The sequence below is a fragment of the Gelidibacter maritimus genome (assembly GCF_014062315.1).
Classification (GTDB): Bacteria; Bacteroidota; Bacteroidia; order Flavobacteriales; family Flavobacteriaceae; genus Gelidibacter; species Gelidibacter maritimus.
The window spans coordinates 1-57671 of sequence record NZ_JACGLT010000018.1 but is presented as its reverse complement, the minus strand read 5'-3'; the positions used below and the strand labels follow the sequence as shown (position 1 = coordinate 57671).

The 57671-nt window shown below is 39.3% G+C and carries 51 protein-coding genes and 1 pseudogene (1 of these 52 running past the window's edge); 27 read left to right on the top strand and 25 right to left on the bottom strand.

Annotated features, from left to right (window positions below; genetic code table 11):
- Positions 1-1037: the 3' portion of an alanine dehydrogenase gene (gene ald / locus H3Z82_RS16885; protein WP_182206678.1), read on the top strand. 79 nt of this gene lie to the left of the window's left edge; only the last 1037 of its 1116 coding nucleotides appear in the window; the start codon falls outside the window, past its left edge; the stop codon is at positions 1035-1037.
- Between the two features lie 307 nt (positions 1038-1344).
- Here ald and H3Z82_RS16880 read toward each other — a convergent pair whose 3' ends face one another.
- Both H3Z82_RS16880 and H3Z82_RS16875 read right to left on the bottom strand, forming a co-directional pair.
- A complete protein-coding gene (locus H3Z82_RS16880) occupies positions 1345-1947 on the bottom strand; it encodes a gluconate 2-dehydrogenase subunit 3 family protein (RefSeq protein ID WP_182206677.1) in 603 nt (200 codons plus the stop codon).
- The gene (locus H3Z82_RS16875) at positions 1944-3644 is read right to left on the bottom strand and encodes a GMC oxidoreductase (protein WP_182206676.1); all 1701 of its coding nucleotides are present in this window, start codon (positions 3642-3644) and stop codon (positions 1944-1946) included. Before H3Z82_RS16875 ends, H3Z82_RS16880 begins: the two co-directional genes overlap by 4 nt.
- A gap of 189 nt (positions 3645-3833) precedes the next feature.
- On the opposite strand from H3Z82_RS16875, the gene H3Z82_RS16870 reads away from it, so the two are divergent.
- The 4 genes from H3Z82_RS16870 (at position 3834) to H3Z82_RS16855 (ending at position 8486) form a co-directional block, all read left to right on the top strand.
- Positions 3834-4805 (top strand): sugar phosphate isomerase/epimerase family protein, encoded by a 972-nt coding sequence (locus tag H3Z82_RS16870; protein ID WP_182206675.1) that lies wholly within the window; start codon positions 3834-3836, stop codon positions 4803-4805.
- A gap of 32 nt (positions 4806-4837) precedes the next feature.
- Positions 4838-6352 carry a Gfo/Idh/MocA family protein gene (locus H3Z82_RS16865; RefSeq protein ID WP_182206674.1) on the top strand — a complete coding sequence of 505 codons (1515 nt, stop codon included), beginning with the start codon at positions 4838-4840 and terminating at the stop codon, positions 6350-6352.
- A gap of 47 nt (positions 6353-6399) precedes the next feature.
- Positions 6400-7170, top strand: a complete 771-nt coding sequence (locus tag H3Z82_RS16860) for a 3-keto-disaccharide hydrolase (RefSeq protein ID WP_182206673.1) — start codon at positions 6400-6402, stop codon at positions 7168-7170.
- A 170-nt stretch (positions 7171-7340) separates the two neighbouring features.
- Entirely contained in the window at positions 7341-8486 is a 1146-nt protein-coding gene (locus H3Z82_RS16855) for a Gfo/Idh/MocA family protein (protein WP_182206672.1), read from the top strand.
- A gap of 83 nt (positions 8487-8569) precedes the next feature.
- On the opposite strand, the gene H3Z82_RS16850 is transcribed toward H3Z82_RS16855, so the two are convergent.
- The 5 genes from H3Z82_RS16850 to H3Z82_RS16830 all read right to left on the bottom strand — a co-directional run bounded on the left by H3Z82_RS16850 (position 8570) and on the right by H3Z82_RS16830 (position 13206).
- Complete coding sequence (locus tag H3Z82_RS16850) at positions 8570-8947, bottom strand: hypothetical protein (protein ID WP_182206671.1); 378 nt, start codon at positions 8945-8947, stop codon at positions 8570-8572.
- A gap of 214 nt (positions 8948-9161) precedes the next feature.
- Positions 9162-9464 carry a type II toxin-antitoxin system RelE/ParE family toxin gene (locus H3Z82_RS16845; protein ID WP_182206670.1) on the bottom strand — a complete coding sequence of 101 codons (303 nt, stop codon included), beginning with the start codon at positions 9462-9464 and terminating at the stop codon, positions 9162-9164.
- Positions 9448-9681 (bottom strand): hypothetical protein, encoded by a 234-nt coding sequence (locus H3Z82_RS16840; RefSeq protein WP_182206669.1) that lies wholly within the window; start codon positions 9679-9681, stop codon positions 9448-9450. Before H3Z82_RS16840 ends, H3Z82_RS16845 begins: the two co-directional genes overlap by 17 nt.
- 167 nt (positions 9682-9848) lie before the next feature.
- The gene (locus tag H3Z82_RS16835) at positions 9849-11576 is read right to left on the bottom strand and encodes a thiamine pyrophosphate-binding protein (protein WP_182206668.1); all 1728 of its coding nucleotides are present in this window, start codon (positions 11574-11576) and stop codon (positions 9849-9851) included.
- Positions 11577-11586: 10 nt separating this feature from the next.
- Entirely contained in the window at positions 11587-13206 is a 1620-nt protein-coding gene (locus tag H3Z82_RS16830; protein WP_182206667.1) for an FAD-binding protein, read from the bottom strand.
- Between the two features lie 325 nt (positions 13207-13531).
- Between H3Z82_RS16830 and H3Z82_RS16825 the strand changes: the two genes are divergently transcribed.
- From H3Z82_RS16825 to H3Z82_RS16810, 4 genes are all read left to right on the top strand, one after another.
- Positions 13532-14530, top strand: a complete 999-nt coding sequence (locus H3Z82_RS16825) for an EamA family transporter (protein WP_235982479.1) — start codon at positions 13532-13534, stop codon at positions 14528-14530.
- Between the two features lie 133 nt (positions 14531-14663).
- Positions 14664-15695 (top strand): Fe(3+) ABC transporter substrate-binding protein, encoded by a 1032-nt coding sequence (locus H3Z82_RS16820; RefSeq protein WP_182206666.1) that lies wholly within the window; start codon positions 14664-14666, stop codon positions 15693-15695.
- A 56-nt stretch (positions 15696-15751) separates the two neighbouring features.
- Positions 15752-17377 (top strand): ABC transporter permease, encoded by a 1626-nt coding sequence (locus H3Z82_RS16815; protein ID WP_182206665.1) that lies wholly within the window; start codon positions 15752-15754, stop codon positions 17375-17377.
- A 97-nt stretch (positions 17378-17474) separates the two neighbouring features.
- Positions 17475-18572 carry an ABC transporter ATP-binding protein gene (locus H3Z82_RS16810; RefSeq protein WP_182206664.1) on the top strand — a complete coding sequence of 366 codons (1098 nt, stop codon included), beginning with the start codon at positions 17475-17477 and terminating at the stop codon, positions 18570-18572.
- 288 nt (positions 18573-18860) lie between these two features.
- Here H3Z82_RS16810 and H3Z82_RS16805 read toward each other — a convergent pair whose 3' ends face one another.
- A complete protein-coding gene (locus H3Z82_RS16805; protein ID WP_182206698.1) occupies positions 18861-19202 on the bottom strand; it encodes a DMT family transporter in 342 nt (113 codons plus the stop codon).
- A 382-nt stretch (positions 19203-19584) separates the two neighbouring features.
- On the opposite strand from H3Z82_RS16805, the gene H3Z82_RS16800 reads away from it, so the two are divergent.
- The 14 genes from H3Z82_RS16800 to H3Z82_RS16735 all read left to right on the top strand — a co-directional run bounded on the left by H3Z82_RS16800 (position 19585) and on the right by H3Z82_RS16735 (position 40111).
- Entirely contained in the window at positions 19585-20136 is a 552-nt protein-coding gene (locus tag H3Z82_RS16800) for a glutathione peroxidase (RefSeq protein WP_182206663.1), read from the top strand.
- 98 nt (positions 20137-20234) lie between these two features.
- A complete protein-coding gene (locus H3Z82_RS16795; protein ID WP_182206662.1) occupies positions 20235-20651 on the top strand; it encodes an HYC_CC_PP family protein in 417 nt (138 codons plus the stop codon).
- A 153-nt stretch (positions 20652-20804) separates the two neighbouring features.
- A complete protein-coding gene (locus H3Z82_RS16790; RefSeq protein WP_182206661.1) occupies positions 20805-24605 on the top strand; it encodes an efflux RND transporter permease subunit in 3801 nt (1266 codons plus the stop codon).
- Positions 24606-24610: 5 nt separating this feature from the next.
- Entirely contained in the window at positions 24611-25846 is a 1236-nt protein-coding gene (locus H3Z82_RS16785; RefSeq protein ID WP_182206660.1) for a TolC family protein, read from the top strand.
- Between the two features lie 92 nt (positions 25847-25938).
- Positions 25939-26532, top strand: coding sequence for a DUF3347 domain-containing protein (locus H3Z82_RS16780; protein WP_182206659.1), 594 nt, complete (start codon positions 25939-25941; stop codon positions 26530-26532).
- Positions 26533-26733: 201 nt separating this feature from the next.
- On the top strand, positions 26734-27321 hold the full coding sequence (locus H3Z82_RS16775) for a transposase (protein WP_182206658.1): 588 nt from the start codon (positions 26734-26736) through the stop codon (positions 27319-27321).
- Positions 27322-27391: 70 nt separating this feature from the next.
- The gene (locus tag H3Z82_RS16770; RefSeq protein WP_182206657.1) at positions 27392-30193 is read left to right on the top strand and encodes a heavy metal translocating P-type ATPase; all 2802 of its coding nucleotides are present in this window, start codon (positions 27392-27394) and stop codon (positions 30191-30193) included.
- A 16-nt stretch (positions 30194-30209) separates the two neighbouring features.
- Positions 30210-30692, top strand: coding sequence for a DUF305 domain-containing protein (locus H3Z82_RS16765; RefSeq protein ID WP_182206656.1), 483 nt, complete (start codon positions 30210-30212; stop codon positions 30690-30692).
- 8 nt (positions 30693-30700) lie between these two features.
- Complete coding sequence (locus H3Z82_RS16760) at positions 30701-32443, top strand: efflux RND transporter periplasmic adaptor subunit (RefSeq protein WP_182206655.1); 1743 nt, start codon at positions 30701-30703, stop codon at positions 32441-32443.
- Between the two features lie 144 nt (positions 32444-32587).
- Positions 32588-33463 (top strand): cation diffusion facilitator family transporter, encoded by an 876-nt coding sequence (locus H3Z82_RS16755; RefSeq protein ID WP_182206654.1) that lies wholly within the window; start codon positions 32588-32590, stop codon positions 33461-33463.
- A 188-nt stretch (positions 33464-33651) separates the two neighbouring features.
- A complete protein-coding gene (locus H3Z82_RS16750) occupies positions 33652-34659 on the top strand; it encodes a DUF481 domain-containing protein (RefSeq protein ID WP_182206653.1) in 1008 nt (335 codons plus the stop codon).
- A gap of 145 nt (positions 34660-34804) precedes the next feature.
- On the top strand, positions 34805-36736 hold the full coding sequence (locus H3Z82_RS16745) for a M1 family metallopeptidase (protein ID WP_182206652.1): 1932 nt from the start codon (positions 34805-34807) through the stop codon (positions 36734-36736).
- 164 nt (positions 36737-36900) lie between these two features.
- Positions 36901-38313 carry a Gfo/Idh/MocA family oxidoreductase gene (locus H3Z82_RS16740; RefSeq protein ID WP_182206651.1) on the top strand — a complete coding sequence of 471 codons (1413 nt, stop codon included), beginning with the start codon at positions 36901-36903 and terminating at the stop codon, positions 38311-38313.
- A 361-nt stretch (positions 38314-38674) separates the two neighbouring features.
- On the top strand, positions 38675-40111 hold the full coding sequence (locus tag H3Z82_RS16735; RefSeq protein WP_182206650.1) for a glycosyltransferase: 1437 nt from the start codon (positions 38675-38677) through the stop codon (positions 40109-40111).
- 181 nt (positions 40112-40292) lie between these two features.
- Here H3Z82_RS16735 and H3Z82_RS16730 read toward each other — a convergent pair whose 3' ends face one another.
- The 9 genes from H3Z82_RS16730 to H3Z82_RS16690 form a co-directional block, all read right to left on the bottom strand.
- Complete coding sequence (locus H3Z82_RS16730; RefSeq protein WP_182206649.1) at positions 40293-41402, bottom strand: formylglycine-generating enzyme family protein; 1110 nt, start codon at positions 41400-41402, stop codon at positions 40293-40295.
- Between the two features lie 200 nt (positions 41403-41602).
- The gene (locus tag H3Z82_RS16725; protein ID WP_182206648.1) at positions 41603-41986 is read right to left on the bottom strand and encodes a DUF3037 domain-containing protein; all 384 of its coding nucleotides are present in this window, start codon (positions 41984-41986) and stop codon (positions 41603-41605) included.
- Entirely contained in the window at positions 41976-42755 is a 780-nt protein-coding gene (locus tag H3Z82_RS16720) for a HipA family kinase (protein ID WP_182206647.1), read from the bottom strand. Before H3Z82_RS16720 ends, H3Z82_RS16725 begins: the two co-directional genes overlap by 11 nt.
- 104 nt (positions 42756-42859) lie before the next feature.
- Entirely contained in the window at positions 42860-43747 is an 888-nt protein-coding gene (locus tag H3Z82_RS16715) for an arsenite methyltransferase (protein WP_182206646.1), read from the bottom strand.
- A 39-nt stretch (positions 43748-43786) separates the two neighbouring features.
- Positions 43787-44119 carry an ArsR/SmtB family transcription factor gene (locus H3Z82_RS16710; protein WP_182206645.1) on the bottom strand — a complete coding sequence of 111 codons (333 nt, stop codon included), beginning with the start codon at positions 44117-44119 and terminating at the stop codon, positions 43787-43789.
- 139 nt (positions 44120-44258) lie between these two features.
- Entirely contained in the window at positions 44259-45047 is a 789-nt protein-coding gene (locus H3Z82_RS16705) for a YoaK family protein (protein ID WP_182206644.1), read from the bottom strand.
- Between the two features lie 50 nt (positions 45048-45097).
- Complete coding sequence (locus H3Z82_RS16700; protein WP_182206643.1) at positions 45098-45664, bottom strand: GNAT family N-acetyltransferase; 567 nt, start codon at positions 45662-45664, stop codon at positions 45098-45100.
- A 175-nt stretch (positions 45665-45839) separates the two neighbouring features.
- Positions 45840-46463, bottom strand: coding sequence for a GNAT family N-acetyltransferase (locus tag H3Z82_RS16695; protein ID WP_235982478.1), 624 nt, complete (start codon positions 46461-46463; stop codon positions 45840-45842).
- A 75-nt stretch (positions 46464-46538) separates the two neighbouring features.
- Complete coding sequence (locus tag H3Z82_RS16690; protein ID WP_182206642.1) at positions 46539-47240, bottom strand: hypothetical protein; 702 nt, start codon at positions 47238-47240, stop codon at positions 46539-46541.
- A gap of 346 nt (positions 47241-47586) precedes the next feature.
- Here H3Z82_RS16690 and H3Z82_RS16685 point away from each other — a divergent pair, with 346 nt between their 5' ends.
- Positions 47587-48510 (top strand): mechanosensitive ion channel family protein, encoded by a 924-nt coding sequence (locus H3Z82_RS16685; RefSeq protein ID WP_182206641.1) that lies wholly within the window; start codon positions 47587-47589, stop codon positions 48508-48510.
- A gap of 10 nt (positions 48511-48520) precedes the next feature.
- Here the strand turns inward: H3Z82_RS16685 and H3Z82_RS16680 are convergent, their stop codons facing one another.
- Both H3Z82_RS16680 and H3Z82_RS16675 read right to left on the bottom strand, forming a co-directional pair.
- Positions 48521-49300, bottom strand: a complete 780-nt coding sequence (locus H3Z82_RS16680) for a YqjF family protein (RefSeq protein ID WP_235982477.1) — start codon at positions 49298-49300, stop codon at positions 48521-48523.
- Positions 49255-49710, bottom strand: coding sequence for a GNAT family N-acetyltransferase (locus H3Z82_RS16675; RefSeq protein ID WP_235982476.1), 456 nt, complete (start codon positions 49708-49710; stop codon positions 49255-49257). Before H3Z82_RS16675 ends, H3Z82_RS16680 begins: the two co-directional genes overlap by 46 nt.
- A gap of 348 nt (positions 49711-50058) precedes the next feature.
- Between H3Z82_RS16675 and H3Z82_RS16670 the strand changes: the two genes are divergently transcribed.
- Positions 50059-50478, top strand: a complete 420-nt coding sequence (locus H3Z82_RS16670) for a hypothetical protein (protein WP_182206640.1) — start codon at positions 50059-50061, stop codon at positions 50476-50478.
- 92 nt (positions 50479-50570) lie between these two features.
- Here the strand turns inward: H3Z82_RS16670 and H3Z82_RS16665 are convergent, their stop codons facing one another.
- The 4 genes from H3Z82_RS16665 to H3Z82_RS16650 all read right to left on the bottom strand — a co-directional run bounded on the left by H3Z82_RS16665 (position 50571) and on the right by H3Z82_RS16650 (position 54260).
- On the bottom strand, positions 50571-51803 hold the full coding sequence (locus H3Z82_RS16665; RefSeq protein WP_182206639.1) for an erythromycin esterase family protein: 1233 nt from the start codon (positions 51801-51803) through the stop codon (positions 50571-50573).
- A gap of 351 nt (positions 51804-52154) precedes the next feature.
- Entirely contained in the window at positions 52155-53039 is an 885-nt protein-coding gene (locus tag H3Z82_RS16660; RefSeq protein WP_182206638.1) for a bile acid:sodium symporter family protein, read from the bottom strand.
- Between the two features lie 608 nt (positions 53040-53647).
- Positions 53648-53932: an addiction module antidote protein gene (locus tag H3Z82_RS16655; RefSeq protein WP_182206637.1), complete on the bottom strand. Its 285-nt coding sequence runs from the start codon at positions 53930-53932 to the stop codon at positions 53648-53650.
- A gap of 1 nt (position 53933) precedes the next feature.
- Positions 53934-54260, bottom strand: a complete 327-nt coding sequence (locus tag H3Z82_RS16650) for a type II toxin-antitoxin system RelE/ParE family toxin (protein WP_182206636.1) — start codon at positions 54258-54260, stop codon at positions 53934-53936.
- 162 nt (positions 54261-54422) lie between these two features.
- On the opposite strand from H3Z82_RS16650, the pseudogene H3Z82_RS16645 reads away from it, so the two are divergent.
- Positions 54423-54800 (top strand): annotated as a pseudogene (locus H3Z82_RS16645) (transposase); the annotation flags it as partial.
- Positions 54801-54958: 158 nt separating this feature from the next.
- Here the strand turns inward: H3Z82_RS16645 and H3Z82_RS16640 are convergent.
- Both H3Z82_RS16640 and H3Z82_RS16635 read right to left on the bottom strand, forming a co-directional pair.
- A complete protein-coding gene (locus H3Z82_RS16640) occupies positions 54959-55372 on the bottom strand; it encodes a type II toxin-antitoxin system VapC family toxin (protein ID WP_182206635.1) in 414 nt (137 codons plus the stop codon).
- Positions 55369-55614, bottom strand: coding sequence for a DUF6364 family protein (locus tag H3Z82_RS16635; RefSeq protein ID WP_182206634.1), 246 nt, complete (start codon positions 55612-55614; stop codon positions 55369-55371). Before H3Z82_RS16635 ends, H3Z82_RS16640 begins: the two co-directional genes overlap by 4 nt.
- Before the next feature lie 634 nt (positions 55615-56248).
- Between H3Z82_RS16635 and ltrA the strand changes: the two genes are divergently transcribed.
- The gene (gene ltrA / locus H3Z82_RS16630) at positions 56249-57589 is read left to right on the top strand and encodes a group II intron reverse transcriptase/maturase (RefSeq protein ID WP_449528468.1); all 1341 of its coding nucleotides are present in this window, start codon (positions 56249-56251) and stop codon (positions 57587-57589) included.
- Positions 57590-57671 lie beyond the last annotated feature (82 nt).

Genomic DNA, 57671 nt, shown 5'->3' with positions numbered 1-57671 from the left:
AGCGGAATGGTCACGAAGTCCTCATCCAGAAAGGTGCAGGAGTTGGAAGTGGATTTGTCGATCAACTTTATATAGATGCTGGCGCTACTATTTTGGACAATGTGAACGAGTTATGGAAGCGGGCAGAAATGATAATGAAAGTAAAAGAACCTATTCCTCAGGAATACCCACTGATGCGCGAAGGTCAAATTGTTTTTACGTTTTTCCATTTTGCAGCCAATGAAGCCTTAACTAAGGCAGTGTTGGATTCTAAATGTGTGGCCATTGCTTACGAAACGGTAGAAGAAGAAAACGGAAACTTACCTCTGCTTGTGCCTATGAGTGAAGTAGCGGGCAGAATGGCCGCTCAAAAAGGAGCGGTATATTTGGAGAAAACCAAAGGGGGACGTGGTGTGTTAATGGGTGGAATTACCGGTGTAAAACCTGCGAGAGTACTTGTACTGGGCGGTGGAAACGTTGGCGTTAATGCGGCAAAAGTGGCGGCTGGAATGGGAGCAAATACCACCATTATGCATACAACGATCTCAAGACTAAGTTATTTGAATGACGTATTGCCAAAAAATATAAACACCCTCTTCTCAAACCCGGCCAATATTAGAGCCATGCTTCCGGTTGTTGATTTAATTATTGGAGCAGCCTTAATACCTGGAGCAGAAGCTCCAAAATTAATCACCAGGGATATGCTCAAAGAGATGCGACCAGGTACCGTAATGGTAGACGTTTCCATTGATCAAGGCGGCTGCTTTGAAACGTCAAGACCAACTACTCATGAAGATCCTGTTTTTGTTGTAGATGGTGTTACCCACTATTGTGTTACCAATATGCCTGGGGCAGTACCTCAAACTGCGACTGTAGGTTTGACCAATACCACCTTGAATTATGCCATTGAAATTGCCAATAAGGGGTGGAAGCAAGCGCTCAAAGAGGATAAAGAGTTACAAAAGGGACTTAATATAGCCAACGGTACCATTGTTTATCAACAGGTTGCCGAAGCATTTAATATGGCTTGGGAACCAATTGATAGTGTGTTGAATTAGGATCGTCAATAGTGAGTAGATAGTCCTGTGCTTTAGTGCTATCATCCTCATAACTGTCAGGTTGAGAGCAGTCGAAACTTAAGTTATTTCAATGCATAGTTTGCGACTGCGCTCCAACAGACCTATAGGTCAGGTTCGGCTATTGGATAGGGATTGAGTTGATCAGAAGCTATAATTGGGTATAATCTTTTGCTTCTAGGGGTTACTAAAAGACATACATTCTGCATGAGTGGATTGGATCTCCAAGTCAAACCTTGTCGACTATGAAGATTTTGAATGAGTTCACCTCAGTATAACCAATTTGACTTTATAAAGACCATGCTTTGCCTCCGGTGGCTTCTTCTACAGAGATGCATCCTTTTTGTACCCCAGGAACAGGATCATACGCCAAGACATTCTTACCTATCTCTCGACTTGTTTTATAGGCCCAAACCGATTGGTCGCGGAGTCTGGATAAGGTCATAAAAACCAAATCTTGTGCTTCGATATAAGTTATTCGTTGCGCTTTGGATATTCTGAGGTATTTAGATAATATAGCGTCATAATCCTTTTCTTTTAAAGTGATGGGCTGTTCTGGATCAATCGCTTGGTCTAAAACACCCAATTCTGACATAACCGCATCAAAACCTAATTGGTAGAGGTCTTTATCGGCATCGCTTAAGGTTTCGTGTATATAAAGATCAATAAACTTAGGCACATGCACATCTAATGCACCTGGAGCGTCCTTCGTTTTGGGTAAAATCAAATCCACTAAACGTTCCAATACGTGGGCCTGATTTTCTGAATGGAATAAAGGGGTCCATTTTTCAGCGGATGTCGTACAGCTTTGTAACATGCCTAATATGGTAGGCGTTGCAATAACGTAGCCTAATGATAAACCTAAGCCTTTAAGTGCTTCTCTTCTATTCATGATGAGGTGGTTTTGTTTGATTTGAATTGCTCGATGGCGTGATGTGCAGCTCTCGCGGTTATTGCCATATAAGTCAACGATGGATTTTGACAGCCCGCTGAGGTCATACATGCGCCGTCGGTAACATAAACATTAGGCACGCCGTGTACTTGATTATGGGCATTAAGCACGGAGGTTTTTGAATCTCTTCCCATGCGTGCCGTTCCCATTTCGTGAATGCCGATGCCAGGCGCATGCCTTACATCAAAAGTCTTGATATCTTTAAAGCCTGCTTTTTCTAGCATTTCCGCGGCTTGCTGTTTGATATCCTCACGCATGGCCAACTCATTTTCTTTCCATTCGGCATCAAAGGTAACTGTCGGTAAGCCCCACTCGTCCAATTTTTCATAATCCAAAGTCATTTTGTTATCATGATAAGGCAAGCATTCTCCAAAGCCCATAATGCCCATAGTCCACTCGCCTGGCTTTAAAATAGCTTCCTTGAATTTTTCACCGTAGCCTATTTCTGCAACGTGCTCTGCAATTCCGCCTCTGCTGCCACCGCCTTGATAGCCGTAGCCTCTTACAAAGTCTTTCCGCTCTGTGGCTTCATCTCCTAAATTTCTAAATCTCGGAATATAAACCCCGTTTGGGCGTCTTCCAGTATAATACTTATCGTCATAACCTTCTACCCGAGCGTTGGCTCCTGCACCTAAATGATGATCCATGATATTGTGTCCTAACTCGCCCGAGTCGTTGCCCAATCCATTCGGAAACCGTTCTGATTTCGATTGCATTAATATAGATGCTGAAGGAATGGCAGAAGCGCAGCAAAAAATGATATCGGCATTAAAAACAAAGGTTTCTTTGGTCTCGGCATCGATAACCCTAACACCCGTTGCTTTTTTTAAAGTATCATCATAAATGATTTCATGGACAATGGAATACGGTCTTAATGTCATGTTGCCAGTGGCTTCGGCAGCAGGTAATGTTGAAGAGTTACTGCTGAAATAGGCTCCATAAGGACAGCCTCTAATACATCTATTTCTATATTGGCAATTGCTTCTGCCCTTATGATTGTGCTCACCAGTAAGATGCGCAACCCTTCCAATGGTCAACAGCCGATCATTATAGTGACTCGCCAATTTAGATTTGAACTCCTCCTCAACACAAGTAAGCTCCATTGGTGGTGAAAATATGCTATCCGGCAAATGTGGGAGTCCAAGTGCCTCACCACTGATACCTACATGTTTTTCGACATAATCATACCATGGTTCAAGGTCTTTATAGCGTATGGGCCAATCCACACCATGGCCATCTTTGATATTGGCAGTAAAATCCAAATCGCTTAACCGGTAACTCTGACGTCCCCATGTAAGCGATCGCCCACCAACGTGGTAACCGCGCATCCAATCAAAACGCTTAGTTTCATTATAGGGGTGCTTAATATCGTCAACAAACCAGTGTTTGCTTTCTGCAGCAGTAGTATACCCTGTTCTGGATTGTTTTTCCTGTCTTTTCTTCTCTTCAACGGTCGTGGCGCCGCGTAATTTTAAATCCCATGGGTCATCGTGCATGGTTGGATAATCGCCGTGCTTTACCATTCGGCCTCTTTCAAGAACTAAGGTTTTAAGGCCGTTTTCACAGAGCTCTTTGGCCGCCCAACCGCCGCTAATTCCCGTGCCAATGACAATGGCATCATAATGATCTTTTATCATCTTCTGTATTTGTTTTCAGAGCTATTTATCCTGACTAAATAAGGAAAATAGTTTCAAACCTTCTAAGGTCGCATATCAATTAAAGGCTAAACTTACTCATTTTAGTGAAATTCTGATATAACTTTAGTAAATTCATCGCTCTTTATTTTTTGAGAGAAATAATTTTAAACTGATTAAACCAAAAGCATCATGATTAGAAAAATTTTTATTCCATTTTTTTTGTTGTTTCTTGTAACATCTACACTTGTTGGGTGTAAAGAAAGTGCATCCAAATCTGATAAAGACCTTGTCTTGAATGAGGATAAGGAGCTCTTTTTTAAATTGTCATTAGCGCAGTGGTCTTTGCATAGAGCTATTGGAAGCGATAAATTGGATCCGTTGGATTTTGCCGAAAAAGCCAAGTCCATGGGGTTTGAAGGTATTGAATATGTTTCGGGACTTTACAATAAAAAGATAGAATCCATGGGAATGCAAACCTTACTGGATAGCTTAAAAGCAAAAAGTGAAGCGCACGATATTGAAAATGTATTGATTATGATTGATGGTGAAGGCAATTTGGCTGCATCTGACGAAGAAGAAAGAAATCAAGCGGTTGAAAATCACAAAAAATGGGTCAATGCAGCGGAGTTTTTGGGCTGTCACTCCATTAGAGTTAATTTATTTGGTTCTGACAATGCGGATGATTGGATTGCAAATGCCACTATTGGTTTAAAGCAGTTGGCAGAGTACGGCCAGTCTAAAGGTATAAATGTGATAGTTGAAAACCATGGCGGATTTTCTTCTAACGCCGATCTTTTAACTCGTGTTATAAAAAATATAGATATGGATAATTGTGGCACCTTGCCTGACTTTGGCAATTTTTGTGTAAAACGTGATAGTGGTGGAAATTGGGGAGGAAATTGTGTAGAAGAATATGATAAATACAAAGGTACCGAAGAGATGATGCCTTTTGCCAAAGGCGTCAGTGCAAAGTCTTATAATTTTGATGATGAAGGCAATGAAACGACACTTGACTATCCTCGTCTTATGAAAATTGTAAAAGACGCTGGATATACCGGTTATGTGGGCGTGGAATTTGAAGGCAGCAATGTCAGCGAAGAGAAAGGCATTGAATTGACACGAGATCTCTTGATAAAAATTGGAAAAGAACTCTCCAAATAAATACACTTAACTCATCTAAATTCGTATAAATTATGAGCAAAACAAAAAAAGACCATACCATGTCCAGACGAAAGTTTGTAGGCATGTCCATGGCAGCTACGGCGGCTTTTTCCATCATACCTTCTTATGCAGTAAGCGGACTAGGCCATGTTGCACCGAGTGACAAGTTGAATATTGCCGGAATTGGCGTTGGTGGGATGGGTCTTGCTAATCTAAAAAACTTAGCGTCTCAAAATATCGTCGCACTTTGTGATGTCGATTGGAAGTACGCCGCAGGTGCAGCAAGCACATTTCCCAAGGCGAAAAAATATTGGGATTGGCGTAAAATGTTTGATGAAATGGGCAAAGATATAGATGCAGTTGTGATTGCCACAGCTGATCATACCCACGCTATTATTGCGGCACATGCCATGACTATGGGCAAGCATGTCTTTCTTCAAAAACCTTTAACCCACTCGGTTTATGAGTCGCGGTTATTGACAAAATTGGCTGAAAAACACAAAGTGGCTACACAGATGGGGAACCAGGGTGCTTCTGGAGAAGGTGTTGCCAAAACTTGCGAAATTCTCTGGAGTGGCGCTATTGGCGATGTCACAAGAGTAGAATCGTTTACGGATCGTCCAATCTGGCCACAAGGATTAAATACACCTGAACGCGGCGATTGGGTTCCAGACACCTTAGATTGGGATTTATTTACTGGTCCTGCCAAGATGAGACCTTATAATGAAGTATATCACCCATGGAATTGGCGGGGCTGGTGGGATTATGGTACAGGGGCTCTTGGAGATATGGCCTGCCATGTCTTGCACCCTGTGTTTGAAGGGCTTCAATTAGGATACCCGAGCAAAGTGCAAGGAAGTTCGTCATTATTATTGAATGATTCTGCACCGGTATCCCAAGCGGTTAAATACACGTTCCCATCGCGAAAGGCAAGAAAGGGTAAAATAAATCTGAAGGAGGTAGATGTGCATTGGTATGATGGCGGCATCAAGCCAATGTTGCCAGATAATTGGCCGGCCGGAAAAAATCCAAATAAATCGGGTGGCGGCACATTTTTTTATGGTACTAAAGATATCCTTCATGTAGGATGTTACGGAATAGAGCCTGAATTAATGTCGGGTAAATCTATAAATGTCCCTAAAACCGAAAGAAGAGTAGAGGAGGAATTGGGATTGTCTTGGACCAGCGGTGCACACGAAATGGATTGGGTGCGCGCTTGTAAGGAGAGTCCGGAAAGTAGAAAACCAACAACCTCTGATTTTGCTGAGGCAGGACCTTTTAACGAAATGGTTGTTATGGGCGTCCTGGCGGTAAGACTTCAGGCCTTAAACAAGATTTTGGAATATGATGGTGCAAATATGAAGTTTACTAATATTGGCGCCAATGAAGAAATTAGAACAGTAATCAAGGACGGCTTTAAGATTCACGACGGACATCCTACATTTAATAAAGACTGGACAGAGCCTATGAATGCAGTTGCATACTCGGAAGAACTTATAAAACACACCTATAGAGAGGGTTGGACTTTACCGGATATGCCTGCTTAGTATATAGAATTTTAATATAAAACATATAAATTTAAAATAGTAAACCAATGAAAAAATTAAGTGCGATTGTAATTTTTAGCTTAGTGCTCATGCCATTTTTATCCAGCTGTAAAGAAAAGGCGAAAGAAACAACTCAAACAGAAACCGAACCTATGAATGAAACTATTGAAAGTGATGAAAGTGATGATTGGATCGTCCTTTTTGATGGCACGTCTTCAGAAGGTTGGCGAGGTTATAAAAAGGATCACTTTCCTGAAGCTTGGAAAATTGTTGACGGGACTATCCATTGTATCGGATCAGGTCGAGGCGAAGCCGGTCATAAAGATGGCGGCGATATTATCTATGATAGAAAGTTTAAGAACTTCACCTTGAGCTTAGAGTGGAAAATTTCTGAAGGCGGAAATTCCGGCATCTTTTATCTTGGTCAGGAAGACTTGGATTATATCTGGAAAACGGCTCCTGAAATGCAAATTTTGGACAACGACAAGCATCCTGATGCCAAATTAGGTAAAGACGGTGACAGACAAGCAGGGTCATTATACGATTTGATTCCTGCAAAACCACAAAACGCCAAACCTGTAGGCGAATGGAATCAAGTGGAAATTACCGTGTATAATGGCACTGTGGTCCATAAGCAAAATGGTGTCAATGTTGTCGAATACCATTTGTGGACACCAGAATGGAACGAATTGGTTGCTGGAAGTAAATTTCCGGAACTAAATGAGGATTGGGCAGATGTAGCCAACGAAGGTTATATTGGATTACAAGACCATGGCGACGACGTTTGGTTTAGAAATATTAAGATAAAAGAATTATAAGCAGAGGTTGGTCAAAAACCTAAGCTCAACATATTGAAATTCCTCGTGCCCTGAATAATCTTGATTGGCAACATATGTTATTCCATCAAATTTATCATTCTAACGCACAAGGAATTTCTGTTTAGGTAATTTTAACTTCAAAGTAAAATATCAAAATATATTATAAAAATATGAGAAAATTAAGAATGGGAATGATCGGTGGAGGTATTGGCTCTTTTATTGGTGATGTACACAGGAAAGCTTCTGCCCTTGATGGAAAGATTGAATTGGTCTGTGGCGCATTTAGTAGCACTGCGGAAAAATCAAAAGCATCAGGACAGGCATTGTTGCTTCCTGAAGATCGCTATTATGGGAGTTTTGAAGAAATGATTCTTAAGGAAAAGGAATTGCCAGTAGATATTCGTATGGATTTTGTAAGCATTGTAACACCTAACCATATGCACTTTGCGCCTGCTAAATTGGCCTTGGAAAATGGGTTCCACGTGGTGTGCGATAAACCGCTGACCTTAACTGTAGACGAAGCGAAAAGATTGGAAGACCTCGTAAAATCTACTGGTTTACATTTTGCATTGACTCATAATTATCCTGGAACTCCAATGGTGAAACAGGCAAAAGCCATGGTTGAAAACGGAGATCTTGGAAAAATCAGAAAAGTACAAGTCCATTATTTACAGGGTTGGATGGCAACTGCCGTTGAAGATTCGGGCAATAAACAAGCCGCTTGGCGCGTGGATCCTTCAAAATCAGGCGTTGGTGGTGCCTTGGGAGATATCGGGACCCATGCCCATAATATGATAGAGTATGTTACTGGATTAAAAGTTAAGGAGCTGGCGGCAGATTTGGGTAAGGTTGGAAAGGGTCGCCTTTTGGACGATGATGGAAATATCTTACTGCGCTTAGAAAATGGAGCAAAAGGAACGATGTCTTTTTCCCAAATTGCCGTGGGAGAAGAAAATAATTTCTCGATTAGAGTTTATGGTGAAAAGGGCAGTTTGGAGTGGCATCAGGAAAACCCAAATGAACTGATCACCCGATGGATAGACCGTCCAAAAGTGGTATACACACCTAACGGACATGAGCTTTATCCAAAAGCTATAGCAGCATCTCGAATTCCGGCTGGACATCCCGAAGGTTATTTGGAAGCCTTTGCCAATGTCTATAAGAATTTTGCTACACACGTAAACTCATCCCTAACGACTACGAAAATTGAAACACCTGATTATCCAACCGTTTCTGAGGGCATTAGAGGGGTGCAGTTTATTCATGCCGCCGTTGAAAGTGACAAACAAAATGCGGCTTGGGTGAGTTTGGGGTAAAGTTTATGAATGTGAGATGAAGGGCGTTATTCTAACGTTATCTTTAATCCAAGCCATAGATCACGATGTTTTTGATGGACATTTTATTGTTTGGTCAAAGTGTATTTATCACCAATCGGATTAGTCATTGTTAGTGAATTTTCACCTACACGAAAAGTCCATTCATCGCTCAAAATCAACGACCAATCAAACTCGGCAGTCCAAGGGCACTCATTAACAAAGCTTATCGTGTTTCCGGAAATTGAGTAAGTTCCATTGCAAATTGCTGGGAATTTTTCGATTTCACTCTGCCCATTAAATGACCCATTATTAAAACGCAATTCAACTTTAGAAGTATTTTCATTACGCTCAAAAATCCCGATATAATCCCCATTTATTTCAGAATGGAAACTGTCATCATCATTTTTGCAAGAAGAGATGATCATGAAAAGTCCGACGAGGATTAAGATTTTTGATCTCATAGTGATGTTTTTCTAAAGATTCCATTGGTGAGCGAAGGTTGCGTCATATAAAAACTACAACATTTCGTGTATGGGCAGCGGCGTGGGACGTCACGGACAATTCTAAACAGGTGCCTGCCAGAGGAAAATTCGTCCTGTCACTTTTTAGCGTAAAGGATTTTGTAAGTAGGAGAAGGTAAGCCATTACTTATACACATCTTGTTGTGCAACGGTTTTATATCCTTTTCTTATTTGGGTTCTTTCTGTTCGAAAATAATGAAACAATCTCAATTGAATTTTTGTTAATTCGATAATAAAGATTGTTATGTTTTTCAACGACAGCTTTACGGATATTCTTTTTCTTAAATGATTCAGGGAAAATTTCAGGCATTTTCGAGATCAACTCAATCGTGTGGTCCAATTTTGCGACAAACTTACTTATTTCTTTTTCAGTCCAGTTGTTTTCGAGGTATTCAATAGTTTCCTTTAATTCAGAGATTGCGTGGTCAGTCCACAGTATCTTATAACCACTTTTCATAAATTTCTCTCACGTTTGAGTGGGAAGTCAATTTTCCGTTATCAGCATCTTGAATTCCTTTTTCAATAGATTCTTTTTCTTTAGCTGAAATTTCTTTCCACCAATCGGTTTTTTCATTTTCTCTTAATTTCATTAGTTTGTCAATTATAGACTTGTCGTTCAATGTTGACAACCATTGAATTAATTCAATTTTTTTATTATCTAAACTTAACTCCATAGTATCAAAGTTACAAATTTAATCCTAGCATTTAATTTTTGAGTGTATTTTTTAACGGCTGCACAACTTCAAAATAAAACAACTCCTTAATCTCGTTTTACCATTAGTTGAATATCTTGCGTGCTGATTATTTGCAGAAAGCCATGGAACTTCAATTAATTAGTATTTTACCCCAGAATCTTTCTCTTTACCGCTCTACCAATAAATCGAACTTTGTCGCTCAATGGAAATTTGCCTAACACGCTTTTTACAACACCTTGGGTAAATCGGGTACGTTTTTTATAATCGATATGTACATCTACCAAGACCGTTTTATTTAATTGCGCTGCTTTGAGAGCCTTACTGATAATGTCGTCAATTTGATCGTCATTTTCAATAACTAAATAGTCGGCGCCAACCGCATGTGCAATGCCATCAATGTTGAAATCGCCCAATACAGTAGCTGTCTTTCTATTATAAGGGATTTCTTGACCCTGTGATATTTGGGAAAGCTCACCGTCATGGAAAACGAAAATTGCAATCCCAAGTTCATTTCGTTTTGCGGTCAACAATTCGAGTCCAGTCATCAAAAAGGCCCCATCGCCAACAATGCCGACCACTTGTTTATTTGGATTGGCAAATTTTGCCCCAATGGCTGCTGGCACGCAATAGCCCATACAATTGAAATCGGTGGGACTAATTAAATGCTTGCTTTTTAGATTTTGAAATAATTCAACCGTCAAAAACGTGTGGTTGCCATCATCTAAAACAGTAATAGCATCATCGTCGAGATGTGCTCTTAAACTCTTGAAAAAGTGATAGGGATTGACTCGGTCGAATTTAAAATCTGACCATTCCTTAAAATAGGCCTGTCTGTCTTTCGCTATGGAGCTAGTTAAATTAGGATTGGATTTTTTAACATTCTTGTTGATGAGTTCTGCCAACAAACTGTCCAAAACCAACTTGGCATCGCCTTGAATGGCCAATTTGCTCTTGTAATTCTTGTCAAATACATTTTCATCAATATCAATATGGATCAAATTTTCTGGTACTTTGGCTCCAAAACTGCCTGTTGGAATTTCCGCAAATCGCGTGCCCACGGCAATTAAACAGTCTACATCCTTAAAAGCGTTTTCTGACGCCGGTACGGATGCTGGACCAAAGCCCATTCCCGTAAATAATTCATGATCGCCCGGAAATACACTAAATCCTTGCAAAGTTGTAGATACTGGAGCATTTAATCTCTCGGCAATTTGGATGCTTGTTGCTGTTGCCTCTTTTGCGCCCCATCCTAAAAACAGTCCTACTTTTTTAGATTCTGAAATAATCTTGACAGCTTCGTCCAATTGCGTGGCGGTGACCGTCGGTTTAAGCTCAGGTTTCTTAAACGTTAGAACCTCCGAAACCTCGCCTTTAAACATTTGAATATTTGTGGGTATTTCAATAAAAACAGGCCCGGGATTTCCAGAGATGGCAATGGTATAAGCTTCAAAAACACTGGCCATAATGTCTTCATGCTTTTTGATATGATAGGTTTTTTTAGTGATGCCGCTCAATACCGAATGCATATCCCATTCGTGAAGTTGATAGCTTTTATCAACATCGGTACGAATGCCGCCAGAAATAATAAGCATGGGAATCCCATCCAAAAAAGCTTCGCCTATTCCGCTTAGGGCGTGAGTAATTCCAGCGGCTGGCACAATAACCATGGTGCCAATAGTCTCTGAAGTGCGACTGACCGCATCGGCCATAAATGCACCACCACCTTCATGAGTGACCAGAATAGGTTTGATTTTTGAAGACTTGTTCAGCTCATCATAAATTTCGGTATTGTGCACTCCTGGAATACCAAAGGTATGCGATATTGGTAATTGCTCCAATGCATTGACCAGTAACCATGCGCCTGTTTTCTTCATAATATTCGTTTTAAAGTTTTTTTCCTGCGATATGTGCACCGGCAACTCTGCCTGTTAAAATACACGATCCTAAAAAAGTGCCTTCCAAAGATCTTGAACCATGAATGCCCCCACCACCAAATCCGGCAGATTCACCTACGGCGTATAATCCCGAGACCGTATCACCATTCTTATCAATCACTTGCGAGTTGAGGTTTGTTGGAATGCCTCCCAAGCTTTTTCTACTTAATATGTATTGTTTTACAGCAATCAATGGTCCAGCTTTTGGATCTAAAATCTTTTGAAATTTTGAAGTTCTGATTTTATCCCCTTTGTATAATCTGAAATTCACCAAACGCCGTAATTGTTCGTCATTAAAATACTTTTTACCTCTATCGACCTCATCGTCATAAGCTTTCAAATCCTTTTCAAGAGTTTCTAAATCCACGACGTTATTTTTATCCTGCTCATTCATCTTTTTCACCAAATTGGGAAGCGTATCGGCCACAATAAAGTGATCAGATTCTTCAATCAATCTATTGACCAAATCTTTATTTCCAAAGAGAACGTCCTTTATCAATCTCAATTTATCCCGATTTCTAAAAGACGTCATATAATCAGAACCTGAAACAGCCAATTCCTTAATGGCAATTTTCCTATTCATAATGCTCCATGAATATTGGTCCTTGGTTTTTAGGATATGTTCAACAAAATACGAAGTATCTGTATAAGCAACAAGTGGAGGCATAAACCTTTTTCCTGTGGCATCGACCCAAATGGCCGATCGTGGCGGAACTAAACTCAAACCATCCCTAAATTTTCCTCTCTCTGGATCGGGGGTGGGAATTCCGGCAGCATAATGCCATTGTTTATTGAGATTGGTTGAAGGGATTCCTTTTTTGTCTAAATCTAAATGTAGGGTGCCATCAGCATATTTGTGAGAGCCATTTAATAAACTATCTGGTGGGGTCTGGAACCGCGTTGGCCAATGACTTTTGACCAATTTTAAATCGCCGCCCATAATACCACCGGATGCTATAATGATGTTTTCAGAAGTGATGTTGAATCTTTCTTTAGTCAACTCATCAATGACTTCGAGTCCTACGGCTTTTTTATTGTCGATAATTATTGATTCTACCTTGTGTTGAAACTTTATTTCAAGAATTTCTTTATTGGGATGATTCACTAAATAATTGCTCACTTTATGGGTTAAATCATAACCCGTTCCCCAGGTAATATGCCATCTCGGTACCGAATTTCCCTTGACATCCATCCCACGTTCAGGCCAATTGACCACCGGAAGGAAGTCGACTTTTTTCGTAATAAGCCAATTGTAAATGACGGATATGGAATGCTCTGAGTAAAATTTGGCCCATTGTGCGCCTAAGCTTTCGGTTTCGGTGAAATTACCATAACGCATCCAGTCCTCGTAAAGGAGTTGGGGAGAATCTTTAATTCCAGCTTTTTTTTGCTGAGGTGTCCCGGAAAACAAAATACCGCCAAAGGATCTTTTTGCCAATCCGCCAAAATGCGCTTCCACGTCCCTTTCAATAATGAGCACTTTTTTGTTATGGTCTAAGAGCTCAATGGCAGTTGATATGCCTGCTAAACCTCCTCCAACAATGATATTTTCGTAGTTCAGGACTTTCATGAATTATAGTGTAATAGCGTCTAAAATTATCAAATCGCTAACTGCATCTTCCAACACATTAATGCAGGTGGGAACGATGGCCGATTTTAGGAAGCAACAAGCCTTTCTTTTGCTAAATGAATTTGAGCGTGAGGCTTTAGTGTGAAATTTCAAGGGATAACGGTGGTTGAAAGATTGATAATAATTAAACACTAAGCTAAGCATTTTTCAACTTATTAAGGTCATCTTATGATATTAAAATCACATGAAATTTAGGTGATAACATAGCCTCAAGAATGTCTTTTCAGAATGGAGTAGCCTCTGACGTCTTCAGAATCGTGTGGAAATGTTTAGATTTGCCAGCGCAAGTTTTGCATGGAGTAAAATCGAGAACCTTGGGGTATTAAAACCAATTGGTTGGAATAAACTATTAATCCATTTGTTTTTTTATATGAATGCTCAGCTAAAAAGTGTTTTATATGTTGCAATTGGTGCAACCAGTTACGGAGTTTTGGCAACCTTTGTCAAATATGCCAATAATCAGGGTATTGGTACGGCTGCTCTTGCATTCTCCCAATACTTCGTTGGAGTTATAGTGCTGAGTGTGTTGGTGTTTTTGTTTTCCAAAAAATCGACGACACCGCAAGCTGAAACCAAGTCAATTCATCCTAAAATTAAATTGATGCTGTTTGGAGGTTTCTCTGGACTAACCAGTAGTTTCTACTATTTGTCCATTCAATACGTGCCCGTATCGGTTGGAATAATACTTTTGATGCAGACGATTTGGATGGGGGTGGTTTTGGAGTTTTTTACCGCACGAGCTATGGTCAATAGAGGAAAAATAATTGGTGCGTTTGTGGCCATTGTCGGAACGATGTTGGCCGCGAAAATTTTTGAAACTGACATTGAACTTAATCTAAAAGGTATCGGTTTTGGGTTGTTGGCAGCCATGTCATTTACCGGAATGATGTACGGCACGAGTCGGGTTGGGCTACAGTTTCCTAATCTTGTACGAAGCCAGTACTTAGTCTATGGAGGATTTATTGTTATTGTGTTGTTTTGGAATGCTCAAATTCTGCATGAATTTAATTGGACTATTTTGATAACATGGGGTGTTTTTCTGGGTTGTTTTGGCACCATTCTTCCCCCGATTTTGTTCAATAAAGGCTTCCCAATAATTGGGACCGGTCTGGGCAGTATTATTGCGGCTTTGGAAATCCCAATTTCGGTGCTTAGTGCCTATTGGGTTTTAAATGAGGAGATAAGCAACTTACAGTGGCTGGGAATTGTCATTATCTTATTTGCTGTCGTCATGATTAATTTTAGAAAAAAAACGAGTCGGTAAAATCCTGACCTTCAGATGTTTTAAAAAAATAATGTTGTCTTGAAACCATACAGGTAAAGGATCGTTTTATTTCTTGTTTGTAATAAGTCTAAATAAGATTACCTTTGCAAATCAAACCAAAACACTATACATAATGAGTAATATTCTAAAATTTGGATTTGCTATCTGTCTAATGACTTTAGTCGTGGCATGTGGTGATTCTAAGCCAAAAAAAGAGGAAGTCAATGTCTACACGCACAGACATTATAAGGCTGATGACGAACTTTTCACCAAATTTACCGAAGAGACCGGTATTAAGGTGAATATTGTAAACGCCAGCGCCGATGAATTGATTCAACGTCTCGAGACGGAAGGCGAAAATTCTAGTGCAGATATCCTGATTACTGTTGATGCGGGACGACTTTATCGCGCACAATCAAAAGATTTATTACAACCTGTTCGTTCTGAAGTATTGGAAGCCAATATTGCACCTGAGTTTCGTGAGAAAGAAGGACATTGGTACGGAATGACTTACCGCGCAAGAATTATTGCTTATGCTAAGGACCGCGTAAATCCAGAGGATATTAAGACCTATGAAGATTTGACCGATCCGAAATGGAAAGGTAAAATAGTAATCCGTTCTTCGGAAAATGTTTATAACCAATCCTTGTTGGCCTCCATTATTTTAGCTGATGGCGAAGAAAAAGCTAAGGAGTGGGCGGAAGGTGTTGTCGCTAATATGGCCAGAAATCCAAAAGGTAGCGACCGTGACCAAGTAAAAGCAGTTGCTTCTGGTGAAGCCGATATCGCAGTAGTAAACACCTATTATATAGGATTGTTGATCAACGATGAGAATGTAGAAGAGCGCAAAGCAGGTGAGAGTGTGGGTATTATTTTTCCAAACCAAGACGGAAGAGGTACACACGTTAATGTCAGCGGTATTGGTGTGACCAAATATGCCCCTAACAAAGACAATGCTATTAAATTAATGGAGTTTCTTTCAGGAGACGAGGCACAACAAGTTTTGGCCAACTTAAACTATGAGTATCCAATCAATCCGAATGCTGTCAAGGCCGACATCCTAAAAACTTGGGGCGACTTTAAAGCAGATACCGTGGAGCTATATAAGCTTGGCGAATACAATAGTAAGGCCGTTATGATTTTTGATGAAGCAGGCTGGAAATAAAATTAATGGATTTTGGACGTCTTTTAAGCGACCAAATTAATGATTAGCAGAATTAAATGGCAAAAAAAACCACCTATTGGTGGAATAAATGGACAGGCGGGGCAATTGTAATACTACTTTTGGTATTAACCCCCGTCTTTACTATTGTTATCAAGCTCTTTGATAGGCCTGGTGAACACTGGGGGCATATTTCGTCCACATTGTTGCCATCTTATTTTGCTAATTCTTTTCTATTATTATTGGGCGTTGGCTTTTTCACCTTTCTTATAGGCGTGAGTATGGCCTGGTTGGTTTCAGTATATGATTTTCCAGGTCGTAAGTATTTTGAGTGGCTATTAATTTTGCCGCTTGCGTTTCCATCGTATATGATGGCCTATAGTTATGTGGGGATTTTAGAGTATACAGGACCGGTTCAGGCATTTTTGCGCAACAACCTCAATATTCAGTTCAAAGGGCCTATTATTGATATCATGAATATGCCCGGTGCTATCTTTATCCTGTCCATAAGCTTGTTTCCCTATGTTTATGTTATCTGTAGGGCATCTTTTATGAGACAGTCGGGAGCCATGCAGGAGGCTGCGTTTCTTTTGGGCAGTAACCGGATGCGCATGTTCACAAAAATTGCGTTACCTATGGCGAGACCAGCAGTAGCAGGAGGAATTGCCTTAGTGGGAATGGAGGTTCTGAACGATTATGGTACGGTTAAGTATTTTGGAGTAGACACCTTTACGTCGGGGATTTTTAGAGCGTGGTTTTCTTTTGGCGATGTCAATACCGCCATCTATCTCTCTGCAATTCTGACCGTGATCGTTTTAGTGCTGATCTGGTTGGAGAACATTCAAAGAGGAAGTCGAAATTGGAATGCTGGAAGTGGTAGTTCCAAACCGGCACTTCGGATTAGGCCTAAATACAAAAGTACACGACGGTTGTATACAGGGCTTTGCTTATCGGTTTTACTGATTAGTTTTATTTTTCCACTGCTACAACTTTTTTATTGGGTATCGCTGACCTGGCGTAATGTAGTAGATTCTGAATTTGGGATCTTAATTTTTAGGAGTTTCTCTTTGGCCATTGGATCGGCAGTGGGCATTGCATTAATTTCCATATTTTTGTTGTATGCTATTCGTTTAAGTCCCTTAAGGTGGACCAAACACATTGCGCGGACTGCTTCTTTGGGCTACGCTATCCCTGGTGCGGTTATTGCAGTAGGAGTAATGATTCCGATGATGGGTCTCGATCGGAGTATCAATTGGGCGATCTCCAATAATTTGGGAATGATATTGTCAGGAACATTGTTTATCTTAGTGGTGGCGTATATTGTTCGGTTTATGGCGGTAGGGTATAATGCTATTGACGCAGGATTTCAGAAAACGGGAGCCTCGGTAAATGAAGTAGCAAGATCCTTGGGCGCTTCGCCTTTAAGGACTTTGTGGAAAATAGATCTACCTTTGATAAAGAACAGTATAGCGGGAGCCGTATTATTGGCCTTTGTGGACATTTTAAAAGAGCTGCCGCTGACCTTGATTTTGAGACCTTATAACTTCCATACCTTGGCAACCAAAGCCTTTGATATGGCAACCAATGAGATGATAGCAGAATCAGCAAATGCCTCTCTGGTAGTGGTGTTAACAGGGGTGATACCAATTATAGTATTAAATAATATGATCAGTAGGAAAAAATGAGGTGTGATATATGACGATCAATAGCTTTTGAAATCGGATGAAGAGCAGCATAAGTGCAACTTTTCGGAATGAAAAAAAGCAGAAAAAATGAATGACCATGGCGATTATTGAATTAAATAATATTAGTAAACAATATCGGAACGCCGATACCAACGCAGTGGATGGCGTGTCTTTTTCATTGGAGAAAGGAGAGATCTTGGCGCTTGTTGGCGAAAGCGGTTCAGGCAAAACAACCTTGTTGCGCTTGATTGCTGGATTGGAGCATCCTAATTCTGGGACTATTGAATTGGACGGCGATGTCATTGTGAGCGGTCGGAAGTCGGTACCCACTAATAAACGCAAAACAGGAATGGTTTTTCAAGACTATGCCTTGTTTCCACATTTGACCATTTTTGAGAACGTTGCCTTTGGATTAAAAGGTCTTAGTAAAAAGGAAACGGAACAGCGGGTTCACGAAACTATTCAACTGACCGGCTTAAAGGAAGATGTAAAGAAATACCCGCATCAACTTTCTGGCGGGCAGCAGCAGCGGGTCGCGTTGGCTCGAGCCTTGGCACCACGACCAGAATTATTGTTGATGGATGAACCTTTCAGTAATTTGGATACCATTTTGCGCGACCAAGTACGCGAGGAAGTGCGACAGATCATCAAAGCCATGGGGATTACCGCCATATTGGTAACACACGATACCAAGGATGCATTTTCTACCGCCGATAAAATTGCCGTAATGCTTAACGGAAAATTGCTACAACTCGATACGCCGGATAGTTTATACAATAACCCAAATTCTTCTTACGTGGCTGAGCTTTTTGGAAAATCGAACAATGTTGTCGCTACGGTTGCCCCTGGAGGATTTAAAACACCCTTCGGATTTGTTAGAGGACCTAAAGACTGTCCCTTATCCATTAATCGTGATAAGGTGAATTTATTTTTCAGAGCTGAAGAAACCGATTTTTGTAACGCCGAAGAGCCACATCTTTGTGGTATGGTAGAGCAGTGTATGTATCTCGGTGATCATATGCAATTAAAAGTATGCTGTAACCGCTGTAATAAATGTGCCAATGATTGTAAAGGAGAGCTCTTGGATGAAACACAGAGTATCTTGCTGAAATCCTCGGTACAAACTTGGAAACCAGGAGATATTGTAAGGTTTAAACTCAAAAATTTCAAGGTTAAGGAAACCGATTCTGAATAGGGAGATGACCTCAATTGAATAAGGTTTTTTTTATTAAACTTTTCTTCTAAGCTTTATATATAGTGCGACGGAATTCTATTTGAACCTTTTTTATCCTGCAACATCATGAAGCTGCCTCATAGAATCAGTTTGGTGATATCCAATGTCAGGGAAAATTGAGAATCGAGTAGAATAAGTGTCTGTTTATTCCTTGATTTTTCAATGTCTGAAATAATACACAACATTTAGAGCAACAAGCCTCAAGAACCGCTCCTTCCGTATAGAATTTTTAGAGCGTCAAAGTTCCATTTAAGCATCTGTGCTCACCGTCTGTAAGCCAATTACTGAAATGACCAAGGTGCTAATAAAGAATAGGCGCCAAAACGTCACAGGTTCCTTGAACAGCAAAATACCAGCAATGACTGTACCTACAGCCCCAATGGCGCCCCATACGGCATATGCAGTACCAACAGGAATCGGATTCTCACCACCCATGGCTTTGAATAACAGAAACATGCTTATGCCTACGCACACGATAAAAGAAAGCAGCCACAGCCACATCTCCTTCCCAGAAGTATGTTGTGCCTTTCCTAAACTTACGGCAAATCCGGTCTCGAATATGCCGCCAATGATCAATATAATCCAGTTGATGTTCATGTTGATTTTAATTTATTACCACCAAATGGGTTTTAATATCCCAAGGTTCTTAATTTGGTGAATGTCATTTTTAAAAATACAACTGTTTCATTTAATGCACCAATAATAGCCAAATTTTTATTTAATAAAAGAAAAACCCTGTTCTCTATAATTATCAGAAACATTAATAAAATTGATTTCATCATATTCTTTTCCAGCTATTTTAAGAAGCAGGTTTCAGTTGGCCGATATAAAACTATGTACAGTAAATCCGTAGTGGTTTATTTGTAAAACAACAACCGGCTTGGGATTGTGGTTCATGGATCAACTTATCCATCTTTAACATGAAATTAGAAGAAAGCGGCTTTGATTTTCTTAACTTAGCCATAAAAAAAAAATGAAAAATATCGTAATCGTTTGTACACTCTTTTTCTCTTTTAGTTTAATATCACAAAACACTTTAACCATGCAAAATAATTCCATTCATCAATTTAAAGTTGAATCGCTTTCTGGTGGTGAGATCGATTTTTCCGATTTTAAAGGAAAGAAAATACTGATTGTAAATACGGCTTCAAAATGCGGTTATACACCACAATATGAAGGTTTGGAAGCCTTGTACAGTTCAAATAAAGACGATTTAGTCGTTGTTGGTTTTCCCGCTAACAATTTTGGAGCTCAGGAGCCTGGCAGCAACGACGAGATTTCAGCTTTTTGTGAACGGAACTATGGCGTAAGTTTCCCGATGGCGGCAAAAGTCTCAGTAAAAGGACAGGATATTGCTCCTGTTTTTGCTTGGCTGACTTCTAAGTCCCAAAATGGCGTAATGGATGTCGATGTTAAATGGAACTTTACAAAATTTATTCTCGATGAGAACGGCCAACTCATCACCTCTTTTGAGAGTAATGTTAAACCACAAAGTGACGAGATATTGGATGCCCTAACGAGATGATTTTTGGAAGTGTTTTCTCTTAAAATAAAGTTAGTTTTCTACTTGTCTTTCGTTTAAATTTCATGACCTATGGGAATATTTTATATCTTTGTTGCCTTATGAAATCATTTTTCCATAAAATATTATCCGTTACCCTGGCGACTTTAGTATTATTTACTACGATGTCGTTTACTTTGGATATGCATTATTGTGGAGATACTTTAGTTGATTTTTCTTTGTTCGATGACCTGACGACTTGCGGAATGGAGACACAAGTGCCGACTAAAGCTTGTGGAAATGAACTAACAGAAAAGTCGTGTTGTTCAGAATTGCAGATCGTCATGGAAGGTCAAGATGATTTGAAATTAACTTTTGACACTTTAAACTTAGAGCAACAAGCTTTTGTTGCTGCCTTTTTCTATTCGTATATCAATCTTTTTGAAGGACTGGATGAAAACATCGTTCCTTTTAGAGATTATAATCCCCCCTTTCTCATACGGGATATACAAAAGCTACACGAGACATATTTAATTTGATTTTAAACAGTTTCCGATTCTTTAATCGGAAGGATTAGCCCTTTGGTTTTATCCATTTGGGCTCATTTTGTTTCCTGCCTGCCGCAGGTTGGATTTAATTCTCTGATTTATCAGGATTTTATTCAATGTTCAACTGTTTAACAATCAATCCAAATGCTAAATAAAAGCATAAAATTTCTTATCGATAATAAGCTAGTCGCGGTTTTATTGCTCGCACTATTCGTAGGTATGGGTGTGGTCAACGCACCTTTTAATTGGGATACTGGCTTTATTCCTACCAATCCTGTCGCCGTTGATGCCATTCCAGATATTGGCGAAAACCAACAAATTGTTTATACCCAATGGGAAGGGCGTTCCCCACAGGATATAGAAGATCAAATTAGCTATCCACTTACCACGACGTTATTGGGAATTCCTGGAGTGAAGACCATTCGTAGTTCTTCCATGTTTGGCTTCTCAAGCATCTATATCATTTTTGAAGAAGATATCGAATTCTATTGGAGCCGTAGCCGTATTTTGGAAAAGCTCAATTCCTTGCCTGCCGGTTTACTTCCCGATGGTGTCAATCCATCCTTGGGTCCAGATGCCACAGGATTAGGGCAGGTGTATTGGTACACTTTGGAAGGTCGCGATAAAGATGGCAACGTCACTGGAGGTTGGGATCTGCACGAATTGCGAAGCATTCAGGACTATTATGTAAAATATGCACTGTCATCAGCAAGTGGTGTTTCTGAAGTTGCTTCCATAGGAGGTTATGTGCAGGAATATCAAATTGATGTCAAACCGGAGTTGATGCGCCAATATGATATTGGTCTGTCTGAAATTGTTAAAGCTGTCAAAGAAAGCAATAAGGATATTGGTGCCCAGACCATGGAAATCAATCAAGTTGAATATTTGGTTAGAGGCCTGGGATATATCAAGTCTGTTGCAGATATTGAGGATGCCGTGGTGACCTCCGAAAATTATACGTCCATACGGATTAAGGATATTGCCAACGTCAGTTTGGGGCCGGCTCCTCGAAGAGGGATTTTGGATAAGGAGGGTGCTGAGGTTGTGGGCGGTGTTGTTACGGCCCGTTACGGTGCCAACCCAATGGAGGTGATCAATAATGTTAAGCTAAAGTTGGAAGAACTTAAAGCAGGTCTGCCTTCTAAAGAACTTTCAGATGGACGACTGTCCCAACTCACCGTTGTCCCTTTTTATGACCGGTCGGAACTGATTCAGGAAACTTTGGACACACTTGATGAAGCCTTAAGTCTGGAAATCCTTATTACCATTTTTGTAATTATTGTGATGGTTTTCAATTTAAGAGCTTCCGTACTTATTTCAGGACTCTTGCCTGTTGCGGTATTGATGGTATTTATTGCCATGAAACTTTTTAATGTGGATGCCAATATTGTGGCCTTATCCGGAATCGCTATTGCCATTGGGACCATGGTGGATATTGGCGTCATACTTTCTGAAAATATCATCCGACATCTCGATGAGGACAAAGAGCGGTATAGCCTCACAGGCATTAAAAAATCGATTAATACGGTTGTTTATGAAGGAAGTGCAGAGGTTTCCGGCGCCATCTTGACTGCGGTTTTGACCACCATTATCAGCTTTATTCCTGTGTTTACAATGATTGGTGCGGAAGGGAAACTGTTCAGGCCTTTGGCATTTACAAAAACCATGGCTATTGCCGCTTCGTTTATCGTTGCGCTATTTCTGATTCCACCGTTTGCCGCCTATTTGTTCCGAAGAAAAAACATTAAAAAAATAACAGCCAATCTGATCAACGGCTTCTTAATTCTTCTTGGAATTATAGCCATAATTTATGGCCATTGGTTGGGACTCATTTTAATAGGATTCGGTCTTACCGGACTCTTGAAAGATGAAAAGATTGCATCTAAAATATCCGACAGGTTAATACTATCCGATAAACGTGCCAATAGTATCAACATTATGATATCTGCTTTGGCGGTCATCTTCCTATTGGCAGAATTTTGGCGTCCACTTGGTGTGGATAAGAGTATATTTTGGAATCTACTATTTGTTGGTCTTATATGTTTTGGGCTGTTAGGCCTATTCTGGTTGTTTATGCAGTACTACAGTCGGATTCTCGGTTGGGCACTTCGAAATAAATTAGTATTTCTATCTATACCAACTCTTATCGTTGTTTTTGGAATTTTGATTTGGCAAAATACTGGCAAGGAATTTATGCCTTCCCTAAACGAAGGATCTTTCTTGCTGATGCCAACCTCCATGCCGCACTCAGGAGTGGAAGAAAACAAACGTGTACTACAACAATTAGACATGGCTGTGGCGAGCATTCCAGAGATCAAAACGGTTGTTGGAAAAGCCGGTCGGACCGAGTCAGCACTTGACCCAGCACCATTGGCAATGTATGAAAATATTATTCTGTATAAATCGGAATATGCGCTCAACGAGGATGGAAAGCGCCAAAGGTTTAAAGTGAATAAGGACGGATTATTTATTCTTAAGAACGGTAAACTTGCTCTTAATCCGAATAGTGAAGCCGCTAATGATGGTGCTAACGAGAATTCAGAAACTCAAGATGCATTTTTCGTAACAGACCAGGATCTTATTCCGGATAATGATGGGGAATTTTATAGAAACTGGCGACCGGAAATAAAATCCCCTGATGATATTTGGAATGAAATCGTTCGGGTAACCAAAATCCCTGGTGTCACTTCCGCTCCAAAATTGCAGCCTATCGAAACCCGATTGGTGATGTTGCAAACAGGAATGCGTGCCCCAATGGGGATTAAAGTGAAAGGTCAAGATCTTAGGCAAATTGAAGCCTTTGGAATTGAATTGGAAGAGATTCTGAAACATGCCGAGGGCGTAAAGGTTGAAGCTGTTTTTGCCGATCGCATTGTAGGGAAGCCTTATTTGTTAATCGATATAAAAAGAGATCGATTGGCCCGATATGGGGTTTCCATAGAAGATGTGCAACAAATTTTGCAAGTTGCAGTTGGAGGGATGCCATTGACCCAAACGGTAGAAGGAAGAGAGCGCTATGACGTACGGGTGCGCTATCCGCGAGAGTTACGGGCTGACCCTGAAGATCTTAAAAATATTTATGTACCGGTAGAAAAAGGCAATCCTGTTCCTTTAGGTGAACTTGTAGACATACGCTACGAGCAGGGGCCGCAGATGATTAAAAGTGAGGACACCTTTTTGGTCGGTTATGTCTTATTCGATAAGCTGGAGGGCTATGCCGAAGTCAATGTGGTAGAAAATGCACAGGTCTTGATCAAAGAAAAGATTGAAAATGGCGAACTCACCGTTCCAAAAGGTATCAATTATCAGTTTACCGGAACTTATGAAAATCAATTACGCGCCGAGAAAACACTTTCTGTAATCGTGCCTTTGGCCTTGGGCATCATTTTTCTAATCCTTTATTTCCAGTTCCGATCAGTGTTTACATCGCTGATGGTATTCTCAGGCATTGCCGTTGCTTTTGCCGGTGGGTTTTTGATGATCTGGTTCTACGGACAGGAGTGGTTCTTAAATTTCACCTTTTTTGGAGAAAACTTAAGGGACATGTTTCAAATGCATCCCATCAACTTAAGTGTCGCCGTGTGGGTAGGGTTTATTGCCCTCTTCGGAATTGCTACGGATGACGGCGTGGTGATGGCGACCTACCTCACCCAAACATTTGAAAAGAATGACCCTGAAGATGTCAAGGAAATCCGTGCTTCCGTAATAGAGGCAGGAATGAAGAGAATTAGACCTTGTTTGATGACAACCGCCACTACAATTTTGGCCTTGTTACCAATTTTAACGTCTACGGGGAGAGGAAGCGATATCATGATCCCGATGGCCATTCCGAGTTTTGGAGGTATGTTGATTGCACTGATTACGCTCTTTGTTGTGCCAGTATTATTTAGTTGGAGACGCGAAGCAAAATTGAAAAGACGACTAAGAATCCTTAATAAACAATAGAAATAATGAATCTAATTTTAAATACAACCAATCATTTGCGTTTTCAGCAGTGCCGCGTTAGAGGGCTATTTCTTGTTGTCCTGTTATTTTTAAGTTGGACTTCGCAAAGCCAACAGCTGGAGACTTATATTGAGGAAGCCATCAATAACAATCCCAATATCCAAGCTGTGGAAAAGCAATATGCCATTTCAACTGAAAAGATATCAGAGACCAGCACACTTCCCAATACCGAGTTTTCCGGCGGTTATATGATAGGCACCGAAATGCCTATGATGCAACAAGCAGAATTTTCGGTAATGCAGATGCTGCCTTGGTTTGGAACTATTTCTGCCCGTAGCGACTATGCTGCAGCAATGGCCGATGCCGATTTTTTGGAGATCGAAATCGCCAAAAGAAAAATCGCTATGGTCTTGTCACAATCCTATTACCGCTTATACGAAATAACTAAAAAACAAGAGGTCTTGGATTCCAATATTCAGCTTATAGAGGTGTATGAGCGGATAGCCTTAACCTCGGTGGAAGTTGGTCAAGCCTCTGCCGTTTCTGTGTTGCGACTGCAGATGCGGCAAAACGATCTGATGGAACGAAAGTTGGTATTGGAGCAGGATTATGCCGCCGAACTGACGGCTTTCAATAAAATCATGAACCGGAATGAAAACGCGGAAATTAAAATTGTAGATAGCTTAATAATTCCAGAGAAAGATGATGAGATCGATGTTGTCAATCTTAATCTGCACCCCGAATTGCGAAAATTCGAGGAGCTTAACAAGGTAGTTTCCCAAGCCGATTTGCTCAATAAGAAAGAAAGTGCCCCAGGATTTGGTGTTGGGATGGAGTATATGCTATACAACGAAGCACCTAATATGTTGATGCCGATGGTTTCGGTTTCAATACCAATTTTCAATAAGAAATATAAGTCCATTGCGAAGCAGAACAAAATCCAACATGAAGCCTTGGAGATTCAAAAGCAAGCTTCCCAAAATTCCTTAATGGCAGAATTGCAGACCGCCGTGAGAAGCAGAAATGCAGCGCGCATCAGCTTGGAAACACAGGACAAAAATTTGAAGCAAGCGGAGAACGCCACCGAAATATTGTTTAAAAACTATGAGACTGGGACTATAGATTTTAGAGAGGTTTTGGATGTGCAGGAATTGCAGTTAAAATTTCAATTAAATCGCATAGAAGCGATTGGGGCTTATTTTAATCAAGTGAGCATTATCGATTATTTTACAAAAAACTAAAGTGTTAAAATTTAATTACACTATTTATAGGATGGGAATCCTAATAAATCCACAATAAAACAAGTATTAATTTAAATCAAAATCAAAACAAAATGAACAATCTAAGAGTTACAACAACAATTATGGCCATGGCTTTTGTAGGCCTAACAGCAATGTCCTGTAAAGACGGTAAAAAAGATTCAAGTGCTACAACCGAGACTGAAATGATCAAATTGGAGCCAAGTACATCGACTGCTGATAAAGAGTCGAAGGTCCAGAATCCAGAGTCAGAAAAGGTCCTGGCAGATTATATGACACTTAAAAATGCCTTGGTAGAAACGGATAAAGATGCTGCGACAGAGGCTGGGAAAAAACTTGAAAACACCTTAAAAAGTTTTACCTTAGATAGCTACACTGCTGAGCAAAAAAATGAATTGGAGCAGCTAGTTGCCTCGGCAATTAGTCATTCCGAAAAGATTGCCAATAGTGATATGGAAGAACAGCGTGCACATTTCCAAAAGTTGAATGATGATGTTACCAACATGGTAGCCATAACTGGTACAGAAAACACACTTTACCAACAATTTTGCCCTATGTATGCAGGTGATACAGGTGGTGCTTGGTTGAGTACGGAGAAAAATATTAGAAACCCATATTTCGGTAGTAAAATGATGAAATGTGGTGTGGTGCAAAAGGAGATCAATTAATTAGGTTTTGAAGACCTAACAGGTTTTCAAAACCTGTTAGGTCTAAAAGGTCTAAAAGGTCTAAAAAGAAAAGCCTATTGAATTAGTACCATTAAATTATTTGACAAACTAAATTTAGTACTTTGTGTTAGAATGATAACAGACCTAGCAGTCCCTATACCTATCGGGATGAAACCTGTTAGATCTAAAATATAAGCAATCATGAAATATCAACCGTTTGAATCAGGGCATTTCTTTCATATATACAATAGAGGAAATAATAATGAAAACCTTTTTTTGGAGCAAGACAACTATAATTATTTCTTGGTCTTGATGAAAAAATATCTGCTTCAGGTGGCTGATGTTTATAGTTATTGTCTGCTTCCGAATCATTTTCATGTTCTTGTCAAATTTTATGAAGTGCCGTTAGACACTGTAGATTTGGAAAAGAAAAAAAGCAATTTGCACCAGCCCATTTCCAATATGTTGAATGCTTATACCAAGGCCATTAACAAGAGACATAATAGAAGGGGGAGTTTGTTTCAGGAACATTTAAAGCGAATAAAAATTACAGAAGAGTCTTATTTGAGAAACCTTATTGTATACATAAATACAAATTCAACCCATCATGACATTGAAGATTATAGAACCTATAAACATTCATCTTACGATGCTCTGATTGGCGAGCAAAAAACAGCTTTAAAACGAGATGAAGTTATTGAGCTATTTGACGATTTGAATAATTTTAAACATGTATTACATTCAAAAAGATTAGATATAGATGCAATACAGGAATTAATTTTAGAGTAGTAAGGAATTCAGACCTAACAGTCCCGATAACCATCGGGATAAAACCTGTTAGGTCTTAAAAGCAAGAAAAATGAAACATACATACAGCATCGAAGGCATGACCTGCGGCGGTTGCAGGAGCCATGTTGAAAAAACACTTTCCAATATGGAAGGTGTCTCCAGTGCCACCGTTAATTTGGAGAAAAAAGAAGCCACCATCGAAATGGAAAATCATATTCCACTTGAGAAATTTCAAGAGGTTCTAAAAGAAGATGGTGGGACTTATAGTATTCATAATTTGGGAGAGGATTATAAATTGAAAGATATGGATGAGGAGATTCCTGCCTCCCTGCCTGCCGGTCAGGCGGGCGCAGGAATTATGACGCACACTTACAGCATCGAAGGCATGACCTGCGACGGCTGCAGAAGCCACGTTGAAAAAACCCTTTCCAATATAGAAGGTGTTTCAAATGCTTCCGTCAATTTAGAGAAAAAGGAAGCGAGAATCGAAATGGAAAACCATATTCCACTGGAAAAATTCAAGAAAGTTTTGAAAGACGATGGTGGAACTTATAGTATATATAATGTCGGCGAAGCGCCTGATCCCTCCGAAATCAAGAAGGAAAAACGTCCAAAAGGTATTGGTACGGGCGTTTTTTATTGTCCTATGCATTGCGAAGGCGATAAAACCTACGATAAGCCTGGCGATTGTCCTGTCTGTGGTATGGACTTGGTCGAAGAGCAAAATTTATCAGCTATCGCATCGGAGCAATGGACTTGTCCGATGCATCCTGAAGTTGTGGAAGATGAAGCGGGGGCGTGTCCAATTTGTGGAATGGATTTAGTCCCGATGGAACCTGATCTTTCTTCCGAAGAAAAAACCTATAAAAAATTATTGAAGAAATTTTGGATTGCCATGGCGTTTACCTTGCCAATCTTCATCATTGCAATGAGCGAAATGTTGACTTCGAATCCATTGTACGATATTATGGAGCAGCAAAGTTGGAATTGGGTTCAATTTGCGCTTTCTATTCCCGTAGTTTTTTATGCCACTTGGATGTTTTTTGAACGTGCCTATAGAAGTATCAAAACATGGAATCTCAATATGTTTACCCTTATTGGCATCGGTGCAGGAGTTGCTTGGTTATTCAGTGTTGTTGCGCTGCTTTTGCCAGATGTTTTCCCTGATCAGTTTTTGTCTGATTCTGGTGCAGTTCACGTCTATTTTGAAGCGGCAACCGTTATTTTAACCTTGGTGCTTTTAGGACAGCTTTTGGAAGCACGAGCTCATAGCAAAACCAATTCGGCGGTAAAGGAGTTATTGAAATTGGCACCAAATAAAGCCGTCAAAATGGTAGATGGTGAAGAGGTCGTAGTGAAGATCGATAAAATTGAGTTGGGTGACATTCTGAAGGTCAAGCCTGGAGATAAAATTCCTGTAGATGGTGTCATTACTGAAGGCGAATCGAGTATTGACGAATCGATGATCACCGGTGAGCCAATTCCTGTTAGCAAATCTATAGACGATAAAGTCAGCAGTGGAACGATTAATGGGAATCAAACATTCTTGATGAAAGCTGAAAAAGTGGGGAGTGATACCTTACTGTCCCAAATCATCCATATGGTGAATGATGCCAGTAGAAGTCGCGCGCCAATCCAAAATTTAGCCGATAAGATCTCTGGTTATTTTGTGCCTGTGGTGGTCATCATTTCCGTAATCACTTTCGTTGTCTGGGCTATTTGGGGGCCAGAGCCAGCATATGTCTATGCTTTGGTCAATGGAATTGCGGTGTTGATTATCGCTTGTCCGTGCGCTTTAGGTTTGGCAACACCAATGTCCGTTATGGTCGGTGTTGGTAAAGGTGCTCAAAATGGTGTTTTAATTAAAAATGCTGAGGCGCTTGAGCGGATGGATAAAGTAGATGTGTTAATTATTGATAAGACCGGAACCATTACCGAAGGCAAGCCAACGGTTGAAAAAGTAGGTTCCTTTAATTCAGAGTTTTCAGATAAAAAGGTATTGGAATACATCGTTTCATTAAACAGTAACAGTGAACATCCGTTGGCGGACGCCACCGTAAAATATGGCAAGGAACAAAAAGCTGATCCCGAAGCATCGGGACTAAAATCGGAGGCTTTTAGCGCAGTTACAGGTAAGGGCGTTGAAGCTACTGTAAAAAATAAAAAAGTAGCTTTAGGAAATCCTAAGATGATGGAGCATGCCGAGGCGGAGATCAGTTCGGAAATGGAGAATGAAGCAAAATCGTTTCAGGAGCAAGGTAAAACGGTTTCGTATTTAGCCGTTGATAAAGTAGTTGTGGGCTATGTGGTTATCGGTGATAAAATAAAACCAACAAGCGCAAAAGCCATAAAGGAACTTCAAGAGAGGGGCATTGAAGTCATCATGTTAACAGGAGATAATCACAACACGGCACAAGCAGTGGCTACAGAACTCAATCTGGCCGACTTTAAAGCGAGCATGTTGCCAGAAGATAAACTCAAGGAAGTCGAAAAACTACAAAAACAGGGTAGAGTGGTGGCCATGGCCGGTGACGGCATTAATGATGCGCCAGCTTTAGCAAAAAGTGACGTGGGGATTGCTATGGGAACAGGAACGGATGTTGCCATTGAGAGTGCAATGATTACTTTGGTGAAAGGCGATCTGCACGGGATTGTGAAAGCTCGGAAACTGAGTCATGCCGTAATGAAAAACATAAAACAGAACCTCTTTTTTGCACTCGTCTATAACGCTATAGGGGTGCCAATTGCGGCAGGCGTTTTATTTCCATTTTTAGGAATCCTACTGTCCCCAATGATTGCTGCTTTAGCGATGAGTTTTAGTTCAGTTTCAGTTATAGGGAATGCCTTAAGGTTAAGAGCCGCAAAGATTTAACTTAAATCAAATCATTATGGAATCTAAAAAAGAACATTCGGAAAACAACAACTATACAACCTTCATTTTGATGCTTGTGGCATCGTTTATAGCCATGTATGTCACTATGTATCTAAACACATACACCATGGACCACGTTTATTTTAGCTTGACCCGGTTTTATATGACCTGCTTGGGAATTTCAGCCATGGCAGTCATTATGTGGGTTGCAATGCGCAAAATGTATCAAAACAGAAAAAAGAATATTGCTATCCTTTTGGGGAGTTTGATATTATTTGTCGGTGCACTTGGTTTGGTAAGAGCTCAAAGTCCTGTTGTAGGCGATTTATTATGGTTAAAAGCCATGATTCCGCATCACTCCATTGCCATTTTGACCAGTTCAAGAGCCGATATTGAAGATCCTGAAGTGAGAAAATTAGCGGATGAGATTATTGAAGCTCAAGAACGAGAAATTGCCGAAATGAAGGAGATGATCAAACGCTTAGAAAATGCTAAATAAAAAATAAAATGAAAAAGAATATCATTTACACCGTTGTTGCCTTAATAGTGGGTTTGTTGGTTGGATTTTTGCTTTTTGGAGGAGACTCTAAAAACACGACCGCAAACTCAGATGCTCACGAGCATTCTGATGAGGTGACCCAAATGTGGACCTGCTCCATGCATCCGCAAATTATGCAACCCGAACCTGGTGATTGTCCAATTTGTGGCATGGATTTAATTCCAGCAGATGCTGGTGGCGAAGGGCTTGCATTGAATGAGATAAAAATGACTAACAACGCCATGGCTTTGGCTAATATCCAAACGATGGTGGTGGGTAATGACTCGGAGGGTGATGGAAGCTCATTGATGCTTTCTGGGAAAATTATGCCCAATGAAGAAGCCAATGCGGTGCAAGCGAGTTATTTTGAAGGGCGAATAGAGAAGTTAAACGTCAATTTTACTGGCGAAAACGTTCGTAAAGGTCAATTGTTGGCTACTATTTACGCTCCAGCACTTGTGGCGGCACAACAGGAATTGTTGACCGCAGCTTCAATGAAAGAATCACAACCTGCATTGTATAATGCTGTTCGCAATAAATTAAAACTGTGGAAACTGTCGGAAGATCAGATTAACCAAATTGAGACCTCAGGAAAAGTTAGAGAGTTCTTCCCAATTTATGCGACGGTTTCCGGAACGGTTTCAGAAAAACTGACCGAAGAAGGCGATTACGTCACACAAGGACAGCCGATAGTAAAGGTCAGTAATTTAGCAACGGTCTGGGCGATGTTTGATGCTTATGAAAATCAGATTTCGCAGTTAAAAGAAGGTCAAAAGATTACGGTAACCTCCAATGCATATCCAAATAAGGAGTTTGAAGCCACGATATCGTTTATCGACCCAAGATTAAACACCCAATCCCGAACCATTTCAGTAAGAGCAACCTTAAATAATAAGGAGGGTATTTTAAAACCTGGGATGTTTGTCACCTCAAAAGTTCAGGTGGCAAAAAGTGGAGATAAAGAAGCGCTGATCAGTGTTCCTGCATCTGCAGTGTTATGGACGGGAAATCGATCTTTGGTGTATGTGAAAACAAATCCAGATGAACCAATTTTTGAAATGCGCGAGGTCATTTTGGGATCCAAAAACGGTGATAATTATACAATCGTTGAAGGTTTGTCCAATGGCGATGAGATAGTGGTCAATGGTATTTTTACGGTTGACGCAGCCGCACAATTACAGGGAAAAAGGAGTATGATGAACACCGTGGGACAGCCGGAAATGGATCCGACAGATCATCTTGCCGATACTGAAAGATTGGAAGTGCCAGCAAAGTTCCAAGATCAACTAAAAACAGTGTTTGATGATTATATGACTATGGAAAGAGCGCTCGTTAATGACAATGCAGAAACCCCCAAAAAGGCAGCCGCCGATTTAATGAAAAGCCTTCAAAAAGTGGATATAAAATTGGTAAAGGAGGAGCCAGCCCATAGCCGATGGATGTTACTGGATAAAAAACTGCAAGAATCCGCCCATGCAATCTCAAAAACTTCTGATATTGATGAGCAAAGAGATCATTTTATTCATCTTTCGGCACACTTAATCAACGCAGTAAAAACCTTTGGCATCAATCAGAAAGTATATGTGGATTACTGTCCAATGGTCAAGGGTGATCTGGGTGCGTTTTGGATGAGCACCGAAGAAGAAATCCTGAATCCGTATTTTGGTGAGCGTATGTTGCGATGTGGAGAGGTAACAGATATCATACAATAACTTATAAAAGGACTTTTAAAAAAAGCAATTGTTGCGACAGATTAAAGACCGCGTTTCTTGAGGTAGATAAGGACTTTATTATTTTGTTTTTGTTAATTTAGAGCTGTAGAAAAGTTCCCAATTTCTGACCTGGGACCTGTAAAAATGAAAAACGAAAAAACCGCCATACGAACTGTTTACTTTAGTATCATCGCGAACATTTGTTTGGCCATCATAAAAGGCTTGGCGGGTTTTTTCGGAAATTCATATGCGCTCATTGCCGATGCCATCGAATCGACCACAGATGTTTTCGCATCATTTTTGGTTTTATTGGGATTCAAATATGCCAAACGCCCGGCAGATGAAAACCATCCTTATGGTCACGGAAAAATCGAGCCCTTGATCACGTTCGCAGTGGTTGCCTTTTTGGTAATCTCAGCTACCATTATCGCCTATACGAGTATTCAAAATATTCAAACCCCTCAGGAAAGTCCAAAAGGATGGACCTTAATTGTACTGGCCTTGATCATTATCTGGAAAGAAACCTCCTTTCAAATTGTGATCAGGAAAAGTAAGCAAACCAACAGTTCGTCGCTTAAAGCAGATGCTTGGCACCATCGGAGTGATGCCATAACCTCGGTTATGGCATTCATCGGTATTTCAATCGCTATTATATGCGGAGAAGGCTATGAAAAAGCAGATGATTGGGCGGCTTTATTCGCATCTGGATTTATTTTGTACAATAGCTATTTGATTTTCAGGCCAGCTTTAGGTGAAATTATGGACGAGCAACTTTACGACGATCTCATATCGGAAATCAGAAAACGATCCATAGAAGTGCCAGGAGTTCTGGGAACTGAGAAATGTATGGTTCGAAAATCTGGAATGAAATTTCACGTCGATTTACATGCGATTGTCGATGGAGAAATTTCTGTAAAAATAGGGCATCATATATCACATCAGCTTAAGGATTATTTACAAGAAAAAATACCGAGTTTAGGAGAAGTGCTCATTCATATTGAGCCTAATCATTATGATTGATAGAGTTGACGCGTTATTAATTTGGACTAATCCATACGAGAACTAATTGGTAGGTTGAAATCATTTAATCTGTTAAAATCCAAAAACCACTTTAGGTTATCCTCATATTCTTTATTCCGAAATTAAACATACCTCCGTAATTCCATGTATAGGATTACTATCTTTGACATTTGAAAATAACCTCTCAAATGAATTTAAAATTATTGGTATTCTGCATTGGCTTTCTGTTTTGCTTGAGTGCGTTTTCGCAAAATGATACTTTGGTATTGACTAATGGTGACCGGATTGTGGGGGAGCTAAAAAAGATGGATCGTGGTGTTTTAATTATAAAAACCCCTTACAGTAGCAGCGATTTAAAGGTAAAATGGAAAAAAGTCAGAAGCCTATCGAGTGTCGAAAGTTTTTTGGTAATAACGACAGATGGTCAACGCTATAAGGTTGTTGGATTTGATACGGACGCTGATAATGGCACGCTTGTTCTAAATGGTGATGCTGTTAATATTAATGATATTGTTTTTGTCAAGCCAGTTAAAGATGATTTTAAGTCTCGTTTAAATGCAACCATGGCGTTTGGATTTAATTTATCAAAAGCCAGTAATTTAAGCCAACTAACTCTAGATGGTACTTTAGGTTACACATCAGATTATTGCAGTATCGGAACTACGTTTAACGCTGTGAGAAGTAATCAAGATAACGTTGAGGAAATCCAACGGACTCAAGGCGAACTGTCTTTCAACTATTTTTTAAAAAACGATAATTTTTTAATTTTCCAATCGGAATATTTGTCGAATAGTGAGCAGAAGTTAAAGATGAGATTAACCAATAAATTAGGTTTTGGAACCTACTTTATCCACAGTAATCAGATGTTTCTGGCTGGCGCTCTTGGTATTGCTTATAACGTTGAAGACTATACAGATACTGTAGATGACAACAGGAATAGTGGAGAAGCCTTTGCGGCGCTGGAAGTCAATTTGTTTGATTTGAATGATCTGAGTTTAATTTCGGGTGTCACGATATACCCAAGTTTAACGGAGAAAAAAAGGGTGAGAACCGATTTTAAAATAGATCTTAAATATGATTTACCACTAGATTTATTTGTGAAATTAGGCTTCAATTATAATTATGACAGCAAACCCGTTGAGGGAGCGTCTTATGATGACTATATTTTTAGAACCACTGTGGGGTGGGAACTTTAATATGGAATATTTTTTTACCGTTTTCAGCATCTAAAGATTTTGTATAAAAATTGTAGTAATCCTCGCTTAAAAGTGTTTTCAGTAGGATAACATCCTCTCAAATTACTATCTTCGCTTTCTTATTCTAATTAAATTATGTTCAATTATGAGATACTTTAAAAGCAGCATTTTGGGGCTGTTTGCTTTCCTTCTTCCGTTTTCAATGCTTGCGCAAGAAGCAAATTATGGCAACCAACATTTATTTGACAACTTTACTTATCGTGAAGGTAATGTTTATAGAACCGCGTCAGGGAAACCTGGTCCAGAATATTGGCAAAATGCCGCCGACTATATTTTGGAAGTAAATTTAGACGAGAAAAATCATACCGTTACAGGAAATGTCACTATTCATTACACCAATAACAGTCCAGAAGTCTTGGATTTTATTTGGGTTTACTTGGAGCAAAATCGCTTTACTGAAGATTCTCGTGGCACGTTAACAACGTCCGTCTTGGGAAGCCGCTACAGTGGTGATGTAGAAGGCGGCTACGAGTTGTCTAATATTTCGGCAATAACAGAAACAGGAACCTCTTCAAAACATATCATTACCGATACCCGAATGCAACTGTTTTTAGATCAGCCATTAGCAGCCAAAGGTGGAAAAGCCACCATAAAAATGGATTTCAAATTCAAAATTCCAGTGGAAGGTATGGACCGCATGGGACGCTTGGAAACCGAAGCAGGAACCGTTTATGCCATAGCGCAATGGTATCCACGTGTGGCCGTATTTGATGATGTAGTAGGATGGAATACAGAACCGTATTTGGGTGCCGGCGAATTCTATTGCGAATATGGAACTTTCGACGTGAAAATAACGGCTGCAGCAGATCAAACGGTCGTGTGCTCCGGAATCTTACAAAATCCGAAAGACGTACTTACCAAAACCCAACAAGATCGTTTTGCAAAAGCCGAAAAAAGCGATAAAACCGTTTATATTATTAAACCGGATGAGGTTGGAAAGCCTGCATCGCAAGTAAAAAATAAAGGAACGCTGACTTGGCATTATAAAATGGAAAACACAAGAGATGTGGCTTGGGCATCTTCAAGAGCATTTATATGGGATGCCGCCAAAATGAATCTTGGCAATGGCAAAACAGGTGTGGCTCAGTCGGTTTATCCTAAAGAGAGTGATGGCGTTGGTGCTTGGACACGTTCTACTGAATATACAAAAGCATCTGTGGAATTTTATTCAAATACCTATTATCCTTATCCATATCATACTGCGATAAATGTTGCAGCAAATGTGGGTGGAATGGAATATCCAGGCGTTAGTTTTTGTCATTATAAAAGTAGAGGAGAAGACTTATGGGGCGTTACAGATCACGAATTTGGCCATAACTGGTTTCCTATGATTGTTGGTTCTAACGAACGCCGATACCCATGGATGGACGAAGGCTTTAACACGTTTATCAATCATTACAGTACGGTGGCGTTCAACAATGGTGAATATCCGTCATATACAGACAAGCCGCGCACTTTGGTACGATACCTCACTTATGAAAATCGTGAAGGTATTGATACCTCTCCAGAAGTAGCCAATGCAAGAAACTTGGGTTACACAGCTTATTTCAAGCCAGCTGCGGGACTTATTATGCTTCGCGAATATATTTTAGGAGCTGAGCGCTTTGATAATGCTTTTAAAAGTTACATCCGCCATTGGGCTTATAAACATCCACAACCGAATGATTTTTTCAATCATATGGAAAATGTTGCAGGAGAAGATCTGTCCTATTTCTGGAAGGGTTGGTTCTATGGTAATGGTAATATTGATATGGGTATTACTGCCGTTGAACCTCACCAAGGCAATTATTTGATCACAGTTGAAAACAATGGAGAGATTCCGATGCCTGTTGAACTTCAAGTGATTTATACGGATGACACCACTGAAAATGTTAGACTCCCTGTAGAAATTTGGCAACGTGGCAATAGCTGGAGCCATCTTTTGAAAACCACAAAGGAAGTCCAGCGGGTTGTTCTCGACCCAAACAAGATGTTGGCCGATATCAATATATTAAATGATACTTGGAACAAACTGTAATTATTTAAATAAAAGCCTCTAAAAACGTAAGAATTTAGAGGCTTCTTCTTTTTAATCACACTCTATTTTGGAAGACTTGGAAAAAGAGAATATCTTTAAGTTTCCAAACGATTTCTTATGGAAATTGAAGTAAAAAGTCAGAGTAAAAACTAATACCACATACGATGAGCAATACAAACAACAGGAGAAATTTTTTAAAACTAAGTGGTCTCGCCGGCCTTGGCATTGCCACCGGTGGTTTGGTAAGTTGCGGTACAACTTCAGGAACTGTTGCAGCACCAAATTACGGAACATCCAGGTTTAACATGTCTGGTTACGCGGCACCCAAAATAGATACCGTAAAAATTGGTTTTATTGGCTTGGGCATGCGTGGTCCAGGTGCAGTCAAACGAATGAGCTATATAGAAGGTGTAGAAATAAAGGCCTTATGCGATTTAAGACCAAAGCAAGCTGAGAATGCCAAGAAGCTATTGGATGGCACGGCGCACAATCCAAAATTATATAGTGGCAGTGAAGACGCTTGGAAGGAGATGATTGACACTGAAGATTTGGATCTAATCTATATTGCTACACCGTGGGATTTGCATGTGCCAATGGCCGTGTACGGCATGAACGCCGGGCGACATGTGGCCGTAGAAGTGCCAGCCGCTAAAACGATTGACGAATGCTGGGAATTGGTGGAAACCTCTGAAAAGACAAAAATGCATTGCATGATGCTTGAAAATTGTTGTTATGACTTTTTTGAATTGCTCACACTGAATATGGCGCGACAAGGTTATTTTGGTGATATCATCCACGGTGAAGGTGCTTATATCCACGATCTTGTCGATTTGAATTTTAATAAAAATGCCTATGAAGACATGTGGCGACTGAAGGAAAATATTGGTCGCGATGGAAATCTTTATGCCACACATGGCTTAGGCCCAATTTGTCAAATCATGAACGTCAACCGAGGTGATCAGATGGATTATTTGACATCGCTTTCAAGTGCTGATTTCTCTATGAATCCGATGGCTAAAAAACTGGCGGCAAAAGATGATTTCTACGAGCCGTATGTGAATGCCGATTTTGGAGGAAATATGAACACCACCATGATTAAAACCAAAAATGGTAGAAGCATTATGATTCAGCATGATGTCAGTTCGCCAAGACCTTATTCGCGTATCCATTTGGTAAGTGGAACGGAGGCTATTGCCAGGAAATGGCCAGAGGCTAAAATTGGAAAAGGGCATTCGTGGATTAGTGATGAAGAATTTAAATCTTTAGAGAAACAATACACGCCAGAAATTGTTCAAAAAGTGGGCGATTTGGCCAAACAGGTCGGCGGCCATGGCGGTATGGATTTTATGATGGACTGGCGATTGATCGACTGCCTGCGTAACGGACTTCCGTTAGATCAAGATGTTTATGATGCCGCTCTATGGAGTGCCATCTCGCCATTGAGTGAGTGGTCCGTAGCAAATCGTTCAACGTCTATTGATGTGCCTGATTTTACGCGTGGAAATTGGAAATCCAATAAGCCGGTAGATGTGAGTTTAGCAGGTGGCGGAACAACCAATGTGCTTTATGGCAAATAAGGTTTAGTAATTAAGATCTTTGAAACCAATGCCCGTTTGGTGTTGGCTCTTGAGATATATAAAGGAAATCCTTCCCAATTCATTTGAAATGGGAAGGATTTCTGATTTTAACACCTGGTGGGCCATTTTACAATCAGTAATATTTGGTTTAAGATTCTCACGTTTATCAGGTCTACAACTGTGTAAAAAGATGTGTAAAATCCCCTTATATGTGTAAATCTTACACACTTTATATCCTTTAAAATGCGATACATGCTCTAAAACCAACGAATTTTGCCATGGCATAGGTGTTGCTAATGTTATGATGAACACGAATTATAAAACAAACAATTATTCGGGATTATCATCTATGAACACAAAAATGACAAATTCAAATTCAAATCAAACGCAAATCTCAAAAGAGACCAAGGTATCTAACGAAACTTCGAAGAAAGGTTCGTTTTTTAAAAGTTTATCTCCAGTAAAATCCATCAACCCATGGGGAGTGGTAGTCTTAGTCAGTACTTTTATACTGATGATCGGTTCTGGATTTTTAGTATTTGATCTTCAAAACGATTTTCAACAATTTAGAGAGGATCGTATCAATTCTACCTTTGGACTTATATTTTTAGTTGTAGCCACTGGCTTGTTTATTTTTAAAGCAGGCTTTTTTATCTACAACTTATTTCTTTATTTCAAATATAAAGCTGTGAAGTCAGTTTCAAATGACGAGTTGCCAACCTGTACCGTAATTGTGCCCGCATACAACGAAGGTAAGCAAGTTTGGGATACCTTAATGAGCTTAGCGGATAGCGATTACCCAGAAGGAAAATTGGAATTATTGGCAATTGACGATGGTAGTAAGGACGATACTTGGTACTGGATGCAACAGGCTAAAAAGAAATTGGGAGACCGAGTGTCTATTTTTCAGCAACCTAAAAATAAAGGAAAGCGTCATGCACTCTACCGCGGCTTTAATTTAGGTAAAGGTGAGGTTTTTGTAACTGTTGATAGTGATTCAGTTGTTAAACCAGATACTTTAAGAAATTTGGTGAGCCCATTTGTGGTTAATGAAAATTGTGGTGCAGTAGCCGGAAATATTCGAGTGCTGAACAATGAAAGAGCATTGTTGCCTAAAATGTTGAATGTGAGTTTTGTTTTGAGTTTTGAATTTGTGCGTTCGGCAGAAAGTAGTCTTAACTCTGTGCTTTGTACTCCAGGAGCTTTGGCAGCATACCGTAGATCGGCAGTTTTTGCTTGTCTTGAAGAGTGGATCAATCAAACCTTTATGGGGCAACCTTCAGATATCGGTGAAGATCGTGCCATGACCAATATGATTTTGAAACAAGGTAAGTACGTACTTTTCCAAAGAAATGCTTACTGTTATACTAACGTCCCGGAACGATACAAAGGCTTGTATAAGATGTTTATCAGATGGGGTAGAAGTAACGTGCGTGAAAATATACAGATGTCAAAATATGTATTCACAAACTTTAGAGAAAGTTCTAAGTTGGGAACACGGCTATTGTTTATTAGTCAATTTTCAAAAATAATAATGAGCTATCCGTTCTTAGTGTTTATGTTGTTTTTCATCGTGATGCACCCAGTACTTTTTATAAGCTCTACTTTTTTCAGTATCTTAATTCTATCAAGTTTCCCAGTCTTGTTTTACGCAAAACGATATAAATTGTCAGAATCATTTTGGGCCTATTCATATAGTGTGCTTTACACCTTTGGCTTGTTCTGGATAACACCTTATGCCATTGCAACAGCAAGTAGAAGAGGATGGTTGACGCGTGAGTTGTCAGATAAAAAATAGAAAACTTTTTCGGAAGGATAAATTTGAAATAAGGGATTGCGGCTTATGAATATAAGTCGTGATCCTTTTTTATTTCCATGATTGGTTTTAATAGCGCGACGCGTGTTCTTTGTTGATTTTAAAAGAATTGATAGTTTAAAATTGATCAATCAAAAACCGCACATTAGACAATATAAGCGCACTATTGTTTCAGCATCTCCACCGTTGCCACCGTTCTAAATCCCGAATGATCGGATGCAGAATCCCAGTTTGTACCCATTCGTGCCGAAATCCTAAAACTCGCACAATATGAGGCGTGGCATAAGAAAGAACCGCCTTTAATGACATGCTCTTTCGCATAGGGATTAGCGGGGTTGTAAGACTGTGTTGCGCCTTTAGGGTTGATCAAAGGTTTTGAGGTATCCAATTTTTGATAAGATTCTACATTGAACCAATCACTGGTCAATTCCCATACGTTACCAAGCATGTCATAAATGCCTATACTATTGGGAGCGTAAGATTTGACTGGAGCAATCAGTGCGAACCCGTCAGTGCTTTCATTTCTTACGGGAAACGTGCCTTGCCATGTGTTGGCCGAAGTATTTAGCTGTGACGGATCGTTGCCCCATGTGTATATGTGATTGGTGTCTTTACCTTGGGCCGCTGATTCCCATTCAGCTTCAGTAGGTAAACGTCTATTGGCCCATTCGCAATAGGCTATGGCATCTTCGTAAGCTATATGGACTACTGGGTAATCATCCTTACCTTCAATAGAACTTTCAGGCCCTTCGGGGTGTTTCCAGTTCGCGCCAATCTTCCAGGTCCACCATTGTGTGTAGTTGTCCATATTACCTACAATATTCACGTTTTTGTTAAAGATCAAACTACCAGGTTGCAGCACACTGTCTGCTGGTTTTGGCGTGCCTTTTGGCAACTCCTTTTTCATCTCTTCCCAATCAATTGGACGTTCTGCCACGGTAATATAGTCGGTAGCTTCCACAAAAGCGCTGTATTGTTTATTCGTTACCTCCGTTATATCAATAAAAAATCCGTCTACGGTAACCTCGTGGGCGGGTTGTTCTCTGGGTAGGGCAAATTCATCGCCGGCTTTGGCACCTTGTACAAAGGTTTTTCCGGCTACCCACACCATACCTTCAGGGGTAGCAATGTCTTTTGGCTGTTCTTTTAATAAGTCATGTTTTGGAATTTCCACAACGTCTGACTTTTTTTCGGCTGAAGGGTTCTTGCAACTCATATAAGTAAAAAGAGGAACGGCGAAAAGTAGGACGAGTTTATAAGTGTGATTTGACATAAAGTTAATTTCAGTAGCGATTTGCACCAATTTAAAATTTGAATAACGGATTCCAAAAATAAGAAAACTTAATTTGCTCAAATAATTTAGTATGTTCTGCGTATTTATGTAGTTCTGCTTAAGCTGATTACTTGAATAAGCAACCTAATGGATACCCCGATTAAAAATAGAAGAACAGCGAAATTACTGGTGTGTATGATTTATAGGACAAACGTCTCAAATAGAATGTCCAATTCCTTTTGCGGATCTGTACACAATCCAGAATGCGTTTTGGAGCTTTGAATGATGGTGCTTCTTGAAGCCGCCAACCATCTAAATCGGTCAGACACTTCAAACTCTCCAATACAGCCTCCTTTCGGGCTCCCTTTGCAGACCTCTTCCCATGCTTTTAAATGGTTGTTCAACATCGTGATGTCCAAATCTTCTGAAAAAGCCTCCAGTTTTTTCTGGTCGATATTATATTTAACCCCAAGAAATTTTTTTCGTTTTGAGAATAAAAGCACACCAACGTTAAAGAATTCTTCCCGCTCTACTTTAGGAACGACTCTAATGATCGCATACTCATAAGTCACTTTATCTTGCATTTTGAGCTTCTTTTGCTAATACATCAATCATTGAGAGTTTGGTGGTCAGATAAAGAATATAAGCTGCTCGCATCTCATCTGGAGTGAGCGTTTCGCCTTCATGGATTAACCAATCCTCCGGAATGCTTGCTATAATGTCGACTATTTTTTCAGGAAGAAGTGACAATTCAATACTTTTTGCTGCTGCAGGTAATTGTGTGGCCTGCGTCAATAATACATGGTCTTTAATTAGTGGAAAGGTTCGGGTAAGGTGGTTCTCCCAGGTGGGCCAATTGTGGTGAAAGTAAAAACTTGCACCGTTATCAATAACCCACAATTCTTTGTTCCAAATCAGGAGATTTGGGTTTTTGTGCGTCCGATCAATATTACTGATGATACTATCCAATAGTACCAGCTTGGAAGCAAGTACGCCATCTACCTTATTCACTAAAGGATCAAAAGTAATGGCTCCCGATAAGAAATGTAGTCCAAGATTGAGACCAACACTAAACTTCAATAAATCTTGAATTTCTTCGTCTGGTTCCGTTTTGCTGAAGGAGTCGTCAAGATTCATAAAAACCACTTCTGGAACTTTCAAACCAATGGCTCGTGCCAATTCGCCACCAATAAATTCGGCAATAAGTGCTTTTTTACCCTGTCCGGCACCTCGGAATTTAAGCACGTACATAAATCCGTCGTCGGCTTTTACAATCGCAGGAAGTGAGCCGCCTTCGCGAAGAGGGCTAACATATTGCACCACATTAACGGTGCGAATATCGAGTGTATTCATAGAAACGAAGGTAGTGAAAAAGTAAATTGCTCAGGCATCAAAAAAATACATTATTAAGATCAGTCTTGATTTTTCAGTCACCCGAGCAATTTTGTTGTTTTTATTTAGCAACAGCCCGTATCTGGTGAGCACGTAAGACCCTCAGATATCTCTGATAGTTTTATTTTAGGTTTTTCTGAAGCATCGCCTTCTTTTTCGGCGTACACAGTTATGCTGAAAATCCCTGTGGCGTCTTTATTAAAGGCGCTTATTTCATCTACTGAAAGATACTTCGAAAGAATATCATCAGGAATTGTAATTGGTTTTTCCTTTTGAATGGTGACGTTTTGAAAGCCTCTGTCGGTGATTAATTGCAGGTATTCTGACTTTTGAATGGCACCTGCAACACATCCTGCATACATTTCCGCATCTTCTTTTAAAGCATCAGGGAGATTACCTACCAAGACAATATCTGAGATGCTAAAGTGGCCACCTGGTTTGAGCACCCTATGGATTTCTTCAATAACCTTTTGTTTATTTGGCACAAGATTCAGTACACAATTACTGACAATCACATCCGCAATAGCATCGCTAACGGGCATGGCATCAATATCGCCTTCTCTGAATTCCACATTATTATAGCCCAATTTTTCGGCATTGGTTCGTGCTTTCTCAATCATGATTGGGGTGAAATCAATACCAATTACTTTTCCTTCTGCGCCTGTTTCATGTCGTGCAACAAAACAATCATTTCCAGCTCCCGACCCTAAATCAATCACTGTGTCGCCTATCTTGATTTTTGCGAACTCTGTTGGCAATCCACATCCTAAACCTAAATCGGCAGTTTCATTGTAGCCGTCCGTTTCGGAATAGTCATCCATCATAATATTGTAAATTTTATTTGAAGGCGTGGTGGCACCACAGCAAGACGCAGCGTTTTCTGCTTTTCCTTGTTCGGCAATCTGCGTATAGCGTTCTTTGACGATGTCTTTTAATTCTTGTTCTTTTTTCATGTTAATGAACTTTTTATAATGATTATTTAATCAGTAATTTTAGCAGCAATCGCTCTTAATAGAAACATCTTGATTTAAGAAATTAGAGAGAATCTGTTTCATTTTTGTCCAATGTTTTGGATCTATACAATAGCAAACGCGAGTACCTTCAACACTTCCCTGAATTAAACCCAAGTTTTTCAACGCTTTAAGATGTTGGGAAATAGTAGGTTGTGCAAGTCCGATTTCATTCACCAAATCACCACAAACACAAGTGTCAATTTTGAATAGATGCTGTAGGATGGCCACACGTGCAGGATGACCAAATGCTTTGGCAAACAGTGCAATTTCGTTTTGCTGATCTGTAAATATTTCTGTTTTAGATATGCCCATAAATCAATTTGTTGCTTCATTGCAATATTACGATGAATGAATTTTCTATCAAAGATATTTTTTATTTATTTTTTGGAAGGTGATGCAGGAAGTGCTCATGAAGAGCCAGAAATGCAGATAATATTTAATGGGATAAAAACTAAGGCTTTCTACTGTAAAATTTGAGTACAGCGCGCTTTCGTAATTTATTTGCATAGGCTCGGCGTCGTTTTTGTCGACGTTTTGCTCTAATGAATTTCAGTTTCAAATCGTCATAAAAGAGGCTTAATATCAAAATTACTACACCAAGCATGAGGGTGTTCAATTTCCATTCGAGGGTTGAGTAAAAGAATCCTGCAGTTAATCCCCCCAAGAAGAAAAAAGCAATGATATACAGTCGGAGTTTAACGTTCGATTTAATTTCTTTCCTATTAGGGTGGCTCCTTGGAAACAATAGTTGTGAAAGCTCAATGCCCAAATCGGTGAACAAGCCTGTAAGATGTGTCGTTCTGACCACTGCATTTGACAACTTGGTGACGAATGAGTTCTGTAGTCCCATGGCAAAAAGCAGCAAACAGACCATCAACTCAGGATTAAATTGTGCTGTATTACTCATAATGGCAACTCCAGATAAAATAACACATTCAATAAGCGTTGGGATAACGAAAACATTGAGTTTTTTATTTTCTTTAAAAGTCTCAATAAGGATATTTGATGAAAATGAGCCAAAAAGGAATGAGAAAATATAAAGAAAATAAATAGTTCCCTTCCAAAACCTAAAATCGGCCACATCTCTTATAAATAGTGCAAAATGGCCAGTCACATTGGTGGTCAATTCGTTGAATGCCAAGATACCTGAAACGTTCACAATTCCGGCAACAAAAGACAAGACGATGGCAATCCGAAGATTGTGCTGTAGTGTTCTCTTTTTTCCTTGATGTTTAAACATTTAGATTTCTATGGTTTGGTGATAACTTACAATTTTATATTGAAACAAGATTATTTTAAGACCGAGTTTTTCATGTCAAACCCCAATCCAATATAGGTATTGTTGTTGAACTCAAACTCATCTATTTTTACCCATCCCAGTTTTTTAGTGTGCGCTTTTTCAGAGATGATATTGACTTTATTTATGAAGGTAATCGAAATTGGATAGGTCTTGAAGAATTCAATTCTCATTTCTTCAAAAATTTGATTAAGAAGTCCCTTTCCTCTATAGTTTTCATGAATACAAACGGGTCCATATTGAAAACTGTTTTCGGTAGAAATGGAAGTTCCGTGAAGAGATAATTTTGGAAACCGGGAGACCATAAAATTAAAAATTTCCCATTGTTCAAAATACTTCCAACTTCCCGCAAAGGCATAGGCGACAATAGCTTGGTTTTCATTTTCCGCGATAAATACGCCATTTTGCTGAAGGATGTCTTCAATTTGAGAAATCGTAAATGGTGTCGTTACAAAACCTTTTTGACGTTCAAGAAGATTTAAGTTTCTGTACAAGTATTTCTCTTGAAGCGATAGAATGCCGGGAATGTCATCCGTATGTCCTATGCGTGTTTTTATCATTTGGATGCGTTTTAAATGCCAACATTTCGGATAAGATCAGCAATGCTGTTGGGGACCTAAATTAACAAATTAATGCGGATGATTAACCTCAGAAATTGACTTTTTAATGTAGGTAGTTAACGTACATAGATGGCTGAGGATATGAGAAATGATGATTTCTTTTTTCCTGTGGTATTTAAACACGCTTACTTTCTGGCTTCAGTTGAAGGTGATCCATATGCTTGCCAACCAATATTTTTCTTCCAACGGATTTAAAGCCCAATTTCAGATATAATTTTTTAGCCTTCGGATTTTCTTCATCTACCAATAAACCAATAGTTTGTCCTTTTTCGGTGACATAATAATTGATTAAGTATCTCAGCATTGTTGCACCTACCCCTTTGCCCTGTTGGTTAGGATTTACACCCAATGAATCGATGTAATACTCACCCGATTGCGTTTCATCTTCTGGATTGAAGTCTGTCATGAACTGCGATTTTATGTACTGACTGATCGGGCGACGCAATTGCCTTAACTGTGATCCGTTGTAAATATTGACAGCAGCAATAATTTGATTATTAGCTTCTGCCACAAAACAGTTTTGATATGAATATTGATTCTGTTCTTGATGTATAAAATGGATTAAAAATTCTTTTGCTTTGCTTGGGTCCTTTCGACCGATAAATTCACATACAATATCTTCCATGGCCAATAGTAAATGATTGGCGATTGCTGCTGAATCTTCTTTGTTTGCTTTTCTTATCGTTATGGCGCTCATATCGCTTTGTAACTGTTTGTTATGTTTTAATTTAGTTTGCAAATAAGAAATCCGTTTTTGATGCGATCAAAAACGGATTTCAGTATAATGTGCTTTAATCTGATTTCTGGTCCTGACTTATGAAGGGTCGACATTAATTTCCTCAGATGTACCTTTGTTTTTTAATGCATTCTTTTCACAAGTTTTACAAAGTTCTGAAATGCCTTTCTGCTCCCATGACTCCTTGACGGTACCGTTAGATACACCATCTCTCCCTCTAATATGCTGACAGTCTTGAAAAATGTGATATTTGTTTCCGGCAGTAGTCCAATAAACATTATCATTATCAAAGTTTAACGCTTTTATAGTGGTAGTTTGTTCATTAATTTCCTTGGTGTACTGTTCCACTGACGGCGGATTGAAATCAACACCAGAAATACCGGCAATTAACATGGCAACAACGGCAATACTGCCGGCAATTCCTTTAGTTTTTCCATCAACATCTTTGTTCATAAAAATTAAGATCACTAAAGGCAAAAATGCCAATACGCCCATGATGGCGCCCAATTGATTTTGAACAAAAAACCTTGTTTTGTCCTTTTCAGAAGCAGGATCTAACCGATTTGCTTTTTTCCAAAGCATAGAGCCCGTAATGGATAGTGCTAAAATGACTACAATAGCAACAATCAACCACACTAGGGTTTCGTTATTGATTAGTTTAAAAATGGCAAAGATCTGTCCTGCAATAGCGATGATCCAGGCCAACATTGCGAAAAGTCGCAACTGTTTTGCTTTCCCTTTGCTTTCAGGGCTTGCTTCAAATACTTTTTGATCCGACATATGTCTTTAAATAGTTAGGTGTTTATAAATGTCACAAGTACGACCAGAAACGATAAATGGCGTCTGTTCAGTACATTTCGGCAAATATAGGATAAGTTTTAATCTTTTAAAATACAGTCTATTGATATAATGAAAAACGATCAGGAGTTTTGGCAACCGGATTGTGTTTGGGACCAATTTTTTTGAGGACGAAAAATCTTTTTAGACCGTTGATTAATGGTTTTTTTAAAGCTCATAATCAGAATAGATCATATCATTGATGATAAAAACCAAAAATTTTGAATTGGAAACATATCGTTAATTTAAATAGAAGTCTTAATTTCACCCATCAAAGAAGAACAAAGATATGAAGGTTAAAAGCGATAAACGTGGGATTGTGCTATATGCAGCTATGGCCGTATTGTTGATTGCGATACATTATTTGTTGGAATTAAGGATTTTTGATCGGTGGGATGAGTATATCCCATTTTTGAAGAAATTAAGCTTGAGCTTATTTTTGATTTCGTTGATTTTCTTGGTTAGTAAAATCATTGAGAGAGTGGTCAATACCCAAACTCGGTTAGAGGGAGATCGGTATAATCTCTTGCGAATTATCAGGTTTCTTGCAATTGTATTTAGTCTGATTGTTGTAGTCTCCTTCTTATTCAAGAGTCTTTATGCAGCTGCTCTTAGTGTTGGATTGTTTTCATTGGTTGTTGGTTTTGCACTCCAAGCGCCTATTACATCCTTTATTGCATGGATTTATTTAATTTTTAGACGCTCTTATTTGGTTGGTGATCGTATTCAGATTGATGGACTTCGAGGTGATGTAGTGGAAATAAGTTACTTGGATACTTCAATTTTGGAATGTAGTGGCGATTATTTGGTAAATGACCGCTCTAGTGGAAGAATTATTCGTTTTCCAAATAGTTTGATATTGCGGGAGGAGGTAATCAACTATTCAGGACCCCAATTTCCATTTATCTGGAATGAAACAGCTATTCAAATCGCTTATACCAGCGATTTGCAGTTTGTGGAAGACTGCCTCTTGAACGCCGCTCGTACAGACTTTAAGGAGCGCTATCCTGAGCGTGTAACCAGTGAGCATGAGCGATGGGAGCCAGCCGTTTATTTTAGGAACAACACATTTGCATGGATGGAAGCGGTAATCTCATATCCGGTAGAACCATTTGATACGACAGGACGGCGTAATCGGATCCTGAAGACTGCTCTGCCAATGCTCAATGCAAAACCAGATAAAGTCAAATTTCCTGAAGGAGCTTCGCGGTAATTTTTCAGAACTAACCGCCATATTCTGTCTTTGCTTTTTTACGCTTTCCCCAGGCAATAACTTTTACACCTTCTGAATATTGAGAGCTATGCGGCTCGCCTCTAAAGAGCTGGTTGAATCTCTGATAATCAATGATTAACTCTTTCAAGTTCATCTCGTTAATTGGCCATTCCAGATGGTGGATTTCAAATTCGTTTATCCACTTTTTATTGTCTTGAAATAGGGCATATCGTTCTGTCAACCAAGTTTGTAATCTTGTTTTCTGGGTGATTTCTTTTCCAATGGTAAATTGTATATCCAATTTGTCTTTAAATTCGGTGTTATTGGAAGTGTATCGGTTTGCAGTGCGTTTCATTCTTGAAAATCTGTACGGAAGTTGGGATATGCTTTTGGCAACTTGACAAGATAATTTCTTTCCGCCCTCCATACTCAGAAAATAGACTCCAGTTTTATGATTTGATTTCACATAAGTGCGGATGTTTACCTCGTCAAAATCTGAAATAGGAGGAAAGGATGGTAGGTTTTTCGGTCTTATCTTTTCCATTGTAAATGCCACAACTGAAATCCAAGGTTTTCCATCAAAAAGATCGATTTCTAATTCTTCCGGCACAAATTTTTTGAGTTCGCTCAAATCCACTGGCCAATGAAGGAAGATGGCTTTGTTCCACTCTTGATAAAATTGCCAAGTTTCGGTGGGGATTTCCCAGGGTCTGTGTTGGGTTGTATGTAATAGTTCTCGGATGGTCATTTCTTCATTGTCAATAGATAGAGGTGGAAATCTTTTGCCCAAAAATCTTGCTTCACTTTTTCAAGTTCAAAACCCATTTTCTCATAAAATTTGTAAGTATGTTGACTTGTTCGAACGCTAATAAAATCGATTTCTTGGTTTTTGCTTAAATGATCAATTCTGTACTGCATGAGTTTTCTTCCAATTCCTTTTCCCTGCGCTTTCGGGTCTATGATATCCCATGAAATTCGGGCGAGGTTTTCTTCTGGAAAATAATTAAGACCTCCAGCCCCGATGACTTTAGAATTTTCTTCAAATACAAAATAGTCTTCTAAATTATTATCGAGATATATTTCAAGATCAACTTCTTCTGAAGGATCAAAATATTTTGGAATATTACGTCGTAGTATATCGATGACCTCACGTCTGTCACTTTTTTTATAGGCTCTAATCATGTTGTTTATTGCGAGCATCTAATTTAACACATAACCATTATAATACATGCTTTACAGTACTAAGACTTCTAAAAAATCTGGTATAGGAGCTATAAAGTTCTATTTTTAGAACTTGTTTTTGTGAGATTTTTAACCATATAAAATGATGTTTTATTATTTTTTAAAACCATAAAAATGTATTTTCGTTTGTACTAAGATATTTTAAATGTTAGAAGCCAAGTTAAATCTCTTTATTAACCTTTCAGAAGAAGCATCTGAAATTCTATATTTCCAATACCTGCCTAAAATCAGCCGACTGCTATTGTCTCAATACGCTGATACTAATTTTACTTTTCTCAAAATCAATTCTTAAAATATGGTGGCTTTATGAAACAACTATTAAAACTCACTGCAATTGGTTTAATTTCCGGCTTTGTGTTGATGTTGGTGTTAAAAATAGTAATTGAATTGACGGGTAACACGGCTTATGTTCTCCTATTTAATTTTGATTATATTCCTGTAATTAAAGACTTGGAACCGGTTTGGTTTTTTGGACAGCTGTTTCATTATTTAACCTGTATTGTGAGTGTGATTGCGCTCTTTTATATTTTAAAAACATGGACCTGGCAAAAGTCACTATGGCCATATATTCTTGTTTATACCATAGGAGGAGGGGGACTGTTCTTTTTAACGGCATTATCTGAACAACCTCCAGCAGCAAACGATGCTATGGCTTGGATTTATTGGACTGTAGCCCATGCAATTTTTGGCTATACGGTTGGAACTTTGATTAAAAAATGGATGTAAAATCTTCTGCAAGGCGCAATAAATCCGTTACATGTGCTATCCACACGGATGAATGGCTAAATAAAATTCAAAAAACACCTGACTATTAGTAGTTACTTCTTCAAGACCCTTAACGCAGATGTTTTTTTAAAAAATACTAAAGCGTCGTAGCGTAATGGAATGATGGTAGGCACAAATTGCCTTCTGTCTCCTCGTGGATTATAAACCACGCCCACAGCTCTATTTCCTAATGTTTTAAGGTTTTCTTCTTTTCGATCCTCTTCGTCAAAGATTATATAAAAACTATCTTGATCTACTTGATTCAATTTGTGTTCAATACTGTTGGAAATAGCTGGTGGAATGGTCATTTCCTTCATAGGAGCACCCCAGCTGTCGCCTGCCATCACTTTCCCCTCATAGGTAGTAAATCCGATCAAAAACACATTGGCGTCACCCAATCCTTTTCGCGTAAGCTGACCAATATTTTTTTGACCAGCGCCTCGCATGCTTGTATATTCCGCGTCACCAATATGCGTATTGTGTGCCCAAACAATACCCTTGGCGTCTTTTCCATAAAGCTCCAAGAGTTCTTTGACCGTGCCATGCATATGATGCACTCGTGAATTCCATGAACTGGGTCCTGATGACTTTACACTTTCTCTGTAGAATTCCTCGGCATTCTGAACGACAATTGTGTTCTGTAATAAATAGAAATAAACGTCATCAGAAAGTCCTTGTAATCTATTTCGGTTGTTCTTAATATATTCAACTACATTTTTTGTAGCAGTAGTGCAGGCCTCTTTGCCAGCATTTACTGCATGTGCATAGCTCCAACTATCGCCTTTGTGCGGTTCAAAACACTTGTATTGGTCTTTCACATATTCATAGGCAGCCTGGCGGGTAGTTTTGAGTAGGTCCAAAACCACTTTTTTGGAATTCCATTCGTCATAGACATCCATTCCATAAAAGCCTACTTTTTTATTTTGAGGTAATTTGTCGTTATGCTTTCGGAGCCATTCGGCTAACGCTACGACCTCTTCATTGGCCCACATCCAAGTTGGCCACCTGTGGAGCTTTAACAGAACTTCTCGAGCAGAATTTGCTGCGCCATCTAAATTTTTTACATAGAGATTAAGATGGTACAGACTGGCAAAATCGCCTTCTACCGCAATAAAGCTAAAATCTTGCTCTGCTATTAAGCGTCTACTGATTTTATCACGCCATAAGTAGTATTCATGGGTGCCATGACTTGCTTCGCCCAATAAGACCAACTCCTTATCTGCTGCGGCTGAGATCAGCTTGTCCAAACTCGTATCGTTTGTAAGAGGTATCGCTTTTTCTGTCATATTTTGGGCTGAACAAGACATACTGCCAAACAAGAATAAAATTCCTGATAAGTATGTGATAAGTAATTGATTCATATTAGAGTCAAGATAATCATAATTATCCTGCTTGTCAAATTATCGATAAATGACTGTTGTTTTTCAGACCGTTAGAAGCTCAAAATTAGATTAGGTAAAATACGAATTTTGATTTAAATCGGTGATTATAGATTCTGCAATTCATTAGTTTTTGTCGATATGATATCGCTTCGCCATTGGCTTTGATCCAAGTTGTCCCACTCTGGAATTGATGTCTTACTTTTAACTAATGCGCTTGTATGTCTGTGAATGTAGAACTCCGAAAATCTTAATAGATTAAACCGCCTCAGACTCCATTTCAGGTCTGTTTCCAAATAGCCACATCAAAATGCCTCCTGTTATGAACATCCATATGGCATAAGCGGCAGTAGGGATGCTCATCTCAAAGTTATTTAATATGGTGGTGGCAATCACTATGGCCAAGGTGCCGTTCTGTATTCCGCTCTCCACGGTAATTGAAATGGCATTTTTTAAATTCAACTTAAATAATCGCGCCGTTAGATAACCCAATCCCATCGTAAGGATATTTAATAATAAAGTGGGCACTCCAACTTCTATCATGGCTGTGCCCAAGATGTTATAATTTGCAGCCAATACGGCAATAAAAACCACAATAAAAATAACAGTTGAAGCAGTACGCATTGGTTTTTCCATTCGTCTGGCAAAATTAGGATTCAATCTTCGAATAAACATGCCAATTGAAATAGGGATAATGGTAATTCCCATAATCTGAATGATTGTATTTACAATGGGTAATTTGATGGCGACACCAGTATCAGTACCAAAATAGTCTAAAGCAAAAGTTAAAATAAAAGGAATTGTAAAAACACAAATAATACTTGAGATGGCGGTTAAGGTCACCGATAATGCAATGTTTCCTCTGCATACCTGCGTGATTAAATTGCTGGTAGCGCCCCCAGGACATGTAGATAGAATCATTAATCCAACAGCCATTATCGGGTTTAAATCAAAAGCTATAGCTAATGAAAAACCAATAATAGGCAACACTAAAAGTTGATTGGTAAGGCCGATTAAAATGGATTTTGGGTTTCTAAGAATTCTTGTGAAATCTGAAAGAATTAAAGTCATTCCCATGCCCAACATTATGATGGCAAGAGATATTGGTAAGAATATGTTACTTATGATTTCGGCTACGGTCATAGTTGATTGGTTGGTTTTTTAGTTAGGTCATAGGTATTGTAGATAAGGTTGAGATTTGAGAGCTTTTTGCGCACAAGGAGCTAACTTACTAAAAATAGAACAAACAAATGTAAAATCTGATTATTGGTGATTTTTCAATAGGTGTTTTATTCAAATCAGTGGGTTTTGATGCTTTGAGGCTTGTCTTGATCGGTAGTACAGTTCATTATTTATAGCTCGCGGACGCCCAAAGTTTTTTGATTATTGCCCCAGAGAACACATCATTCTTTTAATGGCGTCTAAAATAAAATATAGAGATATAAGCTTGTTGGGTTTTCAATGTAGGTAAGACATGCCACTGTTAATGCCATATATAATGCCATATAGTTATTTCGAGATTTTAAACGTTTAGCGGTATTTTTCCCATAAGATTATATAGCACCAAATATGTGAGGAAATAAATATTAATCACAATTGATCAATCGCAAGTTCAATCAGTTTGTCAATATGAGCTGCGGCGTGTTTTAGCACGAACCTCTCCAAATATAAACTAACTTGGGGAAATTTGTAGGATTTTCCAAGTGATGACAGACCAAGCCATAGCTTATACACGGCTTGTGGTGCGTTTTTTACGCTGACATTGGTTTCACACTTATTTGTCCGCCAATAGCTTTCAGCACTTTCATTATCGTTCCAAATTGTGGTTTTGCTCCATCAGATAATGCTTTGTAAAGACTCGGTCTGCTCATTCCAGTTTTCTCCGCAATTTTAGTCATTCCGATTGCCTTTGCAATATGTCCAATTGCCACAATCAAATCAGAACTTTCTCCATCTTCGAGAACTGTGTTAAGATATTCAGCAAACATTTCTTCGCTGTCCAAATAGTCCGCAATATCAAATTTTGTAGTTGCCATATCAATCATTTTTTATTCTGTTCCAAATTTTCTTCGCTTTCTCGATGTCCTTTTGTTGATTTAACTTATCTCCACCAATTAAAAGAATAACGATTTTGCTGTCTTTTTCCTTAAAATACACTCGATAACCTTTTGCATAACTGATTCGCATTTCGCTAATTCCATCTCCAACAGGCTTGCAATCTCCAAAATGTTTATCGGTTTCGAGTTTCTGAATGCGGAATAGTATTTTAGATTTCGCTCGTATGTCTTTGAGCTTTCTAATCCACTTATCAAATTCAGTTGTCTTTTGGTAATAATCAAATAAAGTGTATCCGTTTAGATACAAAAATGTATTAAATTTTGTGATTTAAAACAGGAATTTTCGGTTTTTCAGAAAGTAGCTCTTAAATGAAGTACGACGTTTAGTATAAGAATAGTAGCCGATTGCGTGGCACTTTCCTGTCAATTTACAAGAAAGTTGAAGCGGGCTACAACCCTTGAATTTACAACTATCTCGGCTATTATTTTTGGGGAAGTCTACATAGTGACCAATGGGTTTTCCAAATTTGAGACTGCCGGTCAGCTGTGCAGTTATGTAGGCATTACACCTACAATTCGCGAGTCAGGAAGCAGTGTGCGCGGTCGTAGCAGGATCAGTAAGGTTGGCAATAAGAAACTTCGCAACCTGCTGTTCCTTTGCGCATTCAATGCCTGTAAGCACAACAGGACCTGCCGTGAACTTTACCAGCGGCTTATAGATAAGAGGAAAAGCAAGAAACTGGCACTTATTGCGGTGTCCAATAAATTGCTCACGCAGTGTTTTGCGATTGCTAATTCAGGAAATCCGTACGATCCAGAGCATGTATCGGTTCTGAAACTGCAATAGTTAAAATTAATATTATGAACATGGTGTTTGCTTGTTGGACTGGAAACATATCGACCGTAGGAGATTTGTTCCATTTCAGCAATGCCAGGATTTTTATGGTTAAAATATAAGGAAGAAAAGACTTGTTTTTTATCGCAGTTCTTTGTTAGCCACTGGCATTATTTTCGAGCTAAAAATTCTTTCGCAGTCAAAATAGGAATTTTTGAGTTCTTAAAATCTTTTTTATTTCGTGTAATAATTACGTCTATTTGATTTTCGATTGCAGAGTAATATTGAAGACCATCTTCAAAATCTGGAAAATCATTATCACTCAAAGCTAATTCAGTTATTTTGTTATCTAAACTTAATAATTCAACAAGCACTTTAAGCTTCCTCAATATTTTTCTCGCTTCTTTTGCTGATTTGAGTTTTGAAAGAATATAATTCGTGTTTGCAAATGTTAAAGATGAAATAGTCAGTTCCAATTCTTTTTTGTCCGCACGAGAAAATAAATCGGCAGCTTCATCATAAAATTTATCTCTTTTTGAAAGTAAATCTATTACTATGTTTGTGTCAATTAATAATCTGCTCATTTGTATTTTTCAATTAGGTAATCAGTATAAGCATCTTTCACGTCAAAATCATCATCAAGATTAATTACTCCACTTAAACTTTCAACAAGAGGTGTGATTTCCGTTGAATTTCTTTTCCGTTCAGTGAGCGTTGTCAAATAAGATTCGATAAGTTTTGACAAGCTAATGTTGTTCGATTTAGCATAATTCTTTGCACTTTCGATAATTGCTTTGTCTAGGCTTAATGTCAATTTTTTATCCATTACAATTGTTTTACGTACAAATTTATTGAATTATTACGTAAGTTTAATTAGTTCTCGATTTATTTGCTTGTGGCTAACGTTTGGTATAACCGCAGTTACGGGATGATTTGCCTTAATTTTTGGTTTGTCACTGACTTTAGCAATTACACGTGGATTCGGACGCAGTCGAATCCGCCGTAATTGCGGTTATACGGTGTGTGTGCCCAGTATGGGCATCTTTACCTTACTGCAAAGTAAGATATTAATTTAGAGGGTGCAAGTCCCTTATGCGCTGGAGTAACTTCTGGAAGCATTAGTAAGTCGCAAGGGCGGTAACCGTGAGGTTATGTCTGAAGAAAGCGAGACTACAAAACTCGGTACTGACGAACAGGAACCGTATACAGAGGCATATTTACCTGGGTAAGCAAGCACATCATTGTAACGCCCAACGATTATCAAAAGGGTAAATATGTAGATACGGCAGGGATTGAGTGAAAGAAGATGTTCTTACCTGGGGAGGTCTCCATAGCCACGTGTTGGCATAATGGAGAAGTCAGCAGAGGTCATAGTACTTATAGGAAACGAGCTGTGAAAACAAACCACAGAAGTCTCACAGATAAGGAAGGACTGAACATTAGATTATGTTGGAATTTGATTGGGAAGCCTAGCTAGCCCCATCTTAGACCAACAGGAGTATTTACATTTTACTGACCCTATGATTGAAAAGGTATTAGAAGCAAAGAATCTTTATAAGGCGCAACGTAAAGTTGAGCGCAATAAGGGAGGGTGCGGAGTAGATGGTATGAAGACAACGGAATTGGCTGCTTACATAGCAGAACACCGTGACGACCTACTATCTTCTATACGCACACACCGCTATGTACCAGACCCGATTTTAGGGGTTTCCATTCCAAAAGGTATGGGTAAGACCAGACTTTTAGGGATTCCAACAGTAGTGGATCGATGGCTACAACAATCGGTAAACCAACAGTTGATGGTTGAGTTCGAATATGAATTTGAACCGCTCAGCTATGGTTTCCGCCCCAATAAGAACCTGCACAAAGCAGTACTACAAGCCCAGCAGTATATCAATACTGGATATCAGGACATTGTAGATATTGATTTACAAGGGTTCTTTGACGAGGTAGACCATATGCGATTACTGCAACTTATTTACAATAAGGTAAAATGCCCAACTACCTTGCGTCTAATCCGAAAATGGCTACGAGCGCCCATACGTATCAATGGACGGCTCGAGAAACGCCGAAAGGGAATACCGCAGGGAAGCCCTTTGAGTCCATTACTATCTAATATTTTGTTAGATGTACTGGATAAGCATATGGAGTCGAAAGGACTGCTCTATGTTCGCTATGCGGATGATTTTAGTGTTTACACTAGGAGCAAGAGCGAGGCAAAAAGGATAGGTAATGAGCTGTATATCTTTTTAAGGGATGCACTCAGGTTGCCTATTAACAAAGCCAAGAGCGGAATTCGCAGACCTGTACATTTCGAACTGCTTGGACACGGTTTTGTACCTGTCTACAAAAAGGGAACAAAAGGGCAGTATCAATTAGTTGTATCACAAAAGAGTTGGGGCAAGTTTAAACGCACGTTAAAGCGTATTACGCAGAAGACCAGGCCTATATCGCTGTTAGAACGGCTTGGACGGCTCAATGAAGTCTGTCGGGGATGGATTAACAACTATCGGCTGACCCAGAGTTATGCTAAACTTAAAAAGCTAGATGCTTGGTTAAGAAACCGATTGCGATATTGTATTTGGCACGATTGGAAAAAGCTGGAACGTAAACGTAAAAACCTTATTAGATTGGGGATAGAGCAAGGGCAAGCGTATGCTTGGAGTAGAACCCGAATGGGAGGATGGGCAACAGCCCAAAGCCCTATTTTAAAAACTACCGTAACCATCTCCAGACTCAAACGAAAAGGCTATAAACCGCTAGGAGATTACATCGATAGAGCGCAAACTTTAATCTGGTGAACCGCCGTATACGAGACCCGTACGTACGGTGGTGTGAGAGGCGCAGTGGCGACCGTTAGGTCGTCACCCGTCTACTCGATTG

Excerpts from the sequence above, each read along its gene's own strand:
- H3Z82_RS16880 (WP_182206677.1), bottom strand. The coding sequence starts at position 1,947 with ATGAATAGAAGAGAAGCACTTAAAGGCTTAGGTTTATCATTAGGCTAC.
- H3Z82_RS16875 (WP_182206676.1), bottom strand. The coding sequence starts at position 3,644 with ATGATAAAAGATCATTATGATGCCATTGTCATTGGCACGGGAATTAGC.
- H3Z82_RS16870 (WP_182206675.1), top strand. The coding sequence starts at position 3,834 with ATGATTAGAAAAATTTTTATTCCATTTTTTTTGTTGTTTCTTGTAACA.
- H3Z82_RS16865 (WP_182206674.1), top strand. The coding sequence starts at position 4,838 with ATGAGCAAAACAAAAAAAGACCATACCATGTCCAGACGAAAGTTTGTA.
- H3Z82_RS16860 (WP_182206673.1), top strand. The coding sequence starts at position 6,400 with ATGAAAAAATTAAGTGCGATTGTAATTTTTAGCTTAGTGCTCATGCCA.
- H3Z82_RS16855 (WP_182206672.1), top strand. The coding sequence starts at position 7,341 with ATGAGAAAATTAAGAATGGGAATGATCGGTGGAGGTATTGGCTCTTTT.
- H3Z82_RS16850 (WP_182206671.1), bottom strand. The coding sequence starts at position 8,947 with ATGAGATCAAAAATCTTAATCCTCGTCGGACTTTTCATGATCATCTCT.
- H3Z82_RS16845 (WP_182206670.1), bottom strand. The coding sequence starts at position 9,464 with ATGAAAAGTGGTTATAAGATACTGTGGACTGACCACGCAATCTCTGAA.
- H3Z82_RS16840 (WP_182206669.1), bottom strand. The coding sequence starts at position 9,681 with ATGGAGTTAAGTTTAGATAATAAAAAAATTGAATTAATTCAATGGTTG.
- H3Z82_RS16835 (WP_182206668.1), bottom strand. The coding sequence starts at position 11,576 with ATGAAGAAAACAGGCGCATGGTTACTGGTCAATGCATTGGAGCAATTA.
- H3Z82_RS16830 (WP_182206667.1), bottom strand. The coding sequence starts at position 13,206 with ATGAAAGTCCTGAACTACGAAAATATCATTGTTGGAGGAGGTTTAGCA.
- H3Z82_RS16825 (WP_235982479.1), top strand. The coding sequence starts at position 13,532 with ATGTTTAGATTTGCCAGCGCAAGTTTTGCATGGAGTAAAATCGAGAAC.
- H3Z82_RS16820 (WP_182206666.1), top strand. The coding sequence starts at position 14,664 with ATGAGTAATATTCTAAAATTTGGATTTGCTATCTGTCTAATGACTTTA.
- H3Z82_RS16815 (WP_182206665.1), top strand. The coding sequence starts at position 15,752 with ATGGCAAAAAAAACCACCTATTGGTGGAATAAATGGACAGGCGGGGCA.
- H3Z82_RS16810 (WP_182206664.1), top strand. The coding sequence starts at position 17,475 with ATGGCGATTATTGAATTAAATAATATTAGTAAACAATATCGGAACGCC.
- H3Z82_RS16800 (WP_182206663.1), top strand. The coding sequence starts at position 19,585 with ATGAAAAATATCGTAATCGTTTGTACACTCTTTTTCTCTTTTAGTTTA.
- H3Z82_RS16795 (WP_182206662.1), top strand. The coding sequence starts at position 20,235 with ATGAAATCATTTTTCCATAAAATATTATCCGTTACCCTGGCGACTTTA.
- H3Z82_RS16790 (WP_182206661.1), top strand. The coding sequence starts at position 20,805 with ATGCTAAATAAAAGCATAAAATTTCTTATCGATAATAAGCTAGTCGCG.
- H3Z82_RS16785 (WP_182206660.1), top strand. The coding sequence starts at position 24,611 with ATGAATCTAATTTTAAATACAACCAATCATTTGCGTTTTCAGCAGTGC.
- H3Z82_RS16780 (WP_182206659.1), top strand. The coding sequence starts at position 25,939 with ATGAACAATCTAAGAGTTACAACAACAATTATGGCCATGGCTTTTGTA.
- H3Z82_RS16775 (WP_182206658.1), top strand. The coding sequence starts at position 26,734 with ATGAAATATCAACCGTTTGAATCAGGGCATTTCTTTCATATATACAAT.
- H3Z82_RS16770 (WP_182206657.1), top strand. The coding sequence starts at position 27,392 with ATGAAACATACATACAGCATCGAAGGCATGACCTGCGGCGGTTGCAGG.
- H3Z82_RS16765 (WP_182206656.1), top strand. The coding sequence starts at position 30,210 with ATGGAATCTAAAAAAGAACATTCGGAAAACAACAACTATACAACCTTC.
- H3Z82_RS16760 (WP_182206655.1), top strand. The coding sequence starts at position 30,701 with ATGAAAAAGAATATCATTTACACCGTTGTTGCCTTAATAGTGGGTTTG.
- H3Z82_RS16755 (WP_182206654.1), top strand. The coding sequence starts at position 32,588 with ATGAAAAACGAAAAAACCGCCATACGAACTGTTTACTTTAGTATCATC.
- H3Z82_RS16750 (WP_182206653.1), top strand. The coding sequence starts at position 33,652 with ATGAATTTAAAATTATTGGTATTCTGCATTGGCTTTCTGTTTTGCTTG.
- H3Z82_RS16745 (WP_182206652.1), top strand. The coding sequence starts at position 34,805 with ATGAGATACTTTAAAAGCAGCATTTTGGGGCTGTTTGCTTTCCTTCTT.
- H3Z82_RS16740 (WP_182206651.1), top strand. The coding sequence starts at position 36,901 with ATGAGCAATACAAACAACAGGAGAAATTTTTTAAAACTAAGTGGTCTC.
- H3Z82_RS16735 (WP_182206650.1), top strand. The coding sequence starts at position 38,675 with ATGACAAATTCAAATTCAAATCAAACGCAAATCTCAAAAGAGACCAAG.
- H3Z82_RS16730 (WP_182206649.1), bottom strand. The coding sequence starts at position 41,402 with ATGTCAAATCACACTTATAAACTCGTCCTACTTTTCGCCGTTCCTCTT.
- H3Z82_RS16725 (WP_182206648.1), bottom strand. The coding sequence starts at position 41,986 with ATGCAAGATAAAGTGACTTATGAGTATGCGATCATTAGAGTCGTTCCT.
- H3Z82_RS16720 (WP_182206647.1), bottom strand. The coding sequence starts at position 42,755 with ATGAATACACTCGATATTCGCACCGTTAATGTGGTGCAATATGTTAGC.
- H3Z82_RS16715 (WP_182206646.1), bottom strand. The coding sequence starts at position 43,747 with ATGAAAAAAGAACAAGAATTAAAAGACATCGTCAAAGAACGCTATACG.
- H3Z82_RS16710 (WP_182206645.1), bottom strand. The coding sequence starts at position 44,119 with ATGGGCATATCTAAAACAGAAATATTTACAGATCAGCAAAACGAAATT.
- H3Z82_RS16705 (WP_182206644.1), bottom strand. The coding sequence starts at position 45,047 with ATGTTTAAACATCAAGGAAAAAAGAGAACACTACAGCACAATCTTCGG.
- H3Z82_RS16700 (WP_182206643.1), bottom strand. The coding sequence starts at position 45,664 with ATGATAAAAACACGCATAGGACATACGGATGACATTCCCGGCATTCTA.
- H3Z82_RS16690 (WP_182206642.1), bottom strand. The coding sequence starts at position 47,240 with ATGTCGGATCAAAAAGTATTTGAAGCAAGCCCTGAAAGCAAAGGGAAA.
- H3Z82_RS16685 (WP_182206641.1), top strand. The coding sequence starts at position 47,587 with ATGAAGGTTAAAAGCGATAAACGTGGGATTGTGCTATATGCAGCTATG.
- H3Z82_RS16675 (WP_235982476.1), bottom strand. The coding sequence starts at position 49,710 with ATGCTCGCAATAAACAACATGATTAGAGCCTATAAAAAAAGTGACAGA.
- H3Z82_RS16670 (WP_182206640.1), top strand. The coding sequence starts at position 50,059 with ATGAAACAACTATTAAAACTCACTGCAATTGGTTTAATTTCCGGCTTT.
- H3Z82_RS16665 (WP_182206639.1), bottom strand. The coding sequence starts at position 51,803 with ATGACAGAAAAAGCGATACCTCTTACAAACGATACGAGTTTGGACAAG.
- H3Z82_RS16660 (WP_182206638.1), bottom strand. The coding sequence starts at position 53,039 with ATGACCGTAGCCGAAATCATAAGTAACATATTCTTACCAATATCTCTT.
- H3Z82_RS16655 (WP_182206637.1), bottom strand. The coding sequence starts at position 53,932 with ATGGCAACTACAAAATTTGATATTGCGGACTATTTGGACAGCGAAGAA.
- H3Z82_RS16640 (WP_182206635.1), bottom strand. The coding sequence starts at position 55,372 with ATGAGCAGATTATTAATTGACACAAACATAGTAATAGATTTACTTTCA.
- H3Z82_RS16635 (WP_182206634.1), bottom strand. The coding sequence starts at position 55,614 with ATGGATAAAAAATTGACATTAAGCCTAGACAAAGCAATTATCGAAAGT.